The following is a 54842-nucleotide window of genomic DNA, read 5'->3' as shown; positions in this document are numbered from 1 at the left end:
ACGGCCGGCTCGAGCACCTTCGCGGTTCCGCCCTCGGCTTCCGGAACCTCAGCCACTACATCGCCAGATCGCTCCTCGAAGCCGGCGGATTCAGACCGCTCATACACTCTCATTCGCGATGAGCCGCCTTCGATCGCGAGGAAGAACCAGATCCCGAAGGGCAGGGCTGCCCAGATGCCCAGCGTGCCGAACGGCAGGAAGGGGGATGCGCCTGCGGCGGCCTCGTTCACGGGGATGTTGGTGAGGTTGGCAGGGTCGAACAGGCCGACGGAAGCGATCGCGAAGATGACGAGACCCACCAAGGCGATGGCGGTGATGACGAACATCGTCTTGAGCGCTTCGCCTGCGCCGGTGAGGTGAATGCCCATGAACAGGCCGAACACGGCCAGGTAGACCCACCAGCCGTCGGTGATCCCGAAGAGGTGGAGGGATTCGACATAGGCCCCGATGAAGGTGGCAATCGCCGCGGGGGCGATCGTGTACTCGATGAGGACGGCCGCCCCGGTCGCGAAGCCGCCCCAGGTGCCGAGCGCGGCACGAGCGAACGTGTAGCCGCCGCCCGCGGCCGGGAGCGCGGAGGACAACTCGGCCATGCCCAGCACCATGCAGACGTACATGACGGCGATGATCACGAAGGCGATGAGCAGTCCGCCGAAGCCGCCTTGGGCTAGGCCACCGTTCCAGCCGGAGAAGTCTCCCGAGATGACGTAGCTCACGCCGAGGCCCGCCAGCAGTACCCAACCAGCAGATCCCGACTTCAGCGAGCGCTTCTGCAGGTATGCGTCGGACTCTTGCCGGGCATCGAAGGCTCCCCCTGGGGCCTGTTCACGCGTGTCGAGAGACATCGGGCCGTTCCTCCTCCATGGTGACGCCGAGGGGACGGCCCGATGCGTGCGCCTAGGGCCGTCCGCATCGACTGAATGCGCTGAGCCTCGCATCCCGCCACGCGCCGCGTCACGATGTTTCAGCGGCCTTCACGCACGTGTAATCCGTCGACATATCTCTGTAACGCAGGACGCCTGGACATCCCCCGAGATCGACGCCGCGCAGCGGCCTCTCGGGTGAAAGGCCACGTCAGCGGCGGTTGTTCCACTGACGGATCATCGCGATCCGCGCGTCGACCTGGTCGGTCGTGGCCTGAGCCAGGGACGGGCCACCGCATTGGCGTCGCAGGTCGGCGTGCACATGGCTGTGCGGGACGCCGTGGACGCGCGCGTACTGCGCCACCAGCGTGTTGAGTTCCTTGCGGCGCGCCTCGAGCGCCCGGTGCAACGCCACCTCGGGTGCGACACGTTCGCGACGCTGGGCGCGATCATGACGGGTGATCTGACGGCGCTGGCGTTCGCGCAGCAGATGGGTGATCTGCTCGGGTTCCAACAGGCCCGGCAGACCCAGGAAGTCGGCCTCGTCGTCCGAGGTCGGGACGGCATGCATCCCGAACTGCTCCGACTCGAACAAGACGTGATCGAAGGTGGCCGAGGAGTCGATCGCCTCATAGCTGCCCATGAGTTCGTCGGAGGCGCCCTCGTTGCGGTTGGCCGCCGCGATCAGCGCCTCGGCTTCCTCCCACACGTCGACGGCCTCGGCCTCGCCCGGTTTCTTGCCGAGGATGTGGTCGCGTTGGCGTTCCAGCGTGGACGCGTGCGCCAAGATGATCGGCACCGTGGGCAGGAACACGGTCGCCACCTCGCCGCGGCGCCGCGTCCGCACGAAACGCCCCACCGCCTGCGCAAAGAACAGCGGCGTCGACGTCGCTGTCGCGTAAACGCCGACGGCCAGGCGCGGCACGTCCACACCTTCGGACACCATGCGCACCGCCACCATCCAGCGCTCCTCGGACGCCGAGAAGGATTCGATACGCTTGCTGGCCCCCGCATCGTCGGACAACACCACCGTCGGCTTGTCCCCGGTGATCGACTCGAGCATGCGGGCATAAGCGCGGGCGTGGGTTTGGTTGGACGCGATCACGAGCGCCCCCGCGTCCGGGATGTGGCGACGCACTTCGCTCAGGCGCCGATCGGCGGCAGCGAGCACGGCGGCGATCCACTCCCCCTTCGGATCCAGTGCGGTGCGCCACGCCTGCGCGGTGATGTCCTTGGTGGTCAACTCGCCGAGGTTGGCCTCCATCTGGTCCCCCGACTTGGTGCGCCAGCGCATCGGGCCGCCGTAGTTCATGAACACGACCGGGCGGACGACATGGTCGCGCAGCGCGTCCGCGTAGCCGTAGGTGTAGTCGGCGCGCGAGATCAGCGCCCCCGATTCGGCAGGAACGTAGCTGATGAACGGGATGGGGTTGTCGTCGGAGCGAAACGGCGTACCGGTCAGGGCCAAGCGCCGCGTCGCGTACTGGAAGGCTTCGCGGACGGCGTCCCCCCACGCGAGCGCATCGCCGGCGTGGTGCACCTCGTCGAGGATGACGAGCGTGTCGAAGTTCGTGGTCATGGTCTGGTACGCCAGCATCGCGGCCGCGACACCGGCGTAGGTGACGGCGACGCCGTCGTATTGACGCGAGCGCCCCCGCTTGCGCCCCCCGGTGCCGGGATCGAGCTGGATTCCGACTTTGGCTGCGGCGTCGGCCCACTGCACCTTCAGGTGTTCGGTGGGGGCCACGACGACGATGCGCCGCACGATCCGGGCTTGGAGCAGTTCGACGGCGACCCGCAACGCGAACGTCGTCTTGCCCGCGCCCGGGGTGGCGACGGCGAGGAAGTCGCGGGGGCCCTCGGCGAGGTACTTCTCCAGCGCTGCCGCCTGCCAGGCGCGCAGCTTGGACGACGTTCCCCACGGCGCACGCTGCGGGAACGCCGGGCCGAGCCGGTCGAAAGCGGATTGGCTCACAGGCCTGCCCCGGCGGGGCGCGAGCGGTGGGGATGGCCGTGAAGGAACATAGGTGTACGAGGGTAGCCCTCCCCGGTGACGATCCGGCCAGCCCGCTCACGCAGGTCACTCATCGGACGCACCCGCCCCGATCAGGCGGCAGCCGCCAGGAGATCCTTGAGCCGGTCCAGGAACGGCACCTGCCCCTGCGTGAGCCGCGTCCGGGCCTTATCGACGTCGAACCATCCCGCCTTGTCGACCTCGGGGAAGGTCTGCACTTGCCCCGATTTGCGCGGCCATTCGACCTCGAAGGTGTTGCTGGACACAAACGCCAACTCCAGCGACGCCTCCACCCCGTAGCCGCGCACCCGTTTGCCGGAACTCAGGCGCACCTCCCCGAGGTCGAGAAGATCCCCTGGAGGTGCCGGGATGCCCACCTCCTCGGCGAACTCGCGGCGCGCCGCGTCCTCGGGGAGTTCGTCCCCAGGAACGTACATGCCTTTCGCCAGGGACCAACCGCCCTGGTCGCGGTGTCCCCAAAAGGGTCCGCCCATATGGACGATGAACACCCGCAGCGCGCCCTCGTCACAGGAGTACGGCAGGATGCCGGCGCTGTAGAGGGTCATGGGGCTATCGTGCCACCCCGCCCCAGTCGTCCCAGCGATTTCGTTTCGGCCGTGCGGCCTTGTGGCGGTTCGTCAACGCCCTGGACGCGCGCGCACGCACGTGCGACAGTGGGGCGCATGAGCGAGCCGGGCACAGCCGATTCCACGCCGGATCCCAAGGAGCAGATGCGCGCCGCCTTGGAGGCGAAGCGAGCCGCACAGCATGGCAGCGCAACCGGGGGCGATGCGCGCGCGAAGGCGTCCGGGGGCCCGCACGGGCAACAGGGCGGCAAGCGCACCTTCCGCCGCAAGTCTGGGGGTTAAACCCCTGACCGGAGCCGGTTCGGCTGTAACGAGACCGTAGTCTGGCCGCATTCTGCGCGACCTCATCGGTCATTACGCTCGCGGCCATGCGGATCGCCGTTCCCACTGAGATCAAGACCCAGGAATTTCGTGTCGCCGTCACGCCCGTGAGCGTGGACGAGTTGGTGCGCGCTGGGCATGAGGTGTTTGTGCAAGCAGGGGCGGGCCTCGGCTCGTCCATACCCGATGAGGCCTACCAGCGCGCTGGCGCCACCATCCTTCCCACCGCCGAGGAAACCTGGGCTGCCGGAGAGATGGTGATGAAGGTCAAGGAGCCCATCGCGTCCGAGTACGGGTTGCTGCGTGAGGATCTGGTGTTGTTCACCTATCTGCACCTTGCCGCCAACGAGCCGCTCACCCGGGCCCTCCTGGACGCCGGAACGACCGCCATCGCCTACGAGACGGTGCAGGCGGACAGCGGTCTGCTGCCGTTGCTGTACCCCATGTCTGAAGTGGCGGGGTGTCTCGCCCCCGCGGTCGGCTCCCAAGCCCTCTTGAAGGCTTCGGGCGGGCGCGGCGTCCTCATGGGCGGCGTCGGCGGCGTCCCGAACGCGAAGGTCGTCGTCCTCGGTGGTGGCACGGCCGGTCAGAACGCCGCCAACGTGGCCATGGGGATGGGCGCTGATGTGACGATCCTCGACACCGATCTGAGCAAGCTTCGGCAAACGTTTTGGCGCTACGAGAACCGGGTGGCCGGGGTGATGTCGACGGCGATGGCCGTCCGGGAGCACCTGCGCGACGCTGACCTGGTGATCGGCTCGGTGCTTCTGCCCGGGGAGAAGGCCCCCAAGCTCGTCACGAACGAGATGGTCGCCGAGATGAAGCCCGGATCGGTGCTGGTCGATATTGCCATCGACCAGGGCGGATGCTTCGAGGACAGCCGCCCCACCACCCACGATGACCCCACGTTCACGGTGCACAACTCGCTGTTCTACTGCGTGGCGAACATGCCCGGCGCGGTGCCCAACACGTCCACCTGGGCCCTCGCCAACGCGACGCTGCCGTTCGCGAAGCGGCTTGCTGGGCTCGGCTGGGAGGGGGCGCTCGCCTCCGATGCCGCCCTGGCGAAGGGGCTCAACGTCCACGGCGGCGTGCTGCGTAATGCGGGCGTGTCTCACGCCTTCCCCGACCTGCCGTTCGCTCCCTACCCGGCCTGATAGCGGCCACGTGCGGTCCCGCGTCCACCTCATCGCTCGGATGCGGGGCCGTGCCACGGCGATCCTGCGAGAACGCTTCCGGGGCCGCCTCGCGCACGCCTACGGCTAGGGCGGGAATCAGTCGTCGAGGGGCGACTGCGCCGCGACACTCGCGCTGAGTTCAGGCAATTGCTTGGCGATGGGGCGTCCGGCGACGCGGTCGTACACCACGGCCAGCGGCCCGGTCAGGGTCACCGTGTACACCATGGACCACGTGTCCGGCCCCGCAGGCAGGGGCGGCTCGAAGGCGTCCGCGTCGTCGAGTTCTTCGGGCCGTTGCAGCGCGAACTCCAGCCGCACCACCCCGAAGAGCACCTTGCGCTCAATCGCGAACCGCTTCTTGGCCCGGTCGACAGCACTGATCCGAAACGACCAACGTGGCCCTCGCTGGGGACGCACCAGGCCGACCGCACCGACGGCAACCGGACCGTTGAGCTTGGAGGCCCTCAGGCCTGGGAAATGGTCGGCCCACTGGTCGACGTCCACCCAGTGCCGCCAGACGGCAGACGGACTCACCGGCGCGGTGAGTGCGTACGTGTGGACGATCATGTGACTCCTTGTGGTCGGGCACCCTCTATTGTGCGCGATCCACGTAGCGACGCGCGCGCCGTCCCACCCTGGATGCTCTCGAGCGACGCGTCCGCGCGCCGGGACGCGTTAGCGCTCCTCAGCGACGAGCCTGGGGGTGCGGGGCGGATGCCCGAGGATTTCGGCGACCGTCATAGAGATCAGGACGGCCAGGGCCCCAGCCGGATAGGCCATCGTCCACCAGGAGGCGTTATCGGCGCCGCCGAACGCGAACACCCCGATCGCGAGGCCGTGGCCGTTGTCGTAGCGGGCCGTGAGCAGGATCATCCCCAGTGCGCCCAGCGCCCACCAGGGCCATCGACGATCGCGGTTCGCGAAGCCGACCATGGCCGCGCATAACGGCCACCAGCACATGATCACCAACCAGATCCAGTGATGCTCCCACGAAAAGGGAGCCGCAAACGCGGACGCCGTCCCCACGACGGCCGCGGCCAGCACCGGCAGGCGTCGGGACAGGAGGCGTCCGGCGAGCATGATCGCCCAGGCGCAGACGACGACGGCGCCCACCAGCCAGACCCCGGCGGGGGCGCCTGGCCACAACCGCGCGATGACGCCGTCGAAGGACTGATTGACGATCCACTCCGAGGGGGCGATGCGGCGGGTGTCGCGCAGGGCGACCGTCCAGAAGTCGACGGCGTCGCGGGGCAGCACGAGGAACCCGAGCAGGACGGTCAGCGCGAACGTGCCTGAGGCGACGGCGGCCGCACGCCAGCGGCGGTTCCACAGCAGTAACACGACGAACAGGAGGGGCGTGAGCTTGATACCGGCCGCGATACCGATGCCCAGGCCCGCCCAACGGCGTCCGCGGGACGCGGCGACGAGGTCGGCGACGACGAGGGCCATGAGGACGATGTTGATCTGTCCGAGCCACAAAGTATCGGCCAGGGGCACGAGCAGGAACGTGAACCCGATACCCAGGCAGGCTGCCGCACCCCGCGTGATAATGCTGCCCGCGCCGCGCGCTTCGCGGGCGATGACGCCAACCGTCCAGATGACCAGCATCAGGTTGACCGTGATCATCGCGGCGCTGAGCAATGTGTCGTTCAGCCACGCCATCGGCCAAAACAGGAGAGCGGCGAACGGCGGATACACGAAGTACGGCGGCCCATACACCGGGTCGTAGAGGGGGCGTCCGGCCTGGATCGCTTCCACCCCGCCCCGATAGACGAACACGTCGATGCGGAAGGCGTTGTGGGGCTCGTTGAGCACCAAGCCAAACCAGAACGCGAACGACACGACAGCGAACAGGAACGCCAGCAGTTCGACGCGGCGGCGCATCGTGGGGAGGTCTCCTCGGCGCTGGAGGTGCGGGAGTGCCGAGGGCGGGGTCATGCGGACCAGTTCACTGGTCGGCCCACCGACGGGTCAAACCGGCAGCCACGTCACCCCCGCCCTGCGCGTGCCGGTGGTCGACGCCACCCCGGTCACTGTGAATCGTGAGGTTTGCGCGTCGAACGCTTCGCGACCACCGCGACGCTGATCGCCAAAGCCAGCAGGGCACCGCCGGCGACCAGGTAGGCGTCCGTGCCCATCCCGCCCGTCAGGGGAAGCAGGACCGGCGGGGTCTTCTTATGGAGGAGGGTGCCCAAGGCGACGGACGCCCCGGCACCGGGGGTCTGTCCGGCGCCCACCGTGAACGGGATCGGGGTCAGGCTCCGCACATACCCGGGAGGCGCGACCGTCTCGTTCAGCGTGTAAGAACCCCAGGTCAGCCCGGTGACCGTGAAGGCCCCCACCGCCGGGTTCTGATCAGCTCCCGTGCAGGGCGATGCGGTGCAGTCGATCACCGCGAGCTGCTGGCCACCAGGCCCGTCGATGCGCCACACCGATCCGGCGAGCAGGTCAGTGCTCGTGCCCTCGGCCTTCTTGCTCCACGTGACCTGGCCAGGCTGCGCAGCGTTCGCGAAGGTGCACCGCACGTCTTGACCGGGGGTGAGCGTCACGCGTCCCTGAGCGGTGACGGCGACCGGCGTTCCCGATGGTTGCGCGACGCAGGTGAGCGCCTGCTGGGCGTAGCCCGCGACGGCGTCCTCACTCAACTGGTAGGTGCCGCCGGGCACGTACTGTCCGACAAAGGCCCCATTGACGTACTGGCCGGTCATGCTGTTTCCGCCCGCCAGCGGCGTCGCGTGGAGTTTTCCGCCCCAGGCCCCGGGGAGCAGGGTATCGCTCGACGCCCCAGCGGCCGTATTGTCGACCTGCTTGACCAAGGTCAGCCGAGTGCAGACCACCGTGTTGGTGACCGTCAAGGTTTGAGCCCCGGCCACGAGCGTCCCCGTGAAGGTTTGGCTGGTGCTCGTGGTGGTCGTCGTCACCGCGCCGGAGGTGAGCGACGCGACCGTCGCGTCTTGTTGCCACGAGCATTGGGCCAGGGCGCCGCGCAGCGTCACCGTTTCGGTGACGCCTTCCGTGTCGGAGCGGAACGCCGAGACGGTACCGTCCCAACCCGGATTGGTCGCCGCCGAGTTGTTGATCGTGACGCCGGATACGGTCGAACTCACCGCGTCCGCGGCCAAGCCAGCCGCTTGCAAAGCGGCGCCAAGGTTAGCGTTCGCGATGGTGCCGCTCGGCAGACCAGGCCCGGAGAACACCCACTGTTTACGCAGCGTGAGGCTCGCGGGCGCGGGCGTGTTCGTGACCGTGCAGGTCACGGCGCCGTTCGAGACGGCGTCGCCGGGGAAGATGAGGGTGAGGAGTGTTCCCGTCCCGGTAGCCACCTCTGCCCCCGTGACCGCTGCGGTGCAGCGCCATGTCGTGCTGTAGCGGCCCAGACGGGTTCCGCTGTTGCCCGGAGTCTCCGACAACGCGTAGCTGTTGCCCGGGACGACCGGGGAGGGCCCCAGTTGCGTGGCCGTCTGGAGCCCCAGGGTGGAGCCGGACGTGGTGGCGCTTTGCGTGCTGTTCCCCGACTGCAAGCGCAACGTGAACTGGTCCGTGGGTGTGGCTCGTCCGGCGATGTTCTTCACCACCGTCAACGTTCGCGGGCTGACGCAGTTACCCAAGTCGCCCACCTTGGGCGGAATGGAACCATCGGGGCTGTTGAGCGTCAGCGTCGCCCCGATCTGTGCACCGGACGCGGGATCGATCTTCAACAGTTGGGAGGCGCCCGTCGTACTCACCGACACATACAGGTAGCCGTCCGAGGCGAAGCCACGCCGTTGGCGTTACTGCCGGTGGGGATCCCCACGAGGTCGACCATCTTGGTCGCCTTCAAGCCCCCGCTGGCGATCTGGGCCGCGTCTACCCGGTAGAGGGCGCTCGAACTCGCGTTTGACGCGACCAAGTACATGTTTCCCGAACGGTCGAAATACAGGTCGCCGCCGTTGGGGATGGATTCGCCCGTGGCGCTCGCGATCGTGCCGATCGCAGTGCTGGTCGGAGTTGAGGCCGACGGGTCGAAGACGTACAAGACGCCACCGATCGTGAAGTAGAACTTGCTCTGGAGGGAGTTCCAGCCACCTCGAAAGGACGACTCCGGCACGGAGCCAAACGTTGTATTGCTCACGCTGTTGGTCGCGAGGTTCACCACACTCACGACGAGACGTGAAGACACGCTTTGCCACGGCAGTACCGCAAACGTTCCGTCGGTATTGACGTCCATGCTGTACACCGTCCCGGAGTCGGCCAACGCCTGCCCCGACGCGCCGGCCATGCCCGGGAACTGGTTACCCGTGAGGCTGGTCAACCGTTGCATGGCGCCTGTGGCAACGTCGATCGTCGCGAGATTGCCGCGCACGTGCCCACAATCCGGCCCGGCGCACACACATTAGCCGCCGCGAGGGGTGCCAACTCTCGGCTCTGCGCGGCCGTCGTGGACGGCCGCGACGTTTCCGCGGGCGTCCGAACGGGAGTGGGATCGGCAGCGGTTGTCGCCGCAGGCGTCGAACGCGCTGCAGTGGCGGAAGGCGTCGGGGTGACGCTGGAACTCGGTGATGGCGGCGCCGTCGCAGGTGTCGGGACGACACTGGGCTGCGCGTCAGCGTCTGCAGCCAGCGATGGCGTCGGTGCTGCTGACGTCTGCTGCGCGGCAGCAGGGGAAATGGGGAGCATCAGAAGGCAGGTCAGCCAGGCAACGGCAACGGCAACGACGAGCTTTCTCAGCATCAGAACCTCCGGCGGGCTCCGGAGCCAGCATCCCTCCACCCACAGATTTGAGCCTTCATGCCAACAGAGCCCCTTGACACTCTCGAGAGAGAGGGTCCCCAGCGCGACGAGGGCGGACGCCTCAGATGAGTAGTAAGCCCCGCACCGGGGATCGGTGCGGGGCTTACTCTGGCGCGCTCGGAGGGATTCGAACCCCCAACCTGCTGATCCGTAGTCAGCTGCTCTATCCGTTAAGCCACGAGCGCAAGGTCGGTGACCGGGAAATAACTATACCTCCTTCTGCGCCAGACGCCAACCGCACTCCCCTTCAGGGCTGCAACAGAGGCTGCGCTAGTCCCGCAGCGACGCCTCCGTCGGGGCGCGTCCCCCACCCCGCATGGCCCGGGGAGAACGCCTCCCCATCGCCCCCTCAGACGCGACTTCTGGGCTGGAGGACCAAAAATCACACCCCCTCGACGTGTGGGCGCGGAAGTGTACGCACATCGCACCTCGATTTGGTGAGAAATGGCCACTTTGGCACGATGGTTGCAGCGATCAGGCAGGTCTGATCCGTCAACGAGGACGGGCGACCTGAGCCGAATGGAGAGTCGACATGACCGTAAACACCATCCTCAACAACGCTCCGAGTAACGCCCCCGCCGACCTGGTGGCCTGGGTCGACGAGATGGCTGCCCTCACCCAGCCCGATGCCATCGAGTGGGTGGATGGCTCCGCCGAGCAGAAGGCACGCGTCACCCAGGAGATGGTGGACGCCGGCTCGCTCATCCCCCTCAACCCCGAGAAACGCCCCGGCTCCTACCTGGCTCGTTCGACGCCCTCGGACGTGGCCCGCGTCGAGTCGCGCACCTTCATCTGCTCCGTCGACCCCGACGACGCCGGACCAACGAACAACTGGGCCGAGCCGACAGCCATGAAGCACACCTTGGACGGACTGTTCGCGGGCAGCATGCGCGGCCGGACGATGTACGTGATCCCCTTCTCGATGGGGCCGCTCGGCAGCCCGATCTCGCGCGTCGGCGTCGAGATCACCGACAGCCCGTACGTGCTGATCAGCATGGACATCATGACCCGAGTTGGCGCGGACGTGCTGCACGAGATCGCGCAGGGCCAGCCGTGGGTGAAGGCCATGCATTCGGTCGGCTATCCGCTCGTGGACGCCGAGGGCAATGCGCGCCCCGACGTGCCCTGGCCCGCGAACGAGGAGAAGTACATCACCCACTTCCCCGAGACCCGGGAGATCTGGTCGTACGGTTCGGGATATGGCGGCAACGCTCTGCTGGGAAAGAAGTGCTTCGCGTTGCGCATCGCGTCCGTGCTCTCACGCGAGGAGGGCACCCTCGCCGAACACATGCTGATCTTGAAGATCACGCGCGAGGCCGACGACAAGGTCTTCTACGTGGCAGCCGCCTTCCCGAGCGCGTGCGGAAAAACCAACTTGGCGATGCTGCAGCCGACCATTCCGGGGTACCGCGTGGAGACCATCGGCGATGATATTGCCTGGATGCGTCCCGGCGAGGACGGCCGCCTGTACGCAATCAATCCCGAAGCTGGGTTCTTCGGGGTGGCGCCCGGCACGTCGGCGTCCACCAACCCGATCGCGCTCGCCGCGCTCGATCACGATGTGATCTTCACCAATGTGGCGCTCACCGACGACGGCGACGTGTGGTGGGAGGGCCTGACCAAGGAGCCTCCGGCCCACCTGCTCGACTGGACGGGAGCGGATTGGACGCCGGATTCGGACCGGCCCGCTGCCCACCCGAACTCGCGCTTCACCGTGGCCGCCGACCAGGCCGCGACCATCGCCGACAACTGGGACGATCCCGCGGGCGTTCCGCTCGACATCATCTTGTTCGGCGGGCGTCGGGCGTCCAACGTGCCGCTGGTCTCACAGGCCTACGACTGGGAACACGGCGTGTTCATTGGCGCGACTGTCTCCTCCGAACAGACGGCCGCCGCGGAGGGCGCTGTGGGTTCCCTGCGTCGCGACCCGTTCGCGATGTTGCCGTTCTGCGGGTACAACATGGCTGATTACTGGCAGCACTGGCTCGACATGGGTGAGGTGCTCGGCGACAAGGCCCCGGCGATCTTCCAGGTGAACTGGTTCCGCAAGGGTGAGGACGGCCGGTTCTTGTGGCCGGGCTTTGGCGACAACGTGCGCCCGATCGAATGGGCGCTTCGGCGCGTCCTGGGTGAGGTGGGCGCGACCGACGGCCTCTCCGGCCAACTGCCCCAGCACGGCGATCTGAACATCGAGGGGCTTGATCTCGACGACGCCACGCTGGATCAGATCTTCGCCTTGGATCCGCAAGCGTGGGCCCAGGAGGCGGACCTGACCGAGGAGTACTTCGAGCAGTTTGGTGACAGGGTGCCGCAACGCTTGCGCCACCAACTCTCCGCGTTGCGTGAGCGGATTGCCCGCGCCGAAGGCTGAGCGCACAACGCGTGAGCGGATCACCCGCTGCGAGAACTGCGCGGCAGTCCCTTCCTCGACGAACGCAGCAGGGGCCGCGTCACGATCACCGTGACGCGGCCCCGTTGCCTGCTTCGGGCCAGCCCAACCGCCCGGAACGATCAGCTCACAACGCGCGCAGCGTCTCCACCAGCGAGGTGCTGGGGCGTCCGATGAGGTCGGCGAGATCCGTGCTCGTGGAGAAGAGCGCGCCACCAGCGATGGCGGTGTCCCATCCGGCGAGCATCTGTGCGACTTCCTGCGGCAGCCCGTGGCTGGCGAGTTGGTCGGCATACGCCGCCTCGGACTGGTTGACGTAGACGACGAGACGCCCCGTCACCTCCGCGATACCCTCGGCGATCTGCGGGTAGCTGAGCGCGGGATCCCCGGCCAGCTCGTACACCTTGCCCGCATGCCCAGGCGTGGTTCCGACGACGGCCGCAGCCTCGGCGTAGTCCTTGCGGGCAGCCCCGGAGACGAGGCCCTCCCCTGCTGCCCCGTGGAACTCACCGGACGCCGCAGCGCCAGACAGGGCTGAGGCGTAGTTCTCCCAGTACCAGCCGTTGCGCAGTACGGCGTGGTCGATCCCGGAGTCAGCAAGCAACTTCTCGGTGATCACGTGCTCCTCGGCCAGCGACAGCGCTGAGGTGTCGGCGTCCAGCAGGCTCGTGTAGGCGATGAATCCGACGCCCGCTTCTTGCGCGGCGGCGACGACGTTGCGGTGCTGAGCGGCACGCTTCCCGGGCTCGCTCCCCGAGACGAACAGCAGGGTGTCCACACCGGTCAGGGCGGCGGTGAGCGCAGCCTGGTCCTCATAGGAGGCCTCTGCGACGCGGACGCCTTCGGGCAGGCGGGCAGCCTTGGCGGGGTCACGCACGATGGCGAGAACATCGGAGGCGGCGACCCCACGGGCGAGGATGGCGTCGATGATCAGGCCGCCGAGGTGTCCGGTGGCTCCCGTGACAGCGATAGTGCCCATTTAGTTGCTCCTTCAAGTTTTTCTTGTTTCCAGTAGGCCACGCGAGCCTCCGCAACACAAGCCCACTTCACCCCCAAGAGGCGCGGCCCGGATCAGACAGCCAGCCGTCGATGTCGGGACCGCGCGGGACGATGCGGGTCGGATTGATCTGCTCGTGGGTGGCGTAGTAGTGGCGTTTGATGTGGTCGAAGTCGACCGTGTCCCCGAAGCCGGGCTGCTGGAACACGTCGCGGGCGTAAGCCCACAGCACCGGATCCTCGGTGAGCTTGTTGCGGTTGCACTTGAAGTGGCCGTGGTAGACGGCGTCGAAGCGCACCAGCGTCGTGAACAGCCGCACGTCCGCCTCAGTGAGGTGCGCTCCCATAAGGAACCGGCGTGTGGCCAACCGTGCAGAAAGGGCGTCCAGGCGGGCGAACAGCCGGTCGTACGCTGCGTCGTAGGCGTCCTGCGAGGTGGCGAACCCGGTCCGGTAGACCCCGTTGTTCACGTCAGCAAAAATCTCGTCCACCAACCGATCGTGTTCGGCACGCTCCTGGGGGTGCTCCGGCAGCAACCTGGGAGCGCCGTGACGGTGGTAGGCCGCCCACTGGGTCGAGAGATCAAGCGTGATCTGCGGGTAGTCGTTGGTGACAACCTGCCCCGTCACCGTGTCGATCATCGCGGGCACGGTCACTCGTCCGGCGTAGTCAGGGGCGGTGTTGGTCTAGGCCTCCTCCAGAAACTCGATCCCGAGCACGGGGTCGCGATGGCCCTCATCCAGCCAGAACCGCCAGCCGCGTTCGTCGCGGATCGGGTCGACGACGCCGAGCGAGATCACGTCGGTGAGCCCGAGCAGACCGCGGACGATGATCGCCCGATGCGCCCAGGGGCAAGCCCGCGACACGATCAGCCGATAGCGTCCCGGCTCCACGGGCCAACGACCCTGTGCGTCGGGTCCTTCCCCAGGTTGGGCGTCGGAGTCGGTGCTGATGCGGCCAGAGAACCGGTTGGGCTGACGGACGAACTCACCGGAGGCGGCGTTCTCCGCGCGGAACTGTGCTGGGGTCATGCCGACACCTCCGCTCGAACATGGTCGAACAGTTCGGTGGAGACGTAACGCTCTCCGGAGTCCGGCAGCACGGTCACGATCACCTTTCCGGCGTTCTCTGGACGCGCCGCCACCACTCGGGCAGCAGCGAGGGCGGCACCAGCGGAGATGCCGACGACGACGCCCTCGGTGCGCATCACCTCGCGGGCGACCGCAATCGCATCCTCACCAGGAATGTCGATCGTCTCGTCGATGAGGTCGGTGCGCATGACGGGCGGCAGTGCGGTTCCCCCGGCGATGCCCTGGATCTTGTGCGGGACGAACACACCACCGTTGAGGACGGGCGCCTCGGCCGGTTCAACCGCGTAGATCTTCAGGTTCGGGTTGTGTTCACGCAGGTAGCTGCCCGCCCCCGTCAGCGTCCCGCCGGTGCCGACCGTGGCCACGAGGATGTCGACGCGTCCAGCGGTGTCAGCCCAGATCTCGGGTCCGGTGCCTGCGTGGTGGGTATTCGGGTTGGCGGCGTTGCCACCCTGCCCGGACAGGAACGCCCCGGCGTCGCCTCGGCGATCTGCCCGGCACGCGCGTTAGCCCCGACCATCCCCTCGACGCCGGGCGTGAGTTCCAGGTCGACGCCGAGTCCGCGCAGCAGGGCGCGGCGCTCCACCGATACGTCGTCGGGCATCACGATGACGACGCGGTAGCCGAGCGCTGCACCGATCCAGGCCAGGGCGATTCCTGTGTTCCCGCTTGTGGCCTCAACGATGATGCCGCCCGGGGTCAGCTTCCCGGACGCCTCGGCGTTCCGCACGATCGCGAGGGCCGTGCGGTCCTTGACGCTGCCCAGCGGGTTGAAGAATTCGAGTTTGGCGAGCACCTCGGCGTGCGGGAACAGTCGGTGAAGGCGTAACAGCGGCGTGCGTCCGACCAGTTCGGTCGGGCTATGGAAGATCCGTGGTTCGCTCACGGGGATGCCTCTCAGGTGAAAACGATGATGGGGGCCCACAACCGGTCACGGGGAGGGCGGCGATTCGGCGCGGGGCGTCCGACATATGACAAGGAGGTACGCCGGGCCCTAACGCTGGACGCGGAGAGAATCGGGGTGCCGAGGCGGAACCTCAGGCAATGCGCACGAGGGGGCGACTACCGACAACAGCAGCGGGCAGCCACAGGAGTCAGCGCGGCAGAGCACAGGCTGCTGTGATGACGTGCGGCGCGGAACACAGCGCCAACGTAGCCGTGCTTGCCCCGACCCGCCAAACCGTGGCGGGCGCCCGGACGCATCCCATCATGCGAGACAGGTCCTCGGCCGGAGTTGCGTGCGGCTGCCAGGATGGCGCCATGAGTCCAGATCAGGTGTCGCGCCTCGCCGCGTCCACTGTGGTCTGTGGTTGTTGTCGAATGTCGCGCTGACGTTCCCTCGACCTCTTCCGTCGCGCCCCGAGTGATCGCACCCGGACCGACGACTCAACATAAGGATTCCCCGCCGTGACCAGCCTGCTGGAACCATCCCCACACCCGCGACGTTCGTTCGCCGGCACCACCGGCGACACGTCCTACTCGCTGCGGCCCCAAACCTCAACGCGCCGATGGCCGCCACGCCCTGAGGCTCGTTGAGAACAGGCCGGTGCGCCACCTTCCGCCCGAGCGGAGGCGCACCGGCCTCACCCCTGAACTCGCTCGAGTCTGACGCCACGACATCCGCCCTACGCTCGCCTGGGGCACCGCTAGCTCAGCAGGATTCGACCTCACGGAACTCTGAATCGACGATCCGGAGCGCACCCTCGGCATCACGCGAAAAGTAAAACCTGTTTTCGCTTCTAAGGCCCGACGTAGGTTGACCACCAGGATTCGCAAAACGCGCATCCCGCGCATCAGTACATGCACTCAAAGCCACGATAGAACCAGCCCTACTCCGCCCCGGCAGACGATGCACCCACACAAGCTGAGGCTCACCACTCACACGCGGACGCCCCTGCGACTGGGCCAACACCTCACCGACCGATCCCCGGAAAACCCCGCCCGTGACCGCCTCCAACTCAGGCGTCACACTCGGATCCCGAAGCTGCTCCCCCCTCAAGGTCTCCACCCAAAACCGCCGATACACCGCCTCAGCCTCCGCATACAACGCATCCCGACGCTGCGCCTGCTCAAACTCAATCGGCCCACAAGACACCGGATCACCACCGGCTTCTGGAACACACTCCAACGTCGCAGACGGCGACGGGCTCCCTACCGGCGGCGCCGATGACACTCCTGATGAGCAGCCCACTACGGCAGAACACCACACGCCAACCATGAGCGAACCGACGCACTTCAAAGGATCCATGGGGGTTTACCTCCTGGGGGGGGGGAAGCCTCAGTTTGGCAGAGCCTTGAACTCGTCCTGGGGGTCTCGACCCACCCGAAAGAACGTCGTTGAGGAGATCTCCTCAGGGGAGGCCGTGATCGCGCACCTCTCGCGCGCCGATGCTGCACATCAGGGCCGGGGCGCAGACCGAGAGCGACCCCTTCCACGGAGTCGGGCAGGGGCGGCGGTCAGGCGGCGTGAATCGCCTCATCGAGCGCATCAAGGACTTCGGCTTTCCGAGGAGCCCCGACGATGCGTCGCCGGACCAGGCCGTCGGAATCCAGGAGGAGCACGGTGGGGGTGCGCATGATGCCAAACCTCTCCACCAGGTCGAGGCGGGTTTCGGCGTCGACTTCGATGTGGACGACGCCCGGTCGAGCGGCCGTAACGTCGGCGAGGAGCGCGCGGGTCGCACGGCAGGGCGCGCACACCGTCGAGGAGAACTGTACGAACGTCGCTTGATCACCCAGGTCACGTCCCAGGCCTGTTGCGTCGAGGTGGGGCACGGACGACACGGCAACAGCCCGGGCGCGCCCGTCCGTGAGATGGCGATACAGGCCAAACGAGAGCGCAACCACGACCGCCCCCAGGAGCACCCACAACCCGGTCACGACGGCCCCAGTGTGCGGTCGACGAGCCGAGAATGCGCCTGCCGAGCAGGTACACCTCGCAGCCGAGGCAGAAGTCGAACACAGCGTTCAGCAGGGCGGCGATGAACGCGAAAGCGATCGCGGCAAAGAACAACACCGGCAGGGAGAGCACCCATCCGGCCACGCCTGCCAGCGCGAACACGAGGCCGACCGTTTGAGCGAAGCGCGGCGGGCGGGCGTCCTCCAGATCAGCGGGCGGGGCCAGACGAGGCCGGACAAACCGGCGGTAGAGGATGCCCCAGGGCTGGGCGCCCAAGCCGAGGAGCGAACCGGCGGCGAAGGCGAGCGTCTGCACGATCAGCACCACGAACCCGGGCACGGATCCGGGCCCCAGGGCGAGGACGACAGCGAGGAGGACGGAGGTGATGATGGCGCCGAACCGCGGGCTGCGCGGGTCGATCTGTGCGGAGGCGGTGGACGAGCGTGGCATGAGAGCGTTCCTGTCAGCGGGGAATCGTGGGGCCACGCGTGCGTGGCGGGTGACGGCAGAACACCGACCGTCAAGGAGCAAGAGATGGGCGCCCGGGAGTATCACGGGAATGACCAAGGAGCGTTGTCGGGCCGATCAGCAACAGCGACAACAGCTGCCCACGCGCACGTCGGCGACCCCAGCGGTCCGAGTTGCGTTGAACATGCAATCACCCTATCCCGCTAGCGAAGGCCAACCAAGGAGCGCACCTGAGCACGCATGCCACCGACACCCTCGGACGGCGCTCGCTCGCGGAGGGGGGCACTGCACGGGGCACTCTGGGAGGGAGTCATAGCCGACGCCCTCAGCGGCGGTATATCGTCGCCCACGAGGTGCGGGCGACGGTGTTGCCACGACGACACCTCCCGGCAACGCCCACTCAGAGAAACGAGACCCCCATGTTCGCCGTCACAACCAACGACATCCCCGGTTACCGCATCACGCGGGTGCTTGGTGAAGTCATGGGGCTTACCGTCCGCTCAGCCAATTTCGGCCAGAACTTCACCGCAGGATTCCGTGCGCTCGCCGGCGGGGAGATGCCCGAGTACACGAGGGTGATCTACGAGTCTCGTTTCGAGGTCATGGAGCGCATGTGGGCCGAAGCCCAGCAGCGTGGCGCGAATGCGGTCATCGCGATGCGTTTCGACTCTGGTGCGATTGGGAGCTTCACTGAGTTCTGCGCTTACGGCACTGCGGTGATCGTCGAGCCGATCCAGCCCCCGCAGCGGTAACGACCGCCTCCCACCGATCTGGGTGGAACTAGCCCAGATCGGTGGTCCTGGCCAGGGCAGCGGCTGGTGCACGCCCCTACTTCTTTGACACGCAGACTGTGCGCACAGGGCGGTCAGCGAACTCCATCGCCAATCCCGTGGATTCTCATCTCCCGTCCCCTAACGGGGGTGAGGCGTTTAGGCTTTCGCCATGTCGAGTCGGGAACAAAAAGTCAGGCGTGAAGGCTGGAACTGTCTCGTTGCGGGCGCAGTCCTTTTCCTCCTGCAGGCGTACCTTTCAATCCCCAGTCCGGGATCTCCGCCACCGACGAGGACACTCCGTCGGCGTTCCTAGGAATTCTCCGCCTCATCACGCCTCTTATCTGGATGCTTGGTCCGTTTCTGCTCGTCGCCGGCACTCTGCTGGTGCGGCTATCGAGCTTGTGGGCCGTCACCCCCTGGGACGCGCCAGTCGCACACACTGAGCCCAACGCGCCCTTGTCGACCGACTCCGCTGCCCAGTTCGCGGACACAGGTGAGCGTGACGATGCGTGGGCAGGATCCGCCGTCGGTGCTGCCGATCCCGCAGCGGCTTCGCCCCGCCGCGTTTCGTCTCTCACCTCGAACGGGGGTGCGACTCACTCTCCTGACGTGACACCCGGCAGCGAGTGGGACGACCCGGAGCGGGCTTCCTCCAGGTAGGGAGTCAACTCCACAGCAAGCATCACGGACCCACGCCTCAGCATGTCTCGACGTCCACGAACTCGGACCCCACAATGCGCAACCCAGCATCAATACCAAACCGAGTGAAGAACAAGCGATGCTCAACGACCCCTCCCGGCTCAGCATCACCCTCCCGCTCCCGGTAACGCGCATTCCGCCCATCCGTACACGCATCCACAGCCACAACCGACCCATACCGAGACACCCCAGGAGCACGCCTCACCCAAACAACCGAACCCTCCCCCTTAACACGCTGCCTCCCCTCCGCCTGCACAAACGCCTGTCGAAGAAGCTCCCGAAACCGAGGCTCCGTCACCGCCTCAAGCTCCGGCGTCACAACAGGATGAGCACTCAACTCAACCCTCTGCACCTCCGCCCAATACCGCCGATACACCGCCTCAGCCTCCGCATACAACGCATCCCGACGCTGCGCCTGCTCAAACTCAATCGGCCCACACACCACCGGATCACCACCGGCTTCTGGAACACACACCAACGTCGCGGAGGGGGAAGGGGTCACTACCGGGCTGGACGAACAGCCAGCCCACGCAACGCACGCCACACCAACAACCAGCGAACAGACACGCTTCACATAAGCCATCAGAAATGCCTCCGGGGTGGGGGATACCTCAATGTGACATAGCCTGCGTGCTCGTTTTTAGGCAGGGGTGTCTTATCCACAGGGGCACGCGCGGGGTCTCTCCTGCCCAGAGTTCAGAAGAGGACCGCCGCTTGCGCGACGACCCCCTTCTCAGCGGAAACCCAGCCCGGATCAGGCCTTTTTCAGCGCGAAGCGCAGTCCCAGGCCCTCATCTGTGGCGACGTCACCGGACGGCTCACCCTCGGTCAGCGACGTAGCCAACACCTCATCAGCGACCAACCCGGACGCCTCACGCAACGCCTCGGCCAGTTCGCCCTCGGCCGCCCAGGTGAGCGCGATGCGGTCCGACACCTCCAGCCCGGAACTCTTGCGCTGCTCCTGCACCAGGCGGATGACCTCGCGGACCAAGCCAGCCCGCACGAGTTCCTGGGTCAGTTCCAGATCCAGGGCCACCGTCTCGCCCTGCTCGTTGACCACCGACCAGCCCGCCCGCGGACGCTCCGAGATCAGCACCTCTTCGGCGCTCACCACGGTTCCCCCGTCGAAGTCGACGCTCGCCGAGCCCTTCTCCTCCAACTCCGCGGCCAGCGCGGCCGCGTCGGCGGCGGCGATCGCGGCGGCGACCTTCGGGGTGTCCTTGCCGAATCGCTTGCCCAGCGCACGGAAGTTGCCCTTGGCCGTGTAGTCGACCACGTCGCCCGCGGACGCGAACGACTCCACCGCGCCCACGTTGAGCTCGTTGGCGATCTCGGCGACCAGTTCGGCCCCCAGCTTCGCGAAGGACGCCCCCGGCACCAGGATGCGCCGCAGCGGTTGGCGAGTCTTCACCTGTGCCTCCGACCGTGCCCCGCGTCCGAGCTCCACCAGGCGTCGAGCGACGCCCATCGACTCAATCAGGTCGGCGTCCACGCCCTCGCCCTGCACCGTCGGCCAGGCGGCCAAATGCACCGACTCGGGGGCCCCCGGCACGGCAGGGACGATCATGTCCTGCCACACCTGCTCGGTGATGAACGGCGCCATCGGCGCCATCAGCCGCGCGACCACGTCCAGCGTTTCGTGCAGCGTCCACAATGCCGCCTCGTCGCCCGCCCAGAACCGACGCCGCGAGCGGCGCACGTACCAGTTCGACAGGTCGTCGACGAAGTCGCTGAGCAAAGCACCGGCACGCTGGGTGTCGTAGGCCTCCAGCGCGGCCGTCACCTGGTCGATGAGCTGGTTGCGGACGGCGACCAGCCACCGGTCCATAACCGGACGATCCGCGACGGCAGGGGCAGCCCCGACAGGAGCCCAGCCGCTGGTGCGGGCGTACAGCGACTGGAAGCTGACCGCGTTCCAGAACGTCAACAACACCTTGCGGACGGTCTCTTGGATCGTCGAGTGACCCACACGTCGTGACGCCCACGGCGAACCGCCCGCCAGCATGAACCAGCGCACCGCGTCCGCCCCATGCCGATCCATGAGAGGGATCGGCTCCAAGATGTTGCCCAAATGCTTGGACATCTTGCGGCCGTCCTCAGCGAGGATCAGTCCCAGGCACACGACGGTGCGGAAGTCGGACTCGCCAAACACCAGCGTCGAGACGGCCATCTGCGAGTAGAACCAGCCGCGCGTCTGATCGATGGCCTCAGAGATGAAGTCAGCCGGGAACGCCCGCTCAAACTTCTCCTTCGAGCCCTCCACCCACGGGTACCCCCACTGCGCGAACGGCATCGAACCGGAGTCATACCAGGCGTCGATGACCTCCGGGACGCGACGCGATTCGCGTCCGCACGTCGGGCAATCGAACGTGACATCGTCGACGAACGGGCGGTGCGGATCCAGCGTGGACAGGTCCCGACCGGTGAGCTCGGAAAGTTCCTGGCGCGAGCCGACGCACACCTGGTGATCCTCCGAGCATCGCCAGATCGGCAGCGGCGTGCCCCAATAGCGCTTGCGCGACAGCGCCCAGTCGACGTTGTTCTTCAGCCAGTCGCCGTAACGGCCGTGCTTGATGGTCTCCGGATGCCACGTGGTCGCCTCGTTCTGGGCGAGCAACTCCTCCTTGATCGCGGTCGTCCGGATGTACCACGACGGCTGGGCGTAGTAGAGCAGCGGGGTGTGGCATCGCCAGCAGTGCGGATAGCTGTGCTCGTAGTCGAGCTTGCGGAACAGCAGGCCCCGCTCGGTCAGGTCCTCCAGCAAGATCTTGTCGGCCGACTTGAAGAACTGCCCGCCCACCAGGGCGATCTCCGGTTCGAACGTGCCGTCAGGACGGATGGGGTTCACCATCGGCAAGCCGTAGGCGCGGCAGGTGAGCATGTCGTCCTCACCGAAAGCGGGCGCCTGATGGACCAGACCGGTGCCGTCCTCGGTGGTGACGTAGTCGGCGAGGATGACGTAGTGGGTGCCGCCCGGGGTCTCGGGGAAGTCGACGAGATCGAAGGGACGCCGGTACGTCCAGCGCTCCAACTCGCGTCCGCCGAACGTCTCCCCCAGCGTCCATTCCTCCCCCAGCACCTTCAGCGCCAACGGCTCGGCAACCAGGAGGGCGTCCTCGCCATGACGGGCGACCACGTACGTGACGTCGGGGTGGACGGCGACCGCCGTGTTCGAGACCAGCGTCCACGGCGTCGTCGTCCACACCAGCAGGTCGACCTGACCGGCGAGCGGGCCCGAGGTCAGCGGGAACCGGACGTACACCGACGGATCGACGACGTCCTCATAGCCCTGCGCGAGTTCGTGGTCCGACAGCGTCGTGCCGCAGCGGGGGCAGTACGGGGCGACGCGGTAATCCTCGACGAGGAGCCCCTTGGAGTGGATCTCCTTCAGCGACCACCACACCGACTCGACGTACTCGGTCGACATCGTCCAGTAGGCGTCGTCCAGGTTGACCCAGTAGCCCATCCGTTCGGTCAGTTGGGACCACTTGTCGACGTGGCGGGTCACCGAGGCACGGCAGCGATCGTTGAACGCCTCGACGCCGTACTCCTCGATGTCGGCCTTCCCGGCGAACCCCAGTTCCTTCTCGACGGCCAACTCGACGGGAAGGCCGTGGCAGTCCCAGCCCGCCTTCCGCTCGACGTGGAAGCCCTGCATGGTCTTGAACCGGGGGAAGATGTCCTTGAAGGAACGGGCCTCGATGTGGTGGGTGCCCGGCATGCCGTTGGCGGTCGGCGGGCCCTCGTAGAAGGTCCAGCGAGGCGCACCGTCCGTCTGGGCCAGGGAGCGCTCGAATGTGCCGTGATCGCGCCAGAAGGCGAGCACCTCATGCTCCATCGCGGGAAGGTCTACCTGCGGCGCGACGGCGTTGTACCCGGGTTGGGTGGTCATCTCATCCTCTTCGTTCCTCGTTCGGACGAAGGGACGAGGCTCTCGCCCCGCGGTACCACCCTCCTTGGACGCCGAGGCGTCCCGCTTCCTTGTGCGCCGCGGCCGGTTCTAATGAGCCCCTCGCGGGGCCGTTCTTCCGGCAGCTCGGGGGTGATGGCCCCGTCACAGCCGTGCGGACCCTCCCATGATACGGGCGGCTTCAACCCCGGCCAAGTGGGGGCGCTCGCTGCTCCGCTGCCGACCACCGGGAGCCCTGCGCTCCGGTTCTGGCATTTCCGCAACGCTCGACGAGAGGGGCCACCTCCGTGGCTAGGAGGAACGCCCGGAGGGCGGGGATCGACCGTGGGGGAAATGCCATCGAACCCTGCCACACGTCGCGACGACGCCGCGGCGACCGGGAACAGGGTCGCCGCGGCGCCGGCCCGGTGGCGGCCGGGCCGCTGAGGGGTCAGCGCGGGATGCGGGCCACCACGTCGATCTCGACGAGGATGTTCGCCAGCTGCGAGCCGACGGTGGTGCGCACCGGGTACGGCTGGGAGAAGAACTCCGCGTAGGCGTCGTTGAACTCGGCGAAGTCGGCCAGGTCGGCCAGGTGGACGGTCGTCTTGAGCACGTCGTCCATGCCGACGTTGTGCTGCGCGAGCACGTTCTTGATGTTGGTCAGCACCTGCCCGGTCTGGTCGGCGACGCTCGCGGGCACCTCGCCGGTGGCCGGGTCCTGCGGGCCGAATCCGGCCGTGAACAGCAGGTCGCCGCTCACGATGCCCTGGCTGTACGGCCCCGCCGGCCGGGGCGCCTCGGCGGTGACGATGGCCTGCTTGATGATGTCGGTCATGGGGTTCCTTTCGTGGAGGGTCGGGGGTCGGAACGGTGGGTCCGGCGGGTCACGCCGCCGGCGGGGCGGCGCGGAGGCCGCCGCCGGGCAGGGCGCCGGTGAGGCGTTCGCCCGCCAGCACCGGGACGCCGGCGACCAGAACGTCGTCGATGCCGACGGCCAGGCCCAGCGGCTCGGGGTAGGTGGAGGTGTCGGCGACGGCGTCCGGGTCGACGAGGATCAGGTCGGCGACGGCGCCGGGCCGCACCATCCCGCGCTCGCCGAGCCGGAACCGCAGGGCGGCGCCCCGCGAGAGGTGCCGCACGGCGGTGGGCCAGTCCCAGAAGCCGTGCTCGCGCACGTAGGTGGCCAGGAAGGCCGCGAACGTGCCGCGGGCCCGCGGGTGCGGGTGCTGGCCGATGAAGATGCCGTCCGAGCCTCCCAGGTGGGCGGGGTGGGAGAACAGGCGCCCCAGGTCCTCGACCGAGCGCTGGACGCGGTCGCGCCCCTCGGGGTCGGGATGACGGCGACCGCCTCGGCCGGCGGCAGCGCGTTGAGCTCCGGCGGCAGCAGCATCATGCCCATGATCGAGCAGCCCCGGGTGTAGGGGTAGGCGTCGTAGCTGGCGCTGACGCCCTGGGCGTCCAGCCACTCCATCAGCTCGTGGGCCAGGTCGGCGCGGGGGTGGAAGTGCGACAGGTGGACGCCGACGCCGGCTGCCCGGCCGATGCGTCCGGCCTCCTCGACGCCGACGCGGGCGTTCTCCTCGTAGCCGCCGCGCATGTGGGACACGTACGGCAGGCCGGTGCCGGCGAGCGGGGCGCACACTGCGGCGATCTCGTCGGCGTCCGCGAACAGGCCAGGGGTGTAGTCGAGCCCGGTCGAGACCCCGACCGCGCCGTCGGCCAGCCCCTCGGCGACGAGCGCGACCATCGCGGCGAGCTCGTGCTCGGTGGCGGGCCGGTTCTCCGCGCCCATCACCTCGTGGCGGACGGTGCCCGCGGGGACGGTGTAGGCGACGTTTACCGGGACGCGGCCGTCGTAGCCGGCCAGGAGGTCCGCGACGCGGGGGCCTACGTAGTCGGGGTGCTCGCCGTTGATGGCGGCGAAGTACCACGAGGCGTACTCCCCGTCGCCGGGAGCGTAGGAGACGCCGTCCTGGCCGCCGGTGACCGTGGTGACGCCCTGGCGCAGCAGGCCGAGTTGTACGTCGGGGTCGAAGACGGCGCCCTCGGTGTGGGAGTGGGCGTCGATCAGGGAGGACGAAGCGTCCGGCGGCGTCGACGACGGTGGCGTCGCCGGCGTCCAGGCCCTCCCCCACGGCGACGATGACGCCGTCCTCGACCAGGACGTCGGCGCGCACGGGGCGGGCGGCGTCCGGGTCGACGACGTGACCGCCGCTGAGGAGGATCCTGGTCATGCCGTGGCTCCCTCGTTGAGTTCGTGCAGGCGCCCGGCGTCGGCGGTGTCGGGCCGGATGGAGGCGGTCGCGGTGGCGATGGCGCCCACCAGGCAGATCACGGCGACGTAGACGACCACGGGCCAGATCTGCCCGCTCGCCCAGCCTACGAGGGCGGTGGCGATGAGCGGGGCCAGGCCGCGGCCGTGGCCTCGTCCCTCCTGCTGGTCGGCTGCTCCGGCGGTGGGCCCCAGCAGGCGTCCACCCCGCCGGCCGGCGGCACCAGCAGCGCGCCGGGCGCGACCGCCGCCGCGTCCGCCGACCCGAGCGCCGAGGCCGCCGCGGCGGAGGCGTCCAAGGCGGGCATCGACCCAGCCAACCCGCCCAAGCCGATCGCCTCCTCCACGACCGCGGCCGTGGTCGAGGGCGACCCGAACGCCACGAAGAGGGTCGACCTGCTGGGGCTCAAGCGGTCCGGAAAGACCGTGCTCGCGTCCTATGCGTTCACGGTGACGGCGGCCGACGGGGCCAGCGACGAGCCGCGCATGCTCTACCACTACCTCGGCAACAGTTCCTGGCGTCCGCAGTTGGTCGACACCACGAACCTGACGCTCCACGAGGTGGTGCGGGCCGACGGTTCGGCCGTCCAGACCGACGACCAGGGGGTCACGTTCCGCCCGGGTCAGACGCTGTACGCCTACGCGGTGTTCGCCGCCCCGCCGGAGTCCGTGACGACGATCGACGCGGTGCTCGCCGACAACGTGCCGGCCGTCCCCGGCGCGCCGATCTCGTGATCGCCGCGACCCCCGGCTCGGCGAGCGCCGATCGGGGCCGGGCCGCCGACGCGCACGCCGCCCGCCGCATGCGGCGCGCCTGCGCGGGCGCCGTGGCCCTCGCGGCGTCGCTGATCCTGGCCCTTCCGGCGGCCGCCGAGCCGCTGCCCACCCCGAGCGACGCCGAGCTGGCGGCGAGCATCTTCCCGATCGACCCGAAGACCGCACCGATCGAGGCCCGGACGCGTCCGGTCGAGGAGCGCACCACGCAGGGGTCGGAACAGGTGGTGACGCTCAGCTCCGACATCCTCTTCGTGTTCGACAAGGCCGAACTGCCCAAGGCCGGCCCCGCGAAGATCGCCGAGCTCGTCCAGGACGTGCCGCAGGGCGCCAAGGTCTCGGTGGGCGGGCACACCGACTCGATCGGCTCGGCCGCCCGCAACGCGGCGCTGTCGCAGGAGCGGGCCGAGGCGGTGGCCGGGGCGATCCGCGCCGCCCGCCCCGACCTCGCGCTCACGGTCGAGGGGTTCGCGGCGACCAAGCCCGTCGAGCCGAACGAGAAGGGCGGCGAGGACAACCCCGAGGGACGGGCGAAGAACCGACGGGTGGAGATCCGCTACGCCGGGTGACCGGCCGCGCGCGTCCCGTCCCGCCCCCGGTTCGGCTCCGGCGTCCGCCGCCCTGCGGCGTCAGCGGCCGAGCAGCTCGGCCACGCGTTCGGCCGCCAGCCGCCCCGACGGCAGCACCATGGGGACGCCGACGCCCGGCACGGTCCCGGACCCGGCGAACACCAGGCGCGGGACGCGCCGGTCGACGTTGGGGGCCCGGAAGGGGCCCGTCTGGGGGAACGTGTGCGCCAGCGCGAACGGCGTCCCGGCGGCCATCCCCTGCGCCAGCCAGTCGTCGGGCGTGACGAGTTCCTCGACCACGATGTCGGACGGGTAGCCCGCCTCCACCAGGAACGCGTGCAGGCTCGCGCGCATCGGCTCGCGCCTGCGCGACCAGTCGATGCCGCCCACCTCGAGGTTCGGCACCGGCTCCAGGACGTACAGCGTGCTGCAGCCCTCGGGGGCGGCGTCCGCATCGTCCAGGGAGTGCACCGTCACCAGCCGCGACGGGTCGGCCATCGTCGTGCCGCGTCGCAGCAGGTCGTCGAACGCCCCGGCCCAGTCGGCCCCGAAGTGGATGTTGTGGTGCACGAACCGCTGCGGCACCCCCCGGACGCCGACGTGCCACACCACCGCCGAGGGCGAGTAGCGCCCGCCCAGGACGCCGGCGACGGCCCGCGGCGGACGCAGCCCCGGCAGCAGCCACTCGTATGCGGTCGGCAGGTCGATCGTGCAGACCACGGCGTCGGCGGCCAGCGTGCGGGAGTCGTCCAGCACCACGCCGCGCGCCGCGCCCGCGGCGTCCCGGACGAGGCTCGTCACGCTCGTGCCGTAGCGGAACTCGACGCCGGCGTCGGCCGCGGCCCCGGCCAGGGCGTCGGGGACGGCGCGCATCCCGCCGCGCGGGAAGTACACCCCCTCGATCGAGTCCATGTAGGTGATGACGGCGTAGATCGCCAGCGCCCGCTCGGGGTCGAGCCCGGCGTACATGGCCTGGAAGGAGAACAGCCGGTGCAGCCGCGGGTCGTCGAAGCGCCGCCGCACCATCGGCCCCAGCCGGCCCAGGGCGCCCAGGCGGAGCAGGCTCAGCGCCGCCCGCGGCCGGGCGAGCAGGTCGAGGGGGCCGTCGAAGTTGCGGTCGATGAAGTGCGGCATCTCGACCTCGTACAGCTCCCGCAGCCAGACCACGAAGTCGTCGAACGCGGCGGCGTCGCGGGGCCCGCACTCGGCGGCGATCTCGGCGCGCATCGCCTCGTGGCCGTGGCGCACGTCGAGGGTCGAGCCGTCGGCGAAGAAGCCGCGGTAGGCCGGGTCCAGGACGCTGAGCTCGAGCCGTTCGGCCAGGCTCGAGCCCGCCGCCCGTAGCGGACGGTCGATCAGGGCGGGCATCGTGAGCACCGTGGGGCCGGTGTCGAACGTGAACCCGTCGCGGGTCAGCCGTCCGGAGCGCCCCCCGGGCACGGGCTCCTTCTCGACCACGGTCACCCGGTGGCCGTCCCCGACCAGGTGGCAGGCCGCCGACAGGCCGGCCAGCCCGGCGCCGATCACCACGACGTGGCTCATGTCGAGCGCCACGCGATGTCGTGGGCGGCGCCGCGGAGCCCGGCGATGCCGGCGGGCGTCAGCGGCGAGCCGTCGAGGATCGCCTCGGCGGCCTCCACCTCGGCGTCGATGAGCCGCTCCATCTCGTCGCGGACCCCGGCCTCCTCCAGCGCCCGCTGCAGCCGGTGCACGTCGTCGTCGGCGAACATCAGCGTGCCGACCCGCCGCATCGCGACGGCGTCCCGCCCAGTGAGGCGCTCCACGCCCAGCACCCAGATCAGGGTGGCCTTGCCCTCGCGCAGGTCGTCCCCGACCGGCTTGCCGGTGCGCGCGCTGTCGCCCCACACCCCGAGCATGTCGTCGCGCCAGGCGAAGGCGCGGCCCAGGTGGTGCCCGAAGCGCTCCAGGGCGCCGGACTGCTCGGGCGACGCCCCGCCCGCCAGCGCGCCCAGGTGCAGCGGCCGCTGGATCGAGTAGGCGCCCGACTTCAGCGCCGCCACCTGCTCGGCGTGCGCCCGGTCCGTGCGGCCCGAGGCGCCGCCGGTGAGGTCGGCGCGCTGCCCCACGATCAGCTCCAGGCACAGGTCGTACCAGTAGTCGCGCATCTCGAGCGGGAGGGTGTGGGTGAGCCGGTCCGCCTCGGAGTGGGCCAGGTCGCCCAGCAGGATCGCCAGGCTCTCGCCGAACCGCTCCGAGGAGCCGTGCGCCTGCAGTTGGCGGTGCCGCGCGGCGGCCACCACGTGGGCGGCCGGGACGCCGCGGCGCGTCACCGAGCCGTCCATCACGTCGTCGTGGATCAGCGCGAACAGGTGCAGCGTCTCCAGGGCGGCGGCCGAGCGCACCACCTGGGCGTGCTGCGGGGAGTCCAGGGCGCCCCCCGAGGCGACGAAGCCCCAGTGGCACATCTGAGTCCGGATGCGCTTGCCGCCGGCGGCGCGCAGCGACCGCAGCCAGGTCGGCAGGTCGCCGGGTTCGGCGCCGATCACGTCGGCCACGCCGCGGGGGGCGTAGCGCTGCCACAGCCCCTCCAGGCGCTCACCCTCGGCCTCCAGCAGCGCGTCGACGGCGCCGAACGTGGCCTCCGCGGACGGCTCGGCCTCCTGGTGCGGGATCAGCGCCTCGACGCCGCCGGCCGCGGCCAGGGCGGCCACCTGGAGCACCGACCAGGGGCTGTACACCTCCGGCGTCGCCCGGCACGCCTTCACCAGGTCCTCCCAGCGCACCCAGGCGTGCTGGGCGACCTCGTCGGGGTCGGGCCGCAGCTCGCCGCGGATCCGGCCCACGAAGACCGGGCAGATCTCGTTCTCGACCACGCCGCCGGCGTCCACGGCCCGGTAGCGGAACGCGGGCAGCGCGCAGGCCAACGCGTCGACCTCGACGCCGAGTTCCTCGCGCAGGCGGCGCCGGACGGCGTCGGCGGGCGGCTCGTCCGGGCGCGGATGGCCGCAGCACGCGTTGGTCCACACGCCGGGCCACGTCGACTTGCCCAGCGCCCGGCGCGTGATGAGCACCTCGCCGCGCTCGTCGACCAGGTAGAGCGAGAACGCCCGGTGCAGCGGGGTGTGCGCGTCGTGCACGGCCAGGCGGGGCGCGGCGCCCAGGGGGCGGTCGTCGTCGTCGACCAGCACGACCAGGTCGTCGGCCGGGGCCGGCGGCGCGCCGGCGTCCCGCGGCGGGGGGCCGAGCCGGGCCGCGTCGCGGGCGTCGGCATCGCGCCGGCGGCTCACGAGGAGCCCCGCGTGGGCGCGTGGCGGCGGGCGCCGGGCAGCGCCCCGCCTCCGAAGGCCCCCCGTAGGGTGGCTCCATGAGACGGCCAGCAGACCAGCCTGACGGCGCGGAGCGCGAGGCGTCCCCGGCCGACGGGTCGACCCTGAGCGATGAGTTCGATCGTGCTGCGTCACGCTATGATCTTCTCACAATGCTCAACCCGGGTTATGGGGCGGCGCTGCACCGGGCCGCCCGAGCGCTCGTGGACGCCGCCCTGGCCGGGCCCCGCCCCGGCGCCCCGATGCTGCTGGACGTGGGCTGCGGGTCGGGGCTCTCCACCCGCGCGCTGCTCGCCGAGGCGGGCGACGGCGTCGAGGTGATCGGGGTGGACGCGTCGGCGGGCATGCTCGCCCAGGCCCGCGCCAAGCCGTGGCCACCCCGGGTCGCGTTCGTGCAGGCCCGCGCCGAGGAACTCGGGCGCGCCGCCGCCGACGGGGGCTGGCCGCCCGCGGCCGGCCTGATGGCGTCCTACCTGCTGCGCAACATCCCCAAGCCCGACCGCGACGCCGCCGTGGCCCAGCTGGTCGCGCGCGTCCGGCCGGGGGGCTGGGTGGTGCTGCAGGACTACCACGTGCGGCACTCGGCGCGCGCCAAGGCGGTCTGGACGGCGGTGTGCTGGGCCGTCGTCGTGCCGCTGGCCACGGTGCTGCGCGCGAACCCGGCCATCTACCGCTACCTGTGGCGCAGCGTGCTGGCCAACGACTCACCCGCCGAGCTGATCGCCCGGCTCGAGCGCGCCGGGCTCACCGACATCCGCCGGCATCCCGGCACCGGCTGGCAGCGCGGCATCCTGCACACGGTGCTGGCGCGGCGTCCGGAGGGGACGCCGTGAGCACCCGTTCCCCCCGGCCGCTCCCCCCGGGGCGCGACCGCACCGCCGTGCGCCATCCCGCCCGGCCCGGGAGGGCCCGGCCGGCCGCCGAGCGGCACGTCGTCGTGGTCGGCGGCGGCATCGCGGGCCTGGGCGCGGCGACGATCCTGGCCGAGCGCGGGGTGCGGGTCACGCTGCTGGAGGCCCAGCCGCAGCTCGGCGGCCGCGTCCGGGCGTGGCCCACCCCGGACGGCCGCACGATGAGCCGCGGCTTCCACGCCTTCTTCCGGCAGTACTACACGCTGCGTGCCCTGCTGCGCCGCGCCGACCCGACGCTGGCCCGGCTCGTCCCCGTGGCCGACTACCCGCTGCAGCGCTCGGACGGACTGACCGACGGCTTCGCCCGGCTGCCCACGACGCCGCCGCTCAACCTGATGGCGTTCGTCGCGGCCAGCCCCACCTTCCCGGTGAGCGGGCTCGCCTCGGTGCACCTGCCCAGCGCGCTGGAGCTCATCTCGGTGTCGTACCCGGCCAGCCACGAGCGCTACGACGGGGAGTCCGCCGCGGCGTTCCTGGATCGGCTGCGCTTCCCGGAGGGCGCCCGGCACCTGGCCCTGGAGGTGTTCGCGCGCTCGTTCTTCGCCGACCCGACGCGGTTCGGCGCGGCCGAACTGGTGGCGATGTTCCACTGCTACTTCACCGGGTCCTCGGAGGGGCTGCTGTTCGACGTCCCCGACGACGACTACGACACCGCGCTGTGGGCCCCCCTGGGTCGCTACCTCGCCGATCGCGGCGTCCGGCTGCGGCTGGGCGAGCGCGCCACGCGGGTGGTCCCGCCCGTCGCGGAAGACGGGCCGTGGCGGGTCGAGACCGACTCCGCCGCCCTGTCCGCGGACGCCGTGGTGCTGGCCACCGACCCGCGCACCACGCGGGGGCTGCTGGCCGCGCTGGCGGACGCCGACGCGTCCCCCGGCGCGTCGGCGTCCGGGCGCGACGACTGGCACCGGCGCGCCGCCAGCGCCGAGAACGCGCCCCCCTTCGCGGTGCTGCGGCTGTGGCTGGACGGCCCCGTCGGCCCCGAACGGCCCGCCTTCCTCGGCACGAGCGGCTACGACCTGCTCGACAACGTCTCGGTGCTGGAGCGCTTCGAGGGCGGCGCGGCGCGCTGGTCGGCCGAGCACGGCGGCAGCGTCGTCGAACTGCACGGCTACGCCCTTCCCGCGGGCCTCGCGCCGGAGCAGGCGCGGGCGCGGCTGCTGGCCTCGCTGCACGGCATCTGGCCCGAGACCGCCGCCCTGGGCATCGTCCACGAGGAACTACTGATCGAGGACGACTGCGGGCTGGTGAGCCCCGCGCCGTGGGCCGACCGGCTCACCGTCGAGACGCCGTACCCCGGCCTCGTGCTCGCCGGGGACGCCCTCCGCGTCGACTGGCCGATCGCCCTGATGGAGCGCGCCGCCGTCACCGGCGTGCTGGCCGCCAACACGCTGCTGGCCGGCTGGGGGGTGCGCGGCGAGGACATCTGGACCGTCCCGCTGCACGGGCTGCTCAGCCCGGGCGGACGCCTCGTGCCGGCGGGACGCCGGCGGCGGAGCCCCGCATGACGCTGCGGCGCTCGCACCGCGCCGACGAGCCGGCCGGCGTCCGGGTCGAGCGGCGGCCGTCCACCGGGGAGGGGGTGAGCACGGTGTGGCGCATCCGCTCGCTGGAGGCGGCGCGGCAGGTGCTGCGCGCGCGGCACGCCACCACGCAGGCGGGGTTCACCGCCGAGGCGATCCCGCAGGGGCGGGTGAAGCTGCGCCCCATCCTGATCTCCGACGGGCCGCTGCACGACGAGCAGCGCACCAAGGTGGCCCGCTACTTCGCCCCGCGCGTGGTCGAGCGCCGCTACGTCGGCGACATGACGGCCTGCGCCCGGCGGCTGCTCGCCGCCACCGGACGCCTCGACCTTGAGCAGGTGGCGCTGCTGTACACCGTCGAGGTGACCGCGGCCGTGGTCGGACTCACCGAGTCCGACGTCGCCCGCATGTCCCGCCGGCTCGTCTCGTTCTTCCGCCAGCCCCCGTTCGACATCGCCCGCCGCGACCTGGGCCGTACCCGGCGGCAATGGGGCGCGGCGGCCTGGCGCGGGCTGTGGCCGGTGGCGCGGTTCCACCTGTTCGACGTGCGTCCGGCCGTCCGGGCGCGGCGCCGCGCGGGGCGCGAGGACGTGATCAGCCACCTCATCGCCGAGGGGTACGGCGACGCCGACATCCTCGTGGAGTGCGTCACCTACGGCACCGCCGGGATGGTGACGACCCGGGAGTTCATCGCGATGGCGTCGTGGTACCTGCTCACCGACGACGACCTGCGCGCCCGCTACGCCGGGGCGCCGGAGGCGGAGCGGCACGCGATCCTGCACGAGATCATGCGGGTCGAGCCCGTCGTGGGGCACCTGTACCGGCGCGCGACCGCGCCCATCACGGTGACCGACGGCGAGGACGCCTTCACCATCGAGCCCGGCGACCTGGTCGACGTCGCGGTGCGCCCGGCCAACGCCGACGAGCGCGCCGTCGGGTCCGACCCGCTCGCGGTCTGCCCGGGCCGCCCGCTGCCGTCCGGGGTGCACGCCAGCGCGCTGAGCTTCGGCGACGGCGCCCACGCCTGCCCGGGGCGTCCGCTGGCGATCATCGAGACCGACGTCTTCCTGCGCGAGCTGCTGGGCCGGTCGCCGCGGCTGGTCACGGCGCCGTCGATCGGGTGGGACGACCTCATCGCCGGCTACTCGCTGCGCGGCATGGTGGTCGAGCTCGGATCCTGACCGCGTGGGCTCAGCGCAGGCGCGACGGCGTCCGGTAGGGGCCGCGGGCGAGCACGTCGGCGACGATGCCGGCCTTGGTGCGCGGCGACACGCGGTGCCGGGTCGTGAAGACGTCGTGGTCGGCGTCCTCGATGCGGTTCAGGATCAGGGAGTACATGCGCAGCGCGCTCATGACGCAGCGCGCCCCCGGGGCCGGCAGCATCCGCACCCCGGGCAGGGCGTCGCGGTAGAGGGCGCGGTTGCGCTCGATCTGGTGGGTCATCAGCGCCCGCCACTGCGGGGTGACGCGCCGCTCGTGCGGGTCGGCGCCGAACCGGGCGAGGTCGTCCTGGGGCAGGTAGACGCGGCCGCGGTCCAGGTCCTCGCCGACGTCGCGCAGGAAGTTGGTGAGCTGGAACGCCAGCCCCAGGCTGCGCGCCGGCCCGACCGCGCGCGGGGTGAGCGGCTCCAGCACCGGCATCATCAACTCCCCGATGACGGCGGCCGATCCCTCCATGTAGCCGTCGCGGAGCTCCTCCCAGCTCGCCCAGGTGGTGCGCGTCAGGTCGAGCTCCATGGCGCCGAAGAACCGCTCGAAGCACTCGCGGTCGGTGCCGCGCCGGGTGATGCTCTCGACGATCGCCGCCATCACCGTGTCGTCGCTACCGCCGGCGTCCAGGGCGGCGAAGAAGCCGTCGCGGAACCGCGCCAGCCGGATCGCCGGGTCGGGGTGGGTCGGCAGCGCGCTGTCGACGGTGTCGGGCTCATCGACGATGTCGTCGGCCAGGCGGCACAGCGCGTAGACCGCGTACACGTCGCGACGCTGGCGCCGCGGGAGAAGCATGGTGCCCCAGTAGTACGTGGTGCCGTGGCGCCGCGTCAGCTCCGCGCAGCGCCGGTAGCCCTCGGCGAGGCGCGGGTCGGACGCGGCGGGGCGCGATCCTGACGCGGCGGGGCGGGGCATTGCGCCAGCGTACTGCCTGGCCATGGCACGATGGCGAGGACCGGCTACGAGGAGGGGCGCCATGTTCGACGTCGCCGTGGTGGGCCTGGGCCCGGCGGGCCGCTCCCTCGCGAGCCGCTGCGCCGCCGCCGGCCTGGACGTGGTGGCGTTCGACCCGCGCCCCGCGGCGATCTGGACGCCGACCTACGGCCTGTGGGCCGACGAGCTCGGCTCCCTGCCGCCCTCGGTGGTGCGGCACGCCACCGCGTCCCCGTGGATCGTGGCGCAGGACGCCCACCCGCTGGAGCGGAGCTACGTGGTGCTGGACAACAAGGCGGTCCACGACCACTACGACCTCTCCGCGGCGACCGTGCGGCGCGAACGCCTCGACGACGGCGGCGTGCTCGCGCTGCGCGCCCAGGCGCGCGTGGTGGTGGACGCCCGCGGTGCCCGGCCGTCCGGCGTCCTGCCCGGCGACCCGTCACCGCACCAGACGGCGTTCGGGATCGTCGTGCGGGCCGAGGACGCCGCCCCGGCGCTCGACGGCGCCCCCGGCCTCCTGATGGACTGGCGCACCGACTGGCACCGCCCGCCGGGCCGGGGATCGGACGCCGAGGCCGGCACCACTCGGGGCGTGGCCGTCGTGTCGCCCGACACCGTCGAGAATGGAGGCACCGCGTTCGACCGCGTGCCGACGTTCCTGTACGCCATCGCCCTCGGCGAGGACCGCGTGCTGCTGGAGGAGACCTGCCTGGCCGCGGCACCGGGCCTGCCGATCGCGGAGCTGAAGGCCCGGCTCCGGACGCGGCTGACCCGGCGGGGCGTCCCGGAGCGGGCGATCGCCGCGCCGCTGGAGCGCGAGATCGTCTCGATCCCGATGCTGGGGCGCGACCGGGCGCCCCTGCCGGGCACGCTGGCGGCCGGGGTCGCCGGGCGCGGCGGCCACGTGGTGACGGGCTACTCGGTGGCGCACTCGTTCGCGGTGGCCGACCGGCTGTCGCGTGCGCTGGCGCGCGGGGAGACGCCCGACGAGGTCGACCCGCGGCGTCCGGCCGACGTGGCGCGCGCGGCCGGGCTGCGGGCGCTGCTCGGCCTCGACGTCACGGGGACCGGGGCGCTGTTCGAGGCGTTCGGAGGGCTGCCGCCGCGCAGCCAGGCGGCCTACCTGTCGAGGGACTCGGCGCTCGCCCCGGTGCTGGCCGCGATGTGGGGCATGTTCGCCCGCATGCCCCCGCGCGCCCAGTGGGCCCTGGCCCGCGCCACGCTCCGGGGCCACCCCCGCCGATGACTTCGGCTTACCCCGCCGAGGACTTCGGCTTACCCCGCCGAGGACTTCGAGTTACCGCGCCGAGGACTTCGGCTCTGCCCGTCGAGGACTTGCGCCGGGACCGACTGATCCGGCCCGGGCCGCACTCGTCGGCGTCCGGGCACACCGGTCGGCATCGGGCACGTTCAGGGACGCAGGACGACCTTGCCGAGCATCTCGCCCTCCAGCACCGCGGCGTAACCGTCGCGGGCGGCGTCCAGGGGGAGGACCCGATCGACGCGCGGACGCAGCCCAGTGCGGCCCAGCAGCTCGATCAGCTCGCCGAGCTCCTGACGGGTGCCCATGGTCGAGCCGATGACACGCAACTGCAGGAAGAAGACGCGGTTGAGATCGGCGGACGGGTTGGGGCCGGACGTCGCCCCGCACACCACCACGGTTCCGCCCGGACGCAGCGACTTCAGCGAGTGCGACCACGTCGCCTCGCCGACCGTCTCGATGACGGCGTCCACGCGCTCGGGCAGGCGCGAGCCCGTCTCGTAGGCGGCGTCCGCGCCCTGCTCCAGGGCGAACTCACGCTTGGCCTCGGTGCGGGCCGTCGCCCAGACGCGGTGGCCGAGCGCCTTGCCCAGCGCGATCGCGGCCGACGCGACGCCGCCGGACGCCCCCTGCACCAGCACGGTGCCGGGGCCCGAAAGGCCCGAGTCGTGGGTCAGCATGCGGTACGCGGTCAGCCATGCGGTGGGCAGGCAGGCCGCCTCCTCGGGGCTGAGGAACGCCGGCCGGGCCACCAGGTTGGACGCCGGGACGGTGACGTACTCGGCCTGGGTGCCCTGGTGCAGCTCCGAGAGCAGGCTGCGCTTGGGGTCGTAGGTCTCGTCCCCGATCCAGCCGGGCGTCGAGATGACGGAGTGAACGATCACGGGACGGCCGTCCTCCGCGAGCCCCGACGCGTCCGTGCCGAGGATCATCGGCATCCGGTCGGCGGGCAGCCCGACGCCGCGCAGCGACCAGACGTCGTGGTGGTTGATCGCGGCGGCCTCGACCTTCACCCTCGCCCAGCCCTCGGGGACGGTGGGGTCGGGGCGCTCGCCGATCCGCAGGGCGGCGAGGGGGTCGGTGGGGTCGGCTTGCTCGACGTAAACGGCATGCATGGTCCCAGCCTAGGACTCCGCGACCGCGCGCGCCCGCCGGGGTGGCCGTTCGTGCGGTCCGTCGCAGGATCTGCCGTTCGGACGCCGTCCGCGCGCTCGCCGGGTGCTCGGGCGTCTGCCCGGGTGCGGAGTCGGGGAGAGCCGACCGCTTCACCGGACAGCTCGCGGCGAACCAACGGAAGGCCTTCGACGGGTGGGCGAAGGTCCTCGACAGCGAAACCAGAAGTCCTCGGCGGGTTGGGCCGAAGTCCTGGGCGGGTTGGGCCGAAGTCCTCGCCGCGCTGTGCCGAAGTCCTCGGCGCGCTCAGCCGAAGTCCTCGGCGCGTTTACTCGAAGTCATGGGCGCGGTAACGCGAAGTCCTCGACGGGGGGAGCCGAAGTCCTCGACGGGGTAACGGGAAGTCCTCGACGGGCTAACCCGAAGTGGTCGGCGGCGGGAGTCGAAGTCGCCGGCGGGTCAGGCGAGCAGGCGCTCGATGACCTTCGCGACGCCGTCCTCGTCGTGGTGGGACGTCACCTGGTCGGCGGCCGCGAGCGCCGCCGGGACGGCGTTGCCCATCGCCACGCCCAGCCCGGCCCAGCGCAGCATCTCGACGTCGTTGTTGTTGTCGCCGAACGCGACGACCTCCTCCGGGGCGTAACCGCGCGCCTCGGCGAACCGCGCCAGCGCCGTCGCCTTCGAGACCCCCGCCTTGCCGATCTCCAGGAACGGCGCGCCCGACGTCGTCGGGAAGGCGCCCGGCACGTCGAGGCTGCGCGCCAGCGCCAGCAGGGACTCCGCGGGCACGCCCGGGTCGAGGATGGCCAGCTTCACCGACGGCTCCGCGAGCACCTCGTCCAGATCGGCCCGGCGGTGCGAAACCTCCCAGCGGGCGATCTCGGCGCCCGGATCCTCCAGCCCCGCGTAGCCGTGCTGGGTGACGTAGGTGTTGCCCGCCTCCCGCGACGACGACACCTTGGCGTGCGGGAACTCGGCGAGGATCCCCTCGACGATCGCGCGCTGCGCCTCGACCGTCAGCGTCTCCTCGAACAGCACCTCGCGGGTGAGCAGATCCATGGCGACGGAGCCGTTGCTGCCGACCACGGCGCCGTCCAGGGGCGAGTCGGCGACGATCGCGCCGATCGAGTAGGGCTGGCGTCCGGAGATGGCGAGCACGTCGATGCCGGCCTCGCGGGCGCCGGCGAACGCCTCCCGCGTCCGGGGGCTGATGGTGCGGTGGTCGCTGCGCAGGAGGGTCCCGTCCATGTCGGTGGCGATCAGGCGGATGGGCACGGAGCAGCTCCTTGGCGAGTGGGTGGGGGTGGTGGTTCCTAGACGCCGACGGCGCGGCGCCCGGAGAAGGCGCGACCGAGGGTGATCTCGTCGGCGAACTCCAGATCGCCGCCGACGGGCAGGCCGGACGCCAGCCGCGACACGGTGATGCCGGTGGGGCCGAGCAGCCGCGTGAGGTACGTGGCGGTCGCCTCGCCCTCAAGGTTGGGGTCGGTGGCGAGGATGACCTCGGTGACCACCGGGGAGGAAAGGCGACGCAGTAGTTCGGCGATGTGCAGATCCTCGGGGCCCACGTGGTCGATGGGGCTGATCGCCCCGCCGAGCACGTGGTAGAGCCCGCGGAACTCGCGGGTGCGCTCGATCGCGGCGACGTCCTTGGACTCCTCGACGACGCAGATGCTCGCCTGGTCGCGGCGCGGATCGCGGCAGACCCGGCAGGTCGTGTCCTCGGACACGTTGAAGCAGATGTCGCAGAACTTCACCTTGTCGACGACCTCGCGCAGCGCGGTGGCGAGGCGTTCGACCTCGTCGCGATCCGAGTTGAGCAGGTGGAACGCGATGCGCTGGGCGCTCTTGGGGCCGATCCCCGGAAGCCGACCCAGCTCGTCGATCAGCGTCTGGATGGGACCCTCGTACAACGTCGCTCCGCTCAGAAGGGCAGGTTCGGGATCTGCGGCATGGACGCGGCGGCCAGCGACTTGACCTGGTTGGACGCGTCCCGCAGGGCGGCGACGACAAGGTCGCCCAGGGTCTCGGGATCCTCGGGATCGATGGCGGCCGGAGCGATGACGACCTGCGTCACGTCGCCCTCGCCGGTCATGGTGACGCGCACGAGGTCGCCACCGGCGGTGCCCTCGACGGTCGTCGCGGCCAGTTCGGCCTGCGCGGAGGCCATCTGCTGCTGCATCTGTTGCGCCTGGGCGAGCAGCGCGTTGATGTCGAAGCCGCCGCCCTCAGTGCCGAACATGGACATGCCAGACCTCCCTTTCGTCACGGCCATCCTAGGCGATGCGCCCGACACTTCCCCGGGCGGCGGCCCGATGCGGCGGCGTCCTGACAGCGTCCGGATGCGCCCACCCTCGGACGCCGGGGGGCGGCGGCGTCCGAGGACGGGTGGGCGGCGTCCCAGGAAGGGCTGCGCGGGAGGGGTATCACTCGCCGGCCGGTGGCCGGCCGGGCTTGCGGATCGGCGCCGCCTTGACGTCGCGTCCCGCCTTCTTCAGCGCCTCGCGCAGCAACACCTCGATGTGGGCGTTGAGGCTGCGCAGGTCGTCGGCCGCCCACTTGGCCAGGCCCTCGTGGACGGCGGGGTCGAGGCGCAGCAGGAGCGACTTGCGCTCCCGCCGCCCCGCGGGCCGGGACGCGGACGCCTCGGGCGTCACATCGTTCGGCTCGGACATCGTCACCCGTACAGCGTCCCGGTGTTGATCACCGGCGTGGACCGGGAATCCGAGCACAGCACGACCAACAGGTTGGAGACCATGGCTGCCTTGCGCTCATCGTCCAGCGTGACGACCTCGTCCTCCTCCAGGCGAGCGAGGGCTTGTTCGACCATGCCGACGGCGCCTTCGACGATCTTGCCGCGCGCCGCGAGAACGGCCGAGGCTTGTTGACGCTGAAGCATGGCGTGGGCGATCTCGGGGGCGTAGGCCAGGGAGGAGATCCGTGTCTCGACGACTTCCAGCCCCGCGATCTTGATGCGCGCAGCGACCTCTTCGGCCAACTCCCGCGACACCAGATCTGTCGAACCGCGCAGGCTTTCCTCCCCCGGCTCGGCGAAGTCGTACGGGTGGGAGGAAGCGACATGCCGCAGGGCAGATTCGGCCTGGACGGTCACGAAGTCCTCGTACTGCTCGACTGCAAAGACCGACTTCGCGGTGTCCGCGACCTGCCACACGACGATGGCGGCGATGGTGATGGGGTTGCCGTCGGCGTCATTGACCTTGATTTCGTTGGTCTCGAAGTTGCGGACCTTGACCGACACCTTCTTCTTGGTCGTCAGCGGCACGGTCATCAGCAGGCCTTGCTTGCGCACGGTGCCGAGGTAGCGGCCGAAAAACTGGGTCACCTTGGTGTCGCCGGGCGCGACGATCGTTAACGACGACACCACCAGCATGCCCACCAGCAGCGACACCACTCCGCCCACGACACCCCACCCGTTCACCGGCGTTCCAGCAGAGTCCGCGGCGATCGCGCCGCCGATCCCCCAGCCGAACCCCGCGAGGAGCACGAGAGCGAGCAGCAGCGCCGCCGCTCCAGACATGGACCACGCGGTTCGTTCCTCAATCGTGACGCGCGTACCCTCATGCCCCACCGGCCGCCCGGCAGCCTGACCGCCCACCGAGGGCTCCTCCTGCACCACAGTCCCCTGTGTCATGACGCCTCCTTAGAATCTGATAGCTAAGTGATATCACATTAATGAGGGGAGGGATAGCCGCTACTCAGACGTGGCGCCGCGTCGGGCGACCTCCACCACCGGCTCGAGCGCGCGCACGCCGTAGCGACGCGACACCCACCACCAGAGCCAGGCGGTGCTGCCGAGCGTCACGGGCAGACTGATCAGCAACAGGATCGGATCGACGGCCCCCTGCTCCAGCGTTGAAGACGCGCTGAACGTCGTGAGCAGGAACAGCGTCAGGTTGTTGGCGGTGTGCAAGACGATGGCGCACTCCAGCCCACCGCTCTTCCACGTCAGTGCCCCCAAGCAGACGGCGAACACCGCGATGTCCATCTGTCCCACCCAGTCGTAGCCGTGCGCGAGCACGAAGAACGGCACCGGGATGAGGATGCCCCACAGGGGCGAGCGCAGCCACGTCCCGAACACCTGCAGCGGCAGGCCCCGGAAGACGTACTCCTCCCCCGCGCACTGCAGCGGAACCAGGAGGACGAAGAGGACGTACAAGAGGAGGGTGTGCGCGTTCACCGTCGGCCAAGCCAGGTCCGCGGGCGGCGCGACCAGGAACTGTGCCGTGTTGACGAGCGCATACAGCGGCAGGAGGACCACGCCGGCACGCAGGAGAAGCTCCCACCGCACGCGCCGCCGCACCGAGTGCAGGATCCCGGGGGCGCGCCCAGCCCAGCGCATCCCCAGGGCCGCGGCCGGCACCATGAGCGCGATCATGCCGAGTCCCACGACCATGTCGGCCGGGTTCGACGGGTCGCTGAGCTCAGGGGTCGGGATCCAGCGGTCCCCGAAGGTCCCCTCCATCGCGACCACCGTGAGGATGAGCAGCGGAAGCACGAACGCGAGGTAGAGGCCCACCGTGGCCCCGACAACGGCCAGCGGACGCCACCAGCGGGTGCCCTGGGCCGGAGACAGCAGGAGGCGGTGGTAGGCCAACGGGCGAAGGACCGAGGCGCCGGAGGAGGACGGTCTGGCCGGGGTGGGCGCGTGGTCCGTCGAGGTGTTCGTCATCATGTCGTCCAGCCTTGCGGGCCAGCGTCTGTCCCGGATCGCCCATGCGGGTGGACTTCGCCGAGCATTCCCCTCACCCGTTTGGGTGATCCCCTGGGCGCGGCCCGAACCTAGGATGACGTAGGTGCTGCAGTCCCCTGCCCTGTCGGCGTCCTCGTCGCGCCCCCTCGCCGCGCGCCACCCCCAGTTATGGGCGCTGCTGGTCTCGGCAGTGTGCTTCGTCGTCGGGGCACTCGCCTACGTGGTGTTGTTCGGGCTCACCCTCGACGAATCCGAGGAGGCCCAGATCGCCGTCCTGGCCCCCTTCCTGGTCGCAGACCTCCTCGTGGGCATCGCGGCGTCCATCGCGGTGGGCCCCCTCCGCCGTTCCATCGTGGGCAACGTGGCGCTGGTCCTGGCCGGGGTGGTCAGCTCGTTCGCGATGCCTGCGGCCATCGTCGCCCTCGTCCGGCTCGGCGAGCGCCGTTCCCTGACGCTCGACGCTTCGCTGACAGTGACGATGGCCTTCGGCATGGCGGCGATGTCGTCTTGGCAGGACGCGGTGGCGGGGTCCACCCAGACGGGGTTGGCCGGGAGCCCGCTGGCGGTCGCCTTGGTCGCGGCCGTGATGGCGGCAGGACCGCTGCTGTGGGGGCGGGTCCGTGGCACGCGGGCGGCCTTGGTGACGGCGCTTCGCGAGCAGGCAGCGGCGGCCGAACGCACCAACGCTGCGCTCGCTCGCAGCCGGGAGATCGACGTGCAGCGCGCACGCGCCGAGGAACGCCGGGCCCTCGCCCGCGACATGCACGACGGCATTTCCCACCAACTGTCCGTCGTCGCCATCCACGCGGGCGCACTCGCCAGCCGGGACGATCTGCCTCCCGAACAGATCCGCAGCACCGCACAGACCATCCGCGACGCGGCAGCCACCGCGGGCGGCATGCTCCGCGAGGCGCTGACGGCGCTGCGTGATCCCGCCGATCTGGGCGAGGCCGTCCCGCTCCCCACTTCGGCGTCCATCGAGGCGCTCGTGGAGGCCGCCCGCCTCGCGGGTCAGGACGTGAACCTCACCTGGCGTGGGATCACCCCTGAGGAGGTGGCCTGCTTCCCGGCGCGGGCCGTGACGCTGAGCCGCATCCTCGAGGAAGCGTTCATGAATGCGGCCAAGCACGCGCCGGGCGAGGCCGTCACGATCCTGATCGCCCGTGAGCGCGATCAGGTGGTGCTCCGCGCCGAGAACTGCCTGCCAACGCGTCCGCCTCAGCAGGTGATCAGCACCGGGCATGGACTCACGGGCGTGGCCGAGCGCGCCTCGCTGCTCGGGGGCACGTCCTGGTCCGGGACGACGCCGGATCGCCATTTCAGAGTGGAGGTGGCGCTGCCATGGGAGTGACGCCACGGGTCGCCGTGCTCATCGTCGACGATGAGGCGCTCATGCGGGCGGGAATCCGTCTCATGATCGACGGAGTGGACGGCATCGAGGTGGTCGGCGAGGCGTCCGACGGGCGGGCCGCCATCGAGGCCGTCCAGCGGCTCGACCCCGACGTGGTGCTCATGGACATCCGCATGCCCAAGATGAGCGGAATCGATGCGACGCGTGCCCTCGTCGCCGCGGGAACCCGCGCCCGCATCGTCGTGCTGACCGCCTTCGACACTGACGCGTTCTTGGTGGACGCGCTGCGTGCCGGTGCGCTCTCGTTCCTGTTGAAGGACGCCGCCCCCGACCTCGTGTTGGGGGCGGTCCAGGACGCGGCTGAGGGCCGCTCGCGGGTCTCGCCGGGGGCGCTCACCCGGCTGATGTCTTTGGCGACCCGGGAACCGGAGCAGCACGGCGTCCCGGCGACCCCCGTGGGGGAAGCACCGCGGGTGGCGGGCGGGTCGGTCACGCGTCCGCCGTCGGTCACCGAGCGGGAATGGGAGGTCGGTCGCTTCGTCGCCCAGGGCCTGACGAACGCGGAGATCGCGGCGGCGCTGTACCTCAGCGGCGCCACGGTGAAGACGCACCTGGCGAGCTTGTTCGCGAAGCTGCACGTGAGCAACCGCGTCCAGTTGGCGATCCTCGTACTGGAGCACGAGCACCGCCCCTGAGCGGCGCGCGATCGGCGCGTGATCGGCGCACGCGTGGGGCGCCCCGCGGGCCCTGCTGGACATCCTCGTGGAGCCGCCCTGGGAGCCTGCCCGGGGGCGTGCCGGGTGAGGTGCGCCGAGCCGACCGCCCCGCCCGCAGGCGCGGCAGGTGCCCCTGATGCGCCGCGGTCGGGACCGGCTCAGACTTGGTCGGGGTCCTCGTCTGCGATGAGCTGGCCGCCGAGCACCTTGGCGATCAACTCGGCTGAACCGAGCGCCTGGTCGTCGATGTCGGGGTCGTCGAGCGACTCGAGCGGCTCCGGCTCGTCTGTGGGCCCGACGCGGGTCGGCTCGATGTTCGCGCGGGCTCGCTCGGCGTGCTGGTGGGTCGCTTCGGGCGCCGACCGGCGTTCCTGAGCGGGCGCCGGGGGCGCCGCGGGTCTGTCAACCGGGCCGTCATCACCTCCGCCGCCTGCAATCACCTTCACGGTGGGCGCGACGCCGAGTACGTGGAGCACCGCCTCGCGGACGATCTGGTCGCTCCCTCCTCGGGCGAAGCTCTCCAGGGCGCCGGGGTTGTTCAGCGCGAGGGTGAGGACGCCGTCGGCGAACGTGTGCACTTGGGCGTTCTCCCGCAGGATGATCCAGGTGACCCGGCGGCGGCTGCGCACCGCGTCCAGAACCTCGGGCCAGCGCGCTCGCAGATCGGCCGTGCCCAGCCCCGCCGTGACCGGCGCCGCCTCGGGCTCGTTCGCTCCGGCTGGCGCGGCCTCTCGGGGCTGCTGCGGGGTGGTCGGCGTCGGCGCCGCGTTGATCGACCAACTCTCGACCGGCTGCACCTCGGGCGCGGGCGTCGGGGTCGCGGGGGCCTGGGGGCGGCGTCCGCGGCGTCCTTCCTGGGTCGCGGCGCCGGGAGCCCCACCCTGCGGCGGCCGCTCCTGCCCGGCCACCGACCCTCCGGGGCGGCCCGACGGGCGTCCCGCACCTGCGTGATTGCGTCCGGCGTCCTGCTCGTCGTAGGGGTCGAACGGGGGCTCGTCGTCGGAGTACGGGTCGTACGGGGGTTCCGGGGCGCTGCCGCGCCCGGCGCCCGCCGCCGGCTGCGCACGACCCAGCTCAGGCCGCGCACTATCGCCCAGGCCGCTGTCCCCCGGGCCGCTGTCGTTCGGGCCCGCGGGTCGCGCATCAGGAGTGGTCGCATCCGCGGGAGCGGCACGATCGGCCTCGCCTGCGCTGCTCCCGGAACCGTCAGGACCCGCCTCGCCTCTGCGGGTATCCCCGTGACCGGCAGACTCGCCCGAGGCCACGTCGCGTGAGCCAGCATCCGTCGGGCCTACGAGACCCTCACGCGAATCGGCGACGCCCGCGTCCGGCCCGGTCGGAGCGTCGACATGCTCCGCGGCGGTCGCCTGGCCGGAGCTGCCCGGCCGATCGGCCTCGGGTCCCGCAGGCTGCCTGCGTGGACGCGCGGGCTCCTCGCCCGGATCCGCTGCAGGCGGACGTGGCTCGCTACTGCCCGCGGGGGGCGCCGCCGTGTCCGTGCCCCGGCTCGGTTGCCCCCCGCGGGCCGCTGATGCGGGCTCGTGGGCAGGCGCCGACGCGGTGGACGCCTCGGGACGCGGCCGGCGGCCGGTTCGGTGCGCGCCTGGGGTCTCCGCCTCAGGAAGGGGGTCCATCTGGAGCCGACGTTCAAGGCGGTCGAGTCGGGCGTGGATGCCGCGGCCCGCAACGTCAGCCCCGGGCAGCAGGACGCGGGCGCACATCAGTTCCAGGTGCAGCCGCGGCGCGGTGGTGCCGCGCATGTCGGTGAGGCCTTGGGCGATCACCTCGGCGGCGCGCGTGAGTTCACCCGAGCCCATGCCGGAGGCCTGCGTGGTGAGCCGTTCGGCCTGGTCGCCCGCCACGTCTACCAACCCGGTTTCGAGGGCGTCGGGGACGGCGGCGACGATGATCAGATCTCGCAGGCGACGCAGCAGGTCTTCGGCGAAGCGCCGCGGATCCTGGCCGACTTCGATCACCTTGTCGATGCAGGCGAACACGCCTTGGGCATCCCCTGCGGCGAAGGCGTCCATGATCTCGTCGAGGAGGCTCTCGGGGGTGTAGCCGAGCAGGCTGGCGGCCTGGGTGTAGCTGACGCCCGCCTCGGCGGCGCCACCCAGAAGCTGGTCGAGGACCGACAGCGAGTCGCGGACCGACCCTGCCCCGGCGCGGACCACCAGCGGTAGTACGGCCTGGTCGACCTGCACGCCCTCGGCCTTGCACAGTTCCGCGAGGTACGCGGCCATGGTGCGCGGCGGGACGAGCCGGAAGGGGTAGTGGTGCGTCCGGGAGCGGATGGTGCCGATGACCTTCTCGGGCTCGGTCGTCGCGAAGATGAACTTGACGTGGGGCGGCGGCTCCTCGACCACCTTCAGCAGGGCGTTGAACCCCGCATTGGTGACCATGTGCGCCTCATCGATGATGTAGATCTTGTAGCGGCTATGGACGGGCGCGAAGAAGGCCCGCTCGCGCAGGTCACGCGCCTCATCGACGCCGCCGTGGGAGGCCGCGTCGATCTCGATGACGTCGATGCTCCCCGAACCGCCGCGCGCCAGGTCACGGCAGCTTTGGCACACCCCGCACGGCGTCGGGGTGGGGCCCTGCTCGCAGTTGAGGCAGCGGGCAAGGATGCGCGCCGACGTCGTCTTGCCACAGCCACGCGGGCCGCTGAACAGGTACGCGTGACTGACCCGGTTGTTGACCAAGGCCCGCTTGAGGGGTTCGGTGACGTGGTCTTGCCCGATGACCTGATCGAACGTCTCGGGACGGTAGCGCCGGTACAGCGCCAGGGGCGCCTCGGGGGCCGGCGGGATCGACTGCACCGCGGACGCCTCGGGGCTCGGCCCAGAGAACTCCGCGGGTGCGGTGACCGCCGCATCGTCGTCGTGCGGACCAGCGGCGTCCTCGACAGAGCTGCCGATGGCTTGCTCGATGAGCGGGTCGGGCATCGTGGCCTCGACCTCAGGCTCGTCCTCGGCATCGATCGGGATCTCGTCCATGGAGTCGAGTTCGATCTCCATCTCGGGATCGTCGAGGGGCGTCGGCTCGGTGGGCAGAATCAACTCGTCGGGCTCCAGCCCGAACAGGTCGGGGCCGTCTTGCTCGTACTCCAAACGCGCGTCGGCGGACTCGCCGAGATCGTCCTCGTCGAAGAGCCCCAAAGCGTCGTCGTCTGCCACACGCAGCACCCTACTTGGTGGCCCAGACGATTCGCGGCGGGCAAGCAAGAGGCCCCCGCGCACCTGGAAGAGCTCACTTACCCTTGCTGCCTTCCGGCCCTGGGGGAGTTGGGCGAGGTACCACCGCGCGGGGACCCGTCGTCCAGTGTAGCGGGCGCCTGCGACGCCCCGCACCTCAGCAACCGGCACCCCGATTGGTCCACGCCACCCGTCCTCAGCTAAGCTACCCCGCGGAGGATTCGCCTAGAGGCCTATGGCGCTCGGTTGGAAACCGGGTTGGGTTCACGCCCTCACGAGTTCGAATCTCGTATCCTCCGCCAACTGGAGTTCGACGCTTGTTGGGGCATCCTTCTGAGAGTCCCACTCGACAGGGGGTTCGGGCTCACCGCAGAGTTTTTGTTCCACCAGCCCGGAAATACCGTGACCTCGATAGTCCCCGGCATCTCGCAGAGAGCAACTCAACGATCGAGTCTCACTGATCCGCACAGGCCGGGGCTCGGTCAGTGTGGGCACGAACGCTAGACGAGCTCGTAGAGGGCCCCGTGCTTGCTTGTCATCGCCGCTTCCACGGACGTGGCGAGGGCAGTGTCCCGGACGAGGATGCCGAACTCGACGTTACGATTCTCGGCGGAATAGCTGAAGTTCGCGCTGGTAATGAGGAGTAGCTCGTGGTCGACCACGATGAACTTCGCATGGCTGACAACCTGCTTGCCGTTTGACAGGATCGCTGAGCGGTACACCGTCGCCCGTGGGATCTGCGCCTTGACCATCACAGCGTCAGCGACGGCGGCATCGACATAGACAGTGACGACGACACCGGACTGTTCGGAAGCCGCCTTCAGCGCCATCCACATCTGCGATGTGTCTCGGAAATTGTAGGTGGCCGCAGTGACAGACTGCCTTGCAGCTCCCACGATGCGATGGAACTCGCTGGTCAGGTGGCCAATGTTGGCTTCGTTGCCGGGCATCGTCCATACCGGGGTCAGCTCGCGCAGGACCGTTTTTGCCCCGGCGATCGCCTGCAACACGCTGACTGCATGTTCGCGGTCGCCGGGACCAATCCCAGACGCAGCGAGCAGTCCCTTCACTTGCTCACGTCGGCTCATCGCAACTTCGCGCACAGCGATGCTCACGGGCGTGCCGGTTGCGAACTGCAGGGCGAGCCGCTCCGCCTCGGTTGCGGTGAGGAAGCTACCAAGCTCGGCGAAGATGCTAGCGCCCATAGCTGCCGAAGAACCCTGGCACGGCCGGGCCGTTTGCGGTCGGAAGGTCTAGCAGGAACCGTCGGTCGAGGAACCGGTTTGCTTTCTCGCACGAGGTCTCGGAGGCAAAGCAGCAGGTGTGGCAGGCCGCACCGTGCAGGAAGTCTTCGGGGTCCGAAGGAGTGCGTTGGGCGCAGACCGGGTCAGAAGAACAACGGGATGCCCGACGAACCGCCGAGAGCACGATGCTTTGAAGCTTCTCCGGCTCGGAGAGAGCCACTAGGCCGCCGAGCGTGCCCTCGCTATCGGAGGCGGTCGTGCAGAGCAGCAGTCCTGCTGCGGCCTCGCGCCCCGGCGCCTCCCGCCATGCGTAGATACGCTCGGTCAGGCTGGCGGCCCCATAGCCGGAGTACATCGCCATCTCGCGAATGAGGATGTGCGACAGGGTATGGACGAGCCAGTATCGCGGCCCCGGCAGGCGGGTGTCAGGGTTAATGGCTGCGGCAGTCTCGGAGAAGCGACGGGCGAAGTTTCTGCGGTGGGCTTCTCGGTGACCATTCCAGATTGCGCTGGCCTCGACACGTCGTTCCCACTGCGCAACGGCGTCAAGATCGAGTTGTAGGAAGATTCCTTCGCCGCGGTCTTCGGTGGCGGGCACCCAGGAGGGCTTTCCATTGCAGGTGAGTTCGACTAGGCGGGATGCGACATCGTTGACACGGTCCATCTCGTCTAGCCGTGTGAACCCAAGGACGGCGTTGACGCGCTTCATCCGATTGACGCCGACGACGCGCTTGATCCGTGGGTGCAGCTCGGTGCCACGGCTCATCTCAGTGACCATGAGCCCCATGTCGTTCTGCTGGCCTGGGAACAGCGCTGGCTTCTGGAGGTAGCGCCATTCGGGGATGAGCAGTTCAATCGGGTCCCAGTTGGCTCGTCGCTCCTCGCGGGCCTCCTCGGACTCCGGCGGTGCTAGCACGTCCGCAACGGCGGCAGAAATGTCCTCGTCGGTGACCCCGGTGATATCGATGCTGCGGGCCCCTGCGAGGGCGCGGATGACGGGGATCTGGTCAGCGAACTGCCGTATTTGTTCAATGCCGAGCTCTACGCGGAGGTGGTCGGCGAGCGCTTCCTTCTGTTCGGCGTCCGACCGCGGCATGACGATGATGCTCTGCGTCGACGGGAACCACAGGTTCGAGGCACCCACCATGATGAGAGCGGGCTGCGCCGGGCAGTCAGGGAAGAACGCGCCGAGGTGAGGGTGGCGCCCACGGCAGGTTTGGGGCAGCTTGAGCCGCCCCTGCGCCCCTTGGGCTTCCGCCATGCCGCGCGTAGCGTTGCACGATTGGCAGATGATCGTTGCACCGACGCTCTTGCCGACGTTGGCGTCACGCATCTTAAGGTCGGGGTTCTCAGCATTGGGGCACTTGCGCCCCCGGTGGACCCAGAGCGCGTAGGGAAACTCGTCGAGATGCCCGTTAGTGCAGGTCAGCAAATGCGGTGCGGGAACAGCCGGGGCGCCTTCACGGCGTCCTCGTCCCCCACGGCCAGGACAGGGTTTGTGAGTGAACTGGGCCAGGTCCGGACGGAACGGGTGAGTGTTCGAATACGTGAACCGGGGAAGCGGGCCGAGGTAGTCGCAGCCCGTGCATCGGAACCACTGCGGGAACACGCGTGCAGGAAGTCCGAGGTCTGAGCCCTCGGTCGACAGTGAACCTCTCTTGGGCTGCCACGGGAACGGTCGGAGCGCGTCGACCTGCGGTCCGAGGTGCATACGAACAACGTTGAGCAAGCGTGGCTCGAGGATCGTCGGAACGACCTCGCGTCGCCGCCAGATCGGCTCCCAATCATCGAGGCCGGCTGGCATAACGGAAAAGCTTGGCAGGTCCATGATCGCCCCAGGACCGTACGTGTACAGGAGCGATGAAGGGCGAGCGGACCCGACCTTGGCTCGGTTTTTCACAAGGCCTTTGTCTGCGTCTCCAAGGGGATCGAGAGTGTCGTTACTGTCGGCCAGTGGAGTGGCGGCGGTGTCAGGCATCAGTAGTCCTCTCCGGTGGGCAGTTCCCAGTCGATAACTCCCACGGGATTTCTGGCAAAGAGTCGGTCTGGTAGCGGCGAGACCAGGATGTTGATCTCTGGCTGAACTTCCCGCATCGAGTTTGCGATGACGAACGGCGCTTCACTGGTGCTGCCGACGCTGGCGCGATGATTCTCGGGGCTGATGATGAGCGGCAGGTATTTCTCGCCCTCGCCGGTACGTTCGTAAACGAGCGTCTGGTGCCGCTCCCTGGCGTATCCGGCCCGGCTCGCCCACCGGTCAACCCTATTGGCCAGGAGGTCGCTGGCCTTCTTCGTGAGACTTTCGTCTTGGGACGCGGCGAGGATCCGAGCCTTCAGCCGGTCAATGATTCCCGCGACTGCAGGATGCTGAGAGACGATTCTGCCCGCCTCACGCTCGGACGAGAGGCCATCCGCAGTAGCCGCTTGGGCGACGCGCGCGGCGCTGACCAATAGCCCATCTATGCCGCGCTCCAGTGAGGTTGCCGAGAATGGCGTGACCGAGAGTGCCTCAACCTGTTTGTAGAAGGTGTCATGGTAATGCCGGAACTGCTCGAAGTGGGCAAGGTCACGTGGCCGTGCCCAGTTCCCCAGCGACACGACCAGGCCAGGGCGTGCTGTGTCACGCCCCACGCGCGAGGAGGCCTGGATGTACTCGGCTGTGTTCTTCGGCTGGCCCACCACGAGCATGAGGCCGAGGCGCTGTACGTCCACACCCACCTGGAGCATCGACGTGGCGAGAACGACATCGAAGGGAGCATCCCCGTCGCGCCTGGCTACAGGCTTGTCCTTTCGGCGCAACGCGATGCGCGCCTGGAACGCCGCGGTCGTGTCATATCCGGGGTCGAACTCGAGCCCGAGCTGGTCGAGGGTCTTGCCGATATCGGCACCTGAGATCCGGGACGTCAGCTCCGCTACATTGAGGCTTCCAAACCCGGTGCCATACCGCCGTGGGAATCCCGAATCGCGACGCGGGTTGCCGACCCGCGTGCTGACATCGTCATCGACGTAGCGGCGCATGCCTGCCAGCTCTCGTGTGGCGTTGAAATACCCGACGAGCGTCATGTACGGGTCTGCTTCGCTGCCAGTGCGGTCGAACAGAAGCTGCCCCCCGAGCAGCAGTACCTCGGCGAGGCGAATCTCGGCACTGGACAGACGCACGCCCGGCGCGCTGACCCCGATGTAGCGACGACCGGGCGCCTGCTTGGAGACTTCCACCTCGCGGGAAAAGAATGTGTCGGTCACGTCGAGCACCTGGGGCGGGAAGATCTCCACCTTTCGCCCGTAGAGCTGCCGCACCTGCTCTACCGCGTTACGCACGGTGGCCGTCGAAGCGACGATCAGCGGCTTGACGGGATTGCCCTCCGGCGTCTCCCACGAACACAGCGTCTCGACAGCGACCTCGAACAGACCGACGGCGGTGCCGAGCGCCCCAGTAATGAGGTGGAGCTCGTCCTGGATGATCAGGTCTGGCGGGCGCAAGCGCCCGACAGGCATGACTGTTGCGGCGGGGTGGCGGTTACTGGCCGGGTGCGACTGCACGGTGCAACCGGCGTAGTCGGGATGCACGTAACCGTGCCGCCCGCAGCGCCTGCTGACGAACCCAAACAGCGAGGCGGCCTCGCCCTCGCGCGCGAGCCGGGCAAACTTGTCGACGGTCGCGATGACGAATGCCGGGGTGAGCCGATAGATCTCCTCGTCGACGGTGAGCACTGGAAGTCCCTCGGGAACGCCGCCTCCCTTCGAGAATGGACACCGGCCCAGGTCGTCGCCGCAGTGCACCAACACTCGGCGACTGGTCGCATCACCCTTCACGTTCGCTGGGGTGATTTCGGTCCCGCACCACGGGCATCGCTGAATCTGAAGGACCGTTAGGCGGTGCGACGCACCATCGTTGACCTTCTTGAGCTGCTCGTCGGCTTCCTCGAATCGCTTCGGGCTGACGTCGGTGCCGACCCAGAGGCCGATGCGAAACGGTTCGGTTCCCCAAATTGTCTCGTCCTCGCGGCGGGCGAGTTCGGCGGCACAGACGAGTGCAGTCGCGCGCTGAAACTGCTGCGCCGTCAGGAGGCGCAGCGTGTAGCGCATCAGCACCGACACTCCATCGCTGCCGTTCAGCGGGCCTTCGGTCGATTGCACGACCGCCTGCCGTCGGCGGATCGCGAACGTGTAAGCGGCTAGGCCCAGGTATGCCTCAGTCTTACCACCACCGGTCGGAAAGAACAGCAGTTCGACTCGGGCCTGGTGTTCCGCGCTGCGGAGTGCGGCCGTCGGGTCGGTCAGCGATCCAAGCTGCATGAGAATGAATGCGAGCTGGAACGGACGCCACGACGCGATGGGCTTTCCGTCAGCCTCTGCCGCTTCGAGGGCCTGCCGTGCCTGTGTGATCGACAGTGCCGCGTCGGACTTCCGCGCTTCGGCAACCTGCGAGGCGAGGCGCTGATCGCGCATGACTCGGTTCATGAACTGGAAGCACTGCAGCCCTGTTGCGTCGAAGCTCACGAACTCCAGGCCGTCAACGAGACGTTGGTGCGCCTGCCTTGCCTCCCACAGCACCACATCGGCGGTTTCCCGCAAGTGCTCGGGAAGCTGCGCTGCCGCGCGTTCCTGCCCGTCGAGCCACTCCCCATAGCCAGCGACCAAGGGGGAAAGCCCGGCGCTCAACTCGTCTCGCCCAGCGGAGGCCAGCGTCTTCATCGACAGCGTCACACCTTCGACCTCGCCGGCCCTGGTCTGTGGGGTTTCGGCCTTCGGCAACCATGTCGTCGATACCGACGTCGCTCGACGCGAACCCTTGCGCACGACCCAGTCGGCCGAACACGTGCGACCAATCGCAAACTCCAACCTGTCCTTGTACTGGAGGTCGAGCCGTCGCACCTCGTCATCGTGTTCAGGCCAATCCTGCGCCAGCACGTCCCTGACCGGTAGAAATGCCTCAGTGCCACCGGCGTCGATGAGAAGTTTCGTCTGGAACATCCACATGTTCGACGGAATAGGAAGCGGCGTCTCGCGGTCGTTGCACAGCGCAATCTCGATGAGCAGCCGCCCGTACTCGGCGTCGTCGTAGCGGTCGATCCTCAGACAGATTGAGTCGCGGAGTACCACTGTCTCGGTGTGACCGGGGGACAGCGCTGCGAGCGTGATCGTCCGCTTCGCCTCGACTGGGGTGCGCTGGTACTTCCGGATGGGCCGTCCGGCCTTCGACACCTCATCGGTCTCAACCGTCTCGTAGGTGCCCCACGAGGCCGTGACGTCGAACGAGGCGAGGTCGCTGGGCACCTGGAAACGCAGCCCCATCGAGGCGGGGATCATCAACCCCTGTTTGGGCGCGCGGTCCTCAACGTCGTCGTCTTCGGCATCTGCCTCGCTCTCGTCGGCCGAAACCGTCGGAACGCCGCGCCCTTCGGTCATAGCGTCCTCGTCGAGACGCACCTCCGCCAGGTCCTCCGCCTCATCCTGGTCGAGCCCTGACTCGTCTGTGCTCGTGAGTTTGACCGGCGCGATCAACCCGACAAGGTACATCTGCTTCGGGCTAAATGGCAGCAGCTCCTCCTCGCCGTGGATTGGCCCCAGCAACTCGCGTTCCAAGATGTCAACGAGGTTCTCGCGCACGCTGGAAGATGCGCCGTCTGCCGGGAAGCTGAGCGCGTAGCCCGTCTCCGCTGGGATGGGCGCGTCCGTGCTCTCTGCCATGGGCCCCAGTCTGCCGCAGACCGCCGACATTGATCATCGTCAGGCGCGCGGATGCTGCCGACATGAGGACCAGGTGAGAAGAACTCGCTCCTCGTCGAAGTAGCGCCCAACCACTCCACGGCGGATGGCCAGCCTGTCCAGTTGCGAAACGAGCACTGCGCGGCGTGCCATGTCGTCATGTCCAGCACGCGCCCATGCCTCCGCTACGTCGAGGTCGCCGACCAGCTGGTCGGCGCGCTCGATGAGAAGACGTTCGATCAGGTACGCGTCGAGTGCGGTGCGTCCGATCGTCTGACGGCACTTCGGGCAGTAGAGCACGGGCCGTTTCTGGTTGGTGCCTCGGCAGAGGTACACCGCGCACTCGTCGCACCGGGCCACACGAGACAGGAACGCGCTCGTGGACTGGCGCTCGGCCTTCTTGCGGGCTTGGGGCACGGTCCGGGCGGCTAACAGCCGCTGCAGGGTCGCGAATTCCTCGGTCGTAATGATGGCAAGCGCCCGGCTGATCACCGGCTGCCCTCGTTCGTCGAGGAGCACAGCGAACGGGTCAACCCGCTTGGCGCTCTTGGCGCGGCCGGGGTTGTGCGGGGTCATTCCCGCCAGGACGGGGTTCCGCAGGAGGCCGTCTACGGTCTGTCTGTTCCACGATCCGCTGCCCGATGTCCGCTCGGTGCGGCGCGCGGGAAGCGGCGCTTCGCTGTCAGTGAGCCAAGCCGCGATCGCGTTCACCGTCTCGCCGCTCAGCGCCTTGGCAACAGCCCCAGCGAGCCACCCGATGCGCTCCTGGTCCTGCGCGAGCACGCGGCCAGGACCGTTGGGGTTCGGCACCGACTGATATCCGTAGGGGATACCCCCACCGGGCCAGCGGCCGTCCTTCAGTATCTGCGCTCGAGCTGCTCGTACCCTGGCGCGAATGGCTTCGGCCTCCATCTCGCCGAACACCGCGAGCATGACCGCGAACGCACGGCCCTGAGGACTGGTCATGTCGATCGGGTCCTCGACTGCGACCAAGCCCGTGAGCCGCCCCCTTCATTCGGTCCGGACGTTCTGTGAGTCGTCGGTTTCCATTTGATGGGTGCACTGCCGAGCGTACTCGGCTGGGGTTAGGTAGCCGAGCGAGGAGTGCCGGCGGTGGTGGTTGTA

The 54842-nt window shown here is 69.6% G+C and carries 41 protein-coding genes, 2 tRNA genes, 1 other RNA gene and 5 pseudogenes; 14 read left to right on the top strand and 35 right to left on the bottom strand.

Annotated features, from left to right (window positions below):
- Positions 1 to 185 precede the first annotated feature (185 nt).
- The 3 genes and pseudogenes from C1706_RS13725 to C1706_RS13715 all read right to left on the bottom strand — a co-directional run.
- A pseudogene (locus C1706_RS13725) lies at positions 186 to 845 on the bottom strand (amino acid permease); the annotation flags it as partial.
- A gap of 229 nt (positions 846 to 1074) precedes the next feature.
- Positions 1075 to 2838: a DEAD/DEAH box helicase gene (locus C1706_RS13720; RefSeq protein ID WP_129459800.1), complete on the bottom strand. Its 1764-nt coding sequence runs from the start codon at positions 2836 to 2838 to the stop codon at positions 1075 to 1077.
- Between the two features lie 131 nt (positions 2839 to 2969).
- Positions 2970 to 3443 carry an NUDIX hydrolase gene (locus C1706_RS13715; protein WP_129459799.1) on the bottom strand — a complete coding sequence of 158 codons (474 nt, stop codon included), beginning with the start codon at positions 3441 to 3443 and terminating at the stop codon, positions 2970 to 2972.
- A 117-nt stretch (positions 3444 to 3560) separates the two neighbouring features.
- On the opposite strand from C1706_RS13715, the gene C1706_RS13710 reads away from it, so the two are divergent.
- Both C1706_RS13710 and ald read left to right on the top strand, forming a co-directional pair.
- Positions 3561 to 3746, top strand: a complete 186-nt coding sequence (locus C1706_RS13710) for a DUF5302 domain-containing protein (RefSeq protein ID WP_129459798.1) — start codon at positions 3561 to 3563, stop codon at positions 3744 to 3746.
- Between the two features lie 86 nt (positions 3747 to 3832).
- A complete protein-coding gene (gene ald, locus C1706_RS13705) occupies positions 3833 to 4942 on the top strand; it encodes an alanine dehydrogenase (RefSeq protein WP_129459797.1) in 1110 nt (369 codons plus the stop codon).
- 117 nt (positions 4943 to 5059) lie between these two features.
- Here ald and C1706_RS13700 read toward each other — a convergent pair whose 3' ends face one another.
- The 5 genes from C1706_RS13700 to C1706_RS13675 all read right to left on the bottom strand — a co-directional run bounded on the left by C1706_RS13700 (position 5060) and on the right by C1706_RS13675 (position 9918).
- Positions 5060 to 5530, bottom strand: coding sequence for an SRPBCC family protein (locus C1706_RS13700; protein WP_129459796.1), 471 nt, complete (start codon positions 5528 to 5530; stop codon positions 5060 to 5062).
- 108 nt (positions 5531 to 5638) lie between these two features.
- A complete protein-coding gene (locus C1706_RS13695; RefSeq protein WP_129459795.1) occupies positions 5639 to 6901 on the bottom strand; it encodes a glycosyltransferase 87 family protein in 1263 nt (420 codons plus the stop codon).
- A gap of 92 nt (positions 6902 to 6993) precedes the next feature.
- Positions 6994 to 8688 carry a SpaA isopeptide-forming pilin-related protein gene (locus tag C1706_RS13690; protein ID WP_129459794.1) on the bottom strand — a complete coding sequence of 565 codons (1695 nt, stop codon included), beginning with the start codon at positions 8686 to 8688 and terminating at the stop codon, positions 6994 to 6996.
- The gene (locus C1706_RS13685) at positions 8685 to 9305 is read right to left on the bottom strand and encodes a hypothetical protein (RefSeq protein ID WP_164987578.1); all 621 of its coding nucleotides are present in this window, start codon (positions 9303 to 9305) and stop codon (positions 8685 to 8687) included. Before C1706_RS13685 ends, C1706_RS13690 begins: the two co-directional genes overlap by 4 nt.
- 537 nt (positions 9306 to 9842) lie before the next feature.
- Positions 9843 to 9918 (bottom strand) — tRNA-Arg (locus C1706_RS13675).
- Positions 9919 to 10265: 347 nt separating this feature from the next.
- Here C1706_RS13675 and C1706_RS13670 point away from each other — a divergent pair.
- Entirely contained in the window at positions 10266 to 12104 is a 1839-nt protein-coding gene (locus tag C1706_RS13670) for a phosphoenolpyruvate carboxykinase (GTP) (RefSeq protein ID WP_129459792.1), read from the top strand.
- Positions 12105 to 12249: 145 nt separating this feature from the next.
- On the opposite strand, the gene C1706_RS13665 is transcribed toward C1706_RS13670, so the two are convergent.
- The 6 genes and pseudogenes from C1706_RS13665 to C1706_RS13645 all read right to left on the bottom strand — a co-directional run bounded on the left by C1706_RS13665 (position 12250) and on the right by C1706_RS13645 (position 17558).
- Positions 12250 to 13101, bottom strand: coding sequence for an SDR family oxidoreductase (locus tag C1706_RS13665; protein ID WP_129459791.1), 852 nt, complete (start codon positions 13099 to 13101; stop codon positions 12250 to 12252).
- 67 nt (positions 13102 to 13168) lie between these two features.
- On the bottom strand, positions 13169 to 13759 hold the full coding sequence (locus C1706_RS14875) for a glutathione S-transferase C-terminal domain-containing protein (RefSeq protein ID WP_348981037.1): 591 nt from the start codon (positions 13757 to 13759) through the stop codon (positions 13169 to 13171).
- Positions 13760 to 13804: 45 nt separating this feature from the next.
- Positions 13805 to 14149 carry a glutathione S-transferase family protein gene (locus C1706_RS14870; protein ID WP_348981036.1) on the bottom strand — a complete coding sequence of 115 codons (345 nt, stop codon included), beginning with the start codon at positions 14147 to 14149 and terminating at the stop codon, positions 13805 to 13807.
- Positions 14146 to 15095, bottom strand: a pseudogene (gene cysK / locus C1706_RS13655) (cysteine synthase A). The gene C1706_RS14870 and the pseudogene cysK overlap by 4 nt, the downstream one beginning before the upstream one ends.
- Positions 15096 to 16666: 1571 nt before the next feature.
- Positions 16667 to 16984 carry a TlpA family protein disulfide reductase gene (locus C1706_RS14710; protein ID WP_284690575.1) on the bottom strand — a complete coding sequence of 106 codons (318 nt, stop codon included), beginning with the start codon at positions 16982 to 16984 and terminating at the stop codon, positions 16667 to 16669.
- Positions 16950 to 17558: a DUF4395 domain-containing protein gene (locus C1706_RS13645; protein WP_241653583.1), complete on the bottom strand. Its 609-nt coding sequence runs from the start codon at positions 17556 to 17558 to the stop codon at positions 16950 to 16952. The genes C1706_RS14710 and C1706_RS13645 overlap by 35 nt, the downstream gene beginning before the upstream one ends.
- 437 nt (positions 17559 to 17995) lie before the next feature.
- Here C1706_RS13645 and C1706_RS13640 point away from each other — a divergent pair, with 437 nt between their 5' ends.
- The gene (locus C1706_RS13640) at positions 17996 to 18328 is read left to right on the top strand and encodes a YbjQ family protein (protein ID WP_129459789.1); all 333 of its coding nucleotides are present in this window, start codon (positions 17996 to 17998) and stop codon (positions 18326 to 18328) included.
- Between the two features lie 1474 nt (positions 18329 to 19802).
- Here C1706_RS13640 and ileS read toward each other — a convergent pair.
- The 4 genes from ileS to C1706_RS14420 all read right to left on the bottom strand — a co-directional run bounded on the left by ileS (position 19803) and on the right by C1706_RS14420 (position 24732).
- Positions 19803 to 22940, bottom strand: coding sequence for an isoleucine--tRNA ligase (gene ileS / locus C1706_RS13635; RefSeq protein ID WP_129459788.1), 3138 nt, complete (start codon positions 22938 to 22940; stop codon positions 19803 to 19805).
- Positions 22941 to 23388: 448 nt separating this feature from the next.
- On the bottom strand, positions 23389 to 23775 hold the full coding sequence (locus tag C1706_RS13630; protein WP_129459787.1) for a RidA family protein: 387 nt from the start codon (positions 23773 to 23775) through the stop codon (positions 23389 to 23391).
- Between the two features lie 49 nt (positions 23776 to 23824).
- A complete protein-coding gene (locus C1706_RS14425; protein WP_206661154.1) occupies positions 23825 to 24025 on the bottom strand; it encodes a hypothetical protein in 201 nt (66 codons plus the stop codon).
- Positions 23995 to 24732, bottom strand: a complete 738-nt coding sequence (locus C1706_RS14420; RefSeq protein WP_206661153.1) for a hypothetical protein — start codon at positions 24730 to 24732, stop codon at positions 23995 to 23997. The genes C1706_RS14425 and C1706_RS14420 overlap by 31 nt, the downstream gene beginning before the upstream one ends.
- Before the next feature lie 190 nt (positions 24733 to 24922).
- Here C1706_RS14420 and C1706_RS14415 point away from each other — a divergent pair, with 190 nt between their 5' ends.
- From C1706_RS14415 to C1706_RS13610, 3 genes are all read left to right on the top strand, one after another.
- Positions 24923 to 25285 (top strand): hypothetical protein, encoded by a 363-nt coding sequence (locus tag C1706_RS14415; RefSeq protein ID WP_206661152.1) that lies wholly within the window; start codon positions 24923 to 24925, stop codon positions 25283 to 25285.
- 74 nt (positions 25286 to 25359) lie between these two features.
- Complete coding sequence (locus tag C1706_RS14125) at positions 25360 to 25947, top strand: hypothetical protein (protein ID WP_164987577.1); 588 nt, start codon at positions 25360 to 25362, stop codon at positions 25945 to 25947.
- Entirely contained in the window at positions 25944 to 26555 is a 612-nt protein-coding gene (locus tag C1706_RS13610) for an OmpA family protein (RefSeq protein WP_206661151.1), read from the top strand. The genes C1706_RS14125 and C1706_RS13610 overlap by 4 nt, the downstream gene beginning before the upstream one ends.
- A 60-nt stretch (positions 26556 to 26615) precedes the next feature.
- Here the strand turns inward: C1706_RS13610 and crtI are convergent, their stop codons facing one another.
- The 3 genes and pseudogenes from crtI to idi all read right to left on the bottom strand — a co-directional run.
- Entirely contained in the window at positions 26616 to 28109 is a 1494-nt protein-coding gene (gene crtI, locus C1706_RS13605) for a phytoene desaturase family protein (RefSeq protein WP_241653582.1), read from the bottom strand.
- Positions 28094 to 29011: pseudogene (locus tag C1706_RS14865) on the bottom strand (polyprenyl synthetase family protein); the annotation flags it as partial. The gene crtI and the pseudogene C1706_RS14865, both read right to left, overlap by 16 nt.
- A gap of 147 nt (positions 29012 to 29158) precedes the next feature.
- Positions 29159 to 29710, bottom strand: a pseudogene (idi, locus tag C1706_RS14860) (isopentenyl-diphosphate Delta-isomerase); the annotation flags it as partial.
- Positions 29711 to 29880: 170 nt separating this feature from the next.
- Between idi and C1706_RS14705 the strand changes: the two are divergent.
- From C1706_RS14705 to C1706_RS13585, 3 genes are read left to right on the top strand one after another with little or no spacing between them, the layout of a single operon-like run.
- Positions 29881 to 30675: a methyltransferase domain-containing protein gene (locus C1706_RS14705; protein ID WP_129459783.1), complete on the top strand. Its 795-nt coding sequence runs from the start codon at positions 29881 to 29883 to the stop codon at positions 30673 to 30675.
- Positions 30672 to 32258 carry an FAD-dependent oxidoreductase gene (locus tag C1706_RS13590; protein ID WP_284690574.1) on the top strand — a complete coding sequence of 529 codons (1587 nt, stop codon included), beginning with the start codon at positions 30672 to 30674 and terminating at the stop codon, positions 32256 to 32258. Before C1706_RS14705 ends, C1706_RS13590 begins: the two co-directional genes overlap by 4 nt.
- Positions 32255 to 33454 carry a cytochrome P450 gene (locus C1706_RS13585; protein ID WP_129459782.1) on the top strand — a complete coding sequence of 400 codons (1200 nt, stop codon included), beginning with the start codon at positions 32255 to 32257 and terminating at the stop codon, positions 33452 to 33454. The genes C1706_RS13590 and C1706_RS13585 overlap by 4 nt, the downstream gene beginning before the upstream one ends.
- 10 nt (positions 33455 to 33464) lie before the next feature.
- On the opposite strand, the gene C1706_RS13580 is transcribed toward C1706_RS13585, so the two are convergent.
- A complete protein-coding gene (locus tag C1706_RS13580; RefSeq protein WP_129459781.1) occupies positions 33465 to 34397 on the bottom strand; it encodes a phytoene/squalene synthase family protein in 933 nt (310 codons plus the stop codon).
- A 61-nt stretch (positions 34398 to 34458) separates the two neighbouring features.
- Between C1706_RS13580 and C1706_RS13575 the strand changes: the two genes are divergently transcribed.
- The gene (locus tag C1706_RS13575) at positions 34459 to 35664 is read left to right on the top strand and encodes a lycopene cyclase family protein (protein ID WP_164987576.1); all 1206 of its coding nucleotides are present in this window, start codon (positions 34459 to 34461) and stop codon (positions 35662 to 35664) included.
- Between the two features lie 164 nt (positions 35665 to 35828).
- On the opposite strand, the gene C1706_RS13570 is transcribed toward C1706_RS13575, so the two are convergent.
- From C1706_RS13570 to C1706_RS13540, 7 genes are all read right to left on the bottom strand, one after another.
- Positions 35829 to 36794, bottom strand: coding sequence for a zinc-binding dehydrogenase (locus C1706_RS13570; RefSeq protein WP_129459779.1), 966 nt, complete (start codon positions 36792 to 36794; stop codon positions 35829 to 35831).
- A gap of 457 nt (positions 36795 to 37251) precedes the next feature.
- Positions 37252 to 38067 (bottom strand): HAD family hydrolase, encoded by an 816-nt coding sequence (locus C1706_RS13565; protein WP_129459778.1) that lies wholly within the window; start codon positions 38065 to 38067, stop codon positions 37252 to 37254.
- 38 nt (positions 38068 to 38105) lie between these two features.
- Positions 38106 to 38705: a recombination mediator RecR gene (gene recR / locus C1706_RS13560; protein ID WP_129459777.1), complete on the bottom strand. Its 600-nt coding sequence runs from the start codon at positions 38703 to 38705 to the stop codon at positions 38106 to 38108.
- 11 nt (positions 38706 to 38716) lie between these two features.
- Positions 38717 to 39040 carry a YbaB/EbfC family nucleoid-associated protein gene (locus tag C1706_RS13555; protein WP_129459776.1) on the bottom strand — a complete coding sequence of 108 codons (324 nt, stop codon included), beginning with the start codon at positions 39038 to 39040 and terminating at the stop codon, positions 38717 to 38719.
- A 178-nt stretch (positions 39041 to 39218) separates the two neighbouring features.
- Positions 39219 to 39467, bottom strand: a complete 249-nt coding sequence (locus tag C1706_RS13550) for a type II toxin-antitoxin system antitoxin (RefSeq protein ID WP_129459803.1) — start codon at positions 39465 to 39467, stop codon at positions 39219 to 39221.
- Between the two features lie 2 nt (positions 39468 to 39469).
- Positions 39470 to 40444: an SPFH domain-containing protein gene (locus tag C1706_RS13545; RefSeq protein WP_129459775.1), complete on the bottom strand. Its 975-nt coding sequence runs from the start codon at positions 40442 to 40444 to the stop codon at positions 39470 to 39472.
- Positions 40445 to 40504: 60 nt separating this feature from the next.
- Positions 40505 to 41485, bottom strand: a complete 981-nt coding sequence (locus C1706_RS13540; RefSeq protein ID WP_129459774.1) for a CPBP family intramembrane glutamic endopeptidase — start codon at positions 41483 to 41485, stop codon at positions 40505 to 40507.
- A gap of 121 nt (positions 41486 to 41606) precedes the next feature.
- Here C1706_RS13540 and C1706_RS13535 point away from each other — a divergent pair, with 121 nt between their 5' ends.
- Positions 41607 to 42854: a sensor histidine kinase gene (locus C1706_RS13535; protein ID WP_129459773.1), complete on the top strand. Its 1248-nt coding sequence runs from the start codon at positions 41607 to 41609 to the stop codon at positions 42852 to 42854.
- Positions 42845 to 43549 (top strand): response regulator, encoded by a 705-nt coding sequence (locus C1706_RS13530; RefSeq protein ID WP_129459772.1) that lies wholly within the window; start codon positions 42845 to 42847, stop codon positions 43547 to 43549. The genes C1706_RS13535 and C1706_RS13530 overlap by 10 nt, the downstream gene beginning before the upstream one ends.
- Before the next feature lie 1181 nt (positions 43550 to 44730).
- On the opposite strand, the pseudogene C1706_RS15025 reads toward C1706_RS13530, so the two are convergent.
- A pseudogene (locus C1706_RS15025) lies at positions 44731 to 46587 on the bottom strand (DNA polymerase III subunit gamma and tau); the annotation flags it as partial.
- Positions 46588 to 46789: 202 nt separating this feature from the next.
- Positions 46790 to 46886: signal recognition particle sRNA small type (gene ffs / locus C1706_RS13520), an RNA gene on the bottom strand.
- 92 nt (positions 46887 to 46978) lie between these two features.
- Here ffs and C1706_RS13515 point away from each other — a divergent pair.
- A tRNA-Ser gene (locus C1706_RS13515) sits at positions 46979 to 47066 on the top strand.
- Between the two features lie 198 nt (positions 47067 to 47264).
- Here C1706_RS13515 and drmC read toward each other — a convergent pair.
- From drmC to C1706_RS13495, 4 genes are read right to left on the bottom strand one after another with little or no spacing between them, the layout of a single operon-like run.
- Positions 47265 to 47969 carry a DISARM system phospholipase D-like protein DrmC gene (gene drmC, locus C1706_RS13510; protein WP_129459771.1) on the bottom strand — a complete coding sequence of 235 codons (705 nt, stop codon included), beginning with the start codon at positions 47967 to 47969 and terminating at the stop codon, positions 47265 to 47267.
- The gene (drmB, locus tag C1706_RS13505) at positions 47959 to 49986 is read right to left on the bottom strand and encodes an MrfA Zn-binding domain-containing protein (RefSeq protein WP_129459770.1); all 2028 of its coding nucleotides are present in this window, start codon (positions 49984 to 49986) and stop codon (positions 47959 to 47961) included. Before drmB ends, drmC begins: the two co-directional genes overlap by 11 nt.
- Positions 49986 to 53699 (bottom strand): DISARM system helicase DrmA, encoded by a 3714-nt coding sequence (drmA, locus tag C1706_RS13500; protein ID WP_129459769.1) that lies wholly within the window; start codon positions 53697 to 53699, stop codon positions 49986 to 49988. Before drmA ends, drmB begins: the two co-directional genes overlap by 1 nt.
- Before the next feature lie 39 nt (positions 53700 to 53738).
- Positions 53739 to 54710, bottom strand: a complete 972-nt coding sequence (locus C1706_RS13495) for a recombinase family protein (RefSeq protein WP_284690573.1) — start codon at positions 54708 to 54710, stop codon at positions 53739 to 53741.
- Positions 54711 to 54842: the final 132 nt, after the last annotated feature.

The organism is Propioniciclava flava, assembly GCF_004126535.1.
In the GTDB taxonomy this organism is placed as follows: Bacteria; Actinomycetota; Actinomycetes; order Propionibacteriales; family Propionibacteriaceae; genus Propioniciclava; species Propioniciclava flava.
The sequence above is the reverse complement of the archived record's forward strand: the minus strand, read 5'-3'. Positions and strand labels throughout refer to the sequence as shown.

Coding starts and splice junctions, on each gene's coding strand:
- C1706_RS13715 (WP_129459799.1), bottom strand. CDS start 3,443: ATGACCCTCTACAGCGCCGGCATCCTGCCGTACTCCTGTGACGAGGGC.
- C1706_RS13710 (WP_129459798.1), top strand. CDS start 3,561: ATGAGCGAGCCGGGCACAGCCGATTCCACGCCGGATCCCAAGGAGCAG.
- ald (WP_129459797.1), top strand. CDS start 3,833: ATGCGGATCGCCGTTCCCACTGAGATCAAGACCCAGGAATTTCGTGTC.
- C1706_RS13700 (WP_129459796.1), bottom strand. CDS start 5,530: ATGATCGTCCACACGTACGCACTCACCGCGCCGGTGAGTCCGTCTGCC.
- C1706_RS13695 (WP_129459795.1), bottom strand. CDS start 6,901: ATGACCCCGCCCTCGGCACTCCCGCACCTCCAGCGCCGAGGAGACCTC.
- C1706_RS13670 (WP_129459792.1), top strand. CDS start 10,266: ATGACCGTAAACACCATCCTCAACAACGCTCCGAGTAACGCCCCCGCC.
- C1706_RS13665 (WP_129459791.1), bottom strand. CDS start 13,101: ATGGGCACTATCGCTGTCACGGGAGCCACCGGACACCTCGGCGGCCTG.
- C1706_RS14875 (WP_348981037.1), bottom strand. CDS start 13,759: ATGATCGACACGGTGACGGGGCAGGTTGTCACCAACGACTACCCGCAG.
- C1706_RS14870 (WP_348981036.1), bottom strand. CDS start 14,149: ATGACCCCAGCACAGTTCCGCGCGGAGAACGCCGCCTCCGGTGAGTTC.
- C1706_RS13645 (WP_241653583.1), bottom strand. CDS start 17,558: ATGCCACGCTCGTCCACCGCCTCCGCACAGATCGACCCGCGCAGCCCG.
- C1706_RS13640 (WP_129459789.1), top strand. CDS start 17,996: ATGTTCGCCGTCACAACCAACGACATCCCCGGTTACCGCATCACGCGG.
- ileS (WP_129459788.1), bottom strand. CDS start 22,940: ATGACCACCCAACCCGGGTACAACGCCGTCGCGCCGCAGGTAGACCTT.
- C1706_RS13630 (WP_129459787.1), bottom strand. CDS start 23,775: ATGACCGACATCATCAAGCAGGCCATCGTCACCGCCGAGGCGCCCCGG.
- C1706_RS14425 (WP_206661154.1), bottom strand. CDS start 24,025: ATGGTGCGGCCCGGCGCCGTCGCCGACCTGATCCTCGTCGACCCGGAC.
- C1706_RS14420 (WP_206661153.1), bottom strand. CDS start 24,732: ATGGGCGCGGAGAACCGGCCCGCCACCGAGCACGAGCTCGCCGCGATG.
- C1706_RS14705 (WP_129459783.1), top strand. CDS start 29,881: ATGAGACGGCCAGCAGACCAGCCTGACGGCGCGGAGCGCGAGGCGTCC.
- C1706_RS13585 (WP_129459782.1), top strand. CDS start 32,255: ATGACGCTGCGGCGCTCGCACCGCGCCGACGAGCCGGCCGGCGTCCGG.
- C1706_RS13580 (WP_129459781.1), bottom strand. CDS start 34,397: ATGCCCCGCCCCGCCGCGTCAGGATCGCGCCCCGCCGCGTCCGACCCG.
- C1706_RS13575 (WP_164987576.1), top strand. CDS start 34,459: ATGTTCGACGTCGCCGTGGTGGGCCTGGGCCCGGCGGGCCGCTCCCTC.
- C1706_RS13570 (WP_129459779.1), bottom strand. CDS start 36,794: ATGCATGCCGTTTACGTCGAGCAAGCCGACCCCACCGACCCCCTCGCC.
- C1706_RS13555 (WP_129459776.1), bottom strand. CDS start 39,040: ATGTCCATGTTCGGCACTGAGGGCGGCGGCTTCGACATCAACGCGCTG.
- C1706_RS13550 (WP_129459803.1), bottom strand. CDS start 39,467: ATGTCCGAGCCGAACGATGTGACGCCCGAGGCGTCCGCGTCCCGGCCC.
- C1706_RS13545 (WP_129459775.1), bottom strand. CDS start 40,444: ATGACACAGGGGACTGTGGTGCAGGAGGAGCCCTCGGTGGGCGGTCAG.
- C1706_RS13540 (WP_129459774.1), bottom strand. CDS start 41,485: ATGATGACGAACACCTCGACGGACCACGCGCCCACCCCGGCCAGACCG.
- C1706_RS13530 (WP_129459772.1), top strand. CDS start 42,845: ATGGGAGTGACGCCACGGGTCGCCGTGCTCATCGTCGACGATGAGGCG.
- drmC (WP_129459771.1), bottom strand. CDS start 47,969: ATGGGCGCTAGCATCTTCGCCGAGCTTGGTAGCTTCCTCACCGCAACC.
- drmB (WP_129459770.1), bottom strand. CDS start 49,986: ATGCCTGACACCGCCGCCACTCCACTGGCCGACAGTAACGACACTCTC.
- drmA (WP_129459769.1), bottom strand. CDS start 53,699: ATGGCAGAGAGCACGGACGCGCCCATCCCAGCGGAGACGGGCTACGCG.